Below are 57,024 nucleotides of genomic sequence, written 5' to 3'. Positions count from 1 at the left end.
ATCTCTCCGGGTATGACTCCGGCACTGCTGGCCCACGCCGCCAAGGGGACGGTTCCGCTCATCCCCGGTCTGGCCACTGCCTCCGAAGTGATGCAGGCGCTGGAAGCCGGTTACGATCACATCAAGTTCTTCCCGGCCGAAGCCAACGGCGGCACCAAGGCGCTGGCCGCCATCACTGCGCCGCTCTCCCAGGTGCGGGTCTGCCCCACCGGCGGTATTGGTCCGAAGAATGTGGCCGACTACCTGGCCCTCAAGTGCGTCGCCACCGTAGGCGGCTCTTGGATGCTGCCGGCCGATGCCATCAAGGCCGGTAACTGGGACGAGGTGACCCGTCTCTCCCGCGAGGCCGTCGCCCTGACTCAGCGCTGATCGCCGCTGCACCAATGCCAACAGGCCACCCTCTGGGTGGCCTGTTTTTTTATGTGAGCGCCCTTTCGCCGAGGCTCTCCCCTTCAAACAGGGTGAAGCCGATGTCATGTATTTGCCGCGTCACCGTTTGTCCGGCCAGGCGGGCCAACAGCAGGGTCGCCGCCTCACAGCCAATGGCCTCGCGCGGAGTGACGATGCTGGCCAGTTGTGGCGAGATGGCTCGCCCTATGTTGAGGGCGTTGACCCCGGCCACCGCGATCTGCTGGGGCACAGGTATGCCGCGCGCCTGGGCCCTCAGTATCACCCCCACCGCCATGTCATCGTTGGTGCAGAACAGGCCGTTGAGATCCGGCCAGCGCGCCAGCGCCTGATCGAGCAGATCGCCCCCCAGGGTGAAGGTGGAGGCATCGCCGGTCAGCAGGTGACGCCCCTCCAGCCCGGCCGCCTGCATCGCATCGTAATACCCCTCCATCCGCAACCGGGTACGCACGTCCAGCCGCGCCCCCAGATAGACACTGCGCGTGCGCCCACGCGCCAGCATGGCCTCGGTCATGGCGCGAGCGGCAGCCCGGTGATCCATCCCCACCACCATGTCGATGGGCTCCTCGGGAAAGTCCATGATCTCCACCACCGGAATGCCGGCGGTGGCGATCATCTTGCGGGTGCGCTCGGTGTGCTGGCTGTCAGAGAGGATCAAGCCATCGACGTGGTAGGAGAGCAGGGAAGCCACCTGCTCCTCTTCACGAGCCGGATCATACCCATAGTGGGCCAGCAGGGTCTGGTAGCCGGCAGGGCGGGTCACCGACTCGATGCCGCGCACCACTGCTGAGAAGACCTGGTTGGAAAGCGAAGGGATCAGGATGCCGATGGCTCGACTGGTGGCGTTGGAGAGGATGTCGGGCGCCCGGTTCGGGATGTAACCGAGCGCCTCGACCGCCTCGGCGATCCGCTCACGAGTACCCTCGGCCACCGCGTCCGGATCGCGCAGATAACGGCTGACCGTCATCTTGGTCACGCCAACCCGATCGGCGATGTCCTGAAGCGTCGGGCGGCGTTTGCGAGTGTCGTTCATGGGGGATCCTGCGGGGAATGTTACCTGTAACATACCCGTTTTACCCTCCCAAGTCAGCCGTCAGATGGGCGCCTTGTCGCGGTTAGTGGCCGCAATGTGATGGATGGCGAGATCGGCACCGATGAACTCCTCCTCCTCGCTCAATCGCAACCCCACCAGCCACTTCATCATGCCATACACCAGCAGGCCGCCGAGCAGGGCCACGACGATGCCGAGCAGGGTGCCCAGCACTTGGCTCATCAGGCTCACCCCACCCATCCCCCCGAGATAGGTGTGGCCGAAGAGGCCAGCGGCGATGCCGCCCCAGGCGCCGCACAGGCCGTGCAGCGGCCACACGCCGAGCACGTCGTCGAGCTGCGGCAGGCGACGCTGCAACCAGGTGAAGGCCCCGATGAAGATGGCACCGGCCACTCCGCCCACCAGCAGGGCACTGATGGGATGCATCAGATCGGAACCGGCGCACACCGCCACCAACCCCGCCAGCGGGCCGTTGTGGATGAAGCCGGGGTCATTACGGCCAAGCAGCATGGCCACCAGGGTCCCCCCCACCATGGCCATCAGTGAGTTAAGCGCCACCAGACCGCTGATGCTGCCGAGCTTCTGAGCCGACATGACGTTGAAACCGAACCAGCCGACGGTGAGGATCCAGGCGCCCAGGGCCAGCATCGGAATGTTGGAGGGGGCAAAACCCACCGCATGGCCGCCACGGATGCGTCCCTTACGCATGCCAAGCAGCGCCACCGCCACCAGAGCAATCCAGCCGCCGATCGCATGCACCACGACGGAGCCGGCGAAGTCGTGAAAAGGGGCACCGAAGTGGTGCTCAAGCCAGCGCTGTACCCCGTAGTTGCCGTTCCAGGCGATCCCTTCAAACAGGGGATAGACCAGCCCCACCGTCAGGCCGGAGCAGAGCAGCATGGGGTAGAAGCGCGCCCGCTCGGCGATACCGCCGCTGATGATGGCCGGGATGGCGGCGGCAAAGGTGAGCAGGAAGAAGAATTTGACCAACTGATAACCCTGCCCCGCCGACAGGGTCGGGGCATCAACCAAGAAGGTGTGACCGTAGGCAATCCAGTAGCCGAAGAAGAAATAGGCCAGAGTCGAGATGCCAAAATCGGTGATGATCTTGACCAGGGCGTTGACCTGATTCTTGCTGCGTACTGTGCCTAGCTCCAGAAAGGCAAAGCCGGAATGCATGGCGAGCACCATGATGGCGCCGCCGAGCACAAACAGGGTGTCCGCGCTCTGGGTGAGCATGGCGATTGCGTTGGTGTCCTGCACTGTGTGTCTCCATCCTGAATCGTTGTTATGTGCCGCGCGGGGCGCGGTGAACTGCAGGGGGGTCACAGAGCAGGAGTCGTGCCAGCAAAAAGGGCCCGATTTGCGGGCCCTTGATACGTGCAACGAGTCATGATGGGGCGCCAGTTTTGTGCGTGGCACCAGAAAGGGGCAATCAGCCGCCGCGGCCCAGCCAGCGGGTGGGGTTGATGGCTTCCCCTTGATAGCGGATTTCGAAGTAGAGGCCGGTCTGCTCCTGACCGCCGCTATTGCCGACCAACGCCACCGGCTCCCCCTGCTCCACCTGCTGGCCGACCTGGCGCAGCAGCGACTGGTTGTGGCCGTAGAGGCTCATGTAGCCCTTGCCGTGATCGACCACCAGCAACATGCCGAAGCCATCGAGCCAGTCGGCGTAGACCACCTTGCCGGGGGCGACTGCTTTGACTTGGGAGCCTTCGGGCGCCCCTATCAGGGTGCCCTTCCATTTCAGCTCGGCAGTACGGCGCGAGCCGTAGGCGATGAGGATCGGCCCCTGCACCGGCCAGCGCAGGGCCCGGCTGGTGCTTAAGCCTGAGCTGTAGCGCCGGGTCTGCGCCTCGGCTTGGGCCAGCTCTTGTTGCTGGCGGCGGGCGAGCTGACGGTCTTCCTCTCGCTTGGCCTTCTCGGCCTGCTTGCGCAGCCGCTCCTGCTCCGCCTTGAGTTTGGCGATGCGCTGGCGCTCGCGCCGCTCGGCCTCTTCCTGTTGCTTGCGCAGCGCCTCGAGACGCGCCTTGAGCTTCTGCTCCGACTTGACCAGCTGATTTAGCTTGGCTTCGTCGCTTTGCACGTCTTTTTGCAATTCACGCCGGGTCTTCTCACGCGCCTGCTGACTGGCCAGCAGGCTCTGGTGTTGCTGCTTCTGATCGTCCAGCAGTGCCTGTTGGCGAGCCAGCGTCTGCTCACTCGCCTGCTGGTTGGCGGTAATTTTCTGCTGGGTGGCGCGCAAAGACTCGATGGCCTCGATGCGGGCCTTGTTCAGATAGTCGTAGAAATCGAGGGTGCGGCTGAGGCGGTTGGGGTCCTGCTGATTGAGCAGCACCTTGAGGTAATCGTGTTCGCCGGAGCGAAAAGCGCTCTCGGCCTGTTTGGCTAGCAGGGCCTTCTGCTTAGTGGCCTGGGACTCCAGCTCCACCTTCTCCTTGGCCAGCTCCTGGATGCGCGCCTCGCTCTGTTTGAGCTGATTGCGCGTCTCATCGAGTTTGGCGGCGGCACTCGACACCACCATCTCGTCCTGCTTGAGCTGGGCGGCGAGCTTGGCCAGCTCCTGCTTGCCGAGTCTGACGGTCTGCTGCTGCGCCTTGATCTGCCCCTGTACTTTCCCCAGCTCACTACTGGGAGCGGCACTGGCAGACAGGCAATAAAACAGCGCGCCGGCCAGAAGGCCGACGCGATGTAACTGTTTTGAAATCAAGACACGTCCCCGCATGGGGAGGAATTATTTCAAAATCATCAGGGGCTTGCCAGTCATTTCCGGCGGCACAGGCAGACCCATCAGAGTCAGCATGGTGGGGGCCAGATCGGACAGTTTGCCACCTTCGAGCGCCTCGGCCTTGCGACCGAAGTAGATGAGCGGTACCGGCAGGTTGGTGTGCGCGGTGTGCGCCTGACCTGTGGTCTCATCCATCATCTTCTCGGCGTTGCCGTGGTCGGCGGTGATGAGGCACTCGCCACCCACTTCAGCCAGGGCCTCGGTGACGCGACCGATGCAGTGGTCAACGGCTTCACAGGCCTTGACGGCGGCGTCGAACACACCGGTGTGGCCAACCATGTCGCCATTCGGGTAGTTACAGATGATGGTGTCGTACTTGCCGCTCTTGATGGCCGCCACCAGCTTGTCGGTCAGCTCTTCGGAGCTCATCTCCGGCTGCAAGTCATAAGTTGCAACCTTGGGACTGGCCACGATTTCGCGGTCTTCGCCGGTGAAGCAGGCCTCTTCGCCACCGTTGAAGAAGAAGGTGACGTGAGCGTACTTCTCGGTCTCAGAGATGCGCAGCTGGGTCTTGCCCTGCTTGGCCAGCCACTCACCCAGGGTGTTGACCAGGGCGGTCGGCGGGTAGGCACAGGCAGTTTTGATGTCGGCCGCATACTCGGTCAGCATCACGAAGTTCAGCGCCGGGGTGGCGGCACGGGCAAACCCGGTGAAGTCGCTATCAACGAAGGCACGGGTGATTTCACGGGCACGGTCGGCACGGAAGTTCATGAAGATGAGGGCATCGCCATCTTCCATCGGTGCGGCGTCGCCGATGCGAGTGGCCTTGACGAACTCGTCGTTCTCGTCGCGGGCATAGGCGGCAGCCAGCGCTTCGGTCGCAGAGGCGGCAGTGAATTCGCCCTTGCCCTGAGTCATCAGGTCATAGGCCTGCTGCACGCGATCCCAGCGGTTGTCGCGATCCATGGCGTAGTAACGGCCGATCATGGAGGCGAAACGACCCTTGCCGAGTTCGGCAAACTTGGCGTCGAACAGCTCGATGGAAGATTGGGCAGAGCGCGGCGGTACGTCACGGCCGTCGAGGAAGGCGTGGAAGTAGATCTTCTCGGCGCCACGCTTGGCGGCCATCTCGATCATGCCGAGGATGTGCTCTTCGTGGCTGTGAACGCCACCCGGGGACATCAGGCCCATGATGTGCACGGCCTTGCCCTTGGTCACGGCGGCGTCGACGGCCTTAGCCAGCTCGACGTTGTCGAAGAAGGTGCCTTCTTGGATGTCTTTGGAGATGCGGGTCAGCTCCTGATAGACGACACGACCGGCACCGATGTTGGTGTGACCCACTTCGGAGTTACCCATCTGGCCATCGGGCAGGCCAACGTCCAGGCCGGAGCCGGAGATGAGGGTGCTGGTGTAATCACGGGCGAGACGATCCAGGTTCGGGGTCTTGGCGGCAGCAACGGCGTTATACGCGGTTTTATCGCTATAGCCCCAACCGTCCATGATGATCAGAACCAGAGGTTTTTTGGCTGTTGACATAAAGCTATGTCCTCTCGGATTGGAATGAAATGCAGGAAGCTGAACTGGCCGTAATATTACTACATCTGCCGAAATAGTCACCTGATCTGCCGCCAGGACACTCCCCTCCGATGCGAGCTGGCTCTCGCTTTGCCCCACGGATGGCTGATATTCACAGCGCCCCCATGTATACTCGAGCCCTTGTCCCGGATTTGGATTGTAGGAAGGATGCAAGAGTATCTTGATTTCGCGGCCAACAACCCGCTGCTGACCGCAGCCTGGTTTGGCCTGGCTGGCACGCTGATCTACACCACCATGCGCGCCCGCTTCTCTCCCATAAAAGCAGTCAATAACCATGCAGCAACCATGCTGATCAACCGCGAGAACGCCGTCGTGGTCGACATCCGGACCATCGATGAATTCGGTCGTGGCCATCTAGCCGGTGCGCACAACCTCATCATGAGCCAAATCCAGGAGAACAACCTGGGCCAGGTTGAAAAGCACAAGGATGACCCCATTATCGTGGTATGCGAAACCGGCATGAGCGCCAATGCCGCCGCACGGGCCCTGCACAAGCATGGCTTCAAGCGGGTATACACCCTGGCGGGTGGCATGGCTCAGTGGCGCGCCGACAATCTGCCGGTCACCAAGAAGCGCTGATCACCCCGGGGCGAATTCGCCCCGTTTTTTCTGAACTCAAGGAATCAATCGACATGGCTGAAGCAATCAACAATCAGGAAGTCCAACCGGAATTCAACATCCAGCGCATCTACGTCAAAGACGTCTCCTTCGAAGCGCCGAATACCCCGCTCGTGTTCCAAAAAGAGTGGCAACCGGAAGTAGGTCTGGACATGGATACCAAGACCAACCTGCTGGCTGACAGCATCTATGAAGTGGTGCTGACCCTGACCGTGACCTGCAAGCTGGGTGATGAGACCGCCTTCCTGTGCGAAGTACATCAGGCCGGTATCTTCACCATCGGCAACCTGCCCGAGCAACAGCTGGCACACTGCCTGGCTGCCTTCTGCCCGAACATCCTGTTCCCGTATGCCCGTGAAACCGTGGCTTCCATGGTCAACCGCGGCTCCTTCCCGCAACTGAACCTGGCACCGGTTAACTTCGACGCCCTGTTCGCCCAGCATGTGGCCCAATTGCAGGCCCAGCAGGCTACTGCGGACGCTTAAGATGAGTGACAAGGCTGTAATCTCGGTCTTGGGGGCGGGGTCTTATGGCACCGCCCTTGCCATTTCTTTAGCCCGCAACGGCCACCCCACCCTGCTGTGGGGCCATGAGGCCGCCCATGTGGCCGAGCTAGAGCGGGATCGCTGCAACACGGCATTTCTGCCGGATGTGCCGTTTCCCGATGCGCTGCAACTGACCTCCGATTTGCAAGCGGCGGTGCAGGCGGCCCCTGTATTGCTGTTGGTCGTGCCGAGCCATGTCTTTGGCGATGTGCTGACCCGCCTCAAACCCTTCCTGCGCCCCGACAGCCGCATCGCCTGGGCCACCAAGGGGCTCGAGCCGGATAGCGGCCGCCTGCTGCAAGAGGTAGCCCGCGAGATCCTGGGTGAAACGATACCGCTGGCCGTCATCTCGGGGCCGACCTTCGCCCGCGAGCTGGCTGCTGGCATGCCGACCGCCATCTCGGTCGCTGCCACCCATGATGATTTCGCCGAGGATCTCTCGCACCTATTGCACTGTGACCGCTCGTTCCGGGTCTATACCAATCCAGACTTCGTTGGATTGCAGCTCGGTGGCGCGGTGAAGAATGTCATCGCCATCGGCGCCGGCCTCTCCGATGGGCTGGGCTTCGGAGCCAATGCGCGCACTGCCCTCATCACCCGCGGTCTGGTCGAGATGCAGCGACTGGGGCTGGCCCTTGGCGCCGACGCCAAGACCTTCATGGGCATGGCCGGATTGGGCGATCTGGTGCTCACCTGCACCGACAACCAGTCGCGCAACCGTCGCTTCGGCCTGGCGCTTGGCGCCGGCAAGGCGGTCGACACCGCCATGAACGAGATTGGCCAGGTGGTGGAAGGCTATCGCAACACCAAGGAGGTGCATCTGCTGGCGGCCCGCTGCGGCGTCGAGATGCCGATCTGCGAGCAGATCTACAAGGTGCTCTATGAAGGTAAAGACCCGAAAGCCGCCGCCATCGCGCTGCTCTCTCGGGACAAGAAGGACGAGTGATCGCCCGCCTCCCCATGCAAAAGGCCCCGCCAACTGGCGGGGCCTTTTTGTTACCAACCACATCAATAGTAGGAGTGGTCACCACGCTGGTGCTCGGTGGCGTCCTTGACCCCTTTGAGCTCGTCTGGGAACTTCTCTAACAGCTGCTTCTCGATCCCCTCTTTCAAGGTGTAATCGACCATGGAGCAGCCGTTGCAGCCACCACCGAATTGCAGGATGGCAAAACCATCTTCGGTCAGCTCGGTCAAGGTGACTTTGCCGCCGTGGCCGGCCAGCATGGGGTTCACCTCTGAGAGCAGCACATACTCGATGCGCTCAACCAGAGGGGCATCGTCGCTCACCTTGCGCATCTTGGCGTTGGGGGCCTTCAGGGTCAGCTGGGAGCCCATCTGGTCGGTGACAAAATCGATGCTGGCATCTTCCAGGAAGGGGGCGCTGAGCGGATCAATCAGAGTATCGAAACCAGAAAACGGCAGATGCTGATCATCCGGGTCAACTGCGTCGGGAGGGCAGTAAGAGACACCGCATTCGGCGTTCGGCGTACCGGGATTGACGACAAACACCCGGATGTTGGTACCTTCCGGTTGTTTCTCCAGCAGCTTGCGAAAATGAGCCTGGGCGGCTTCGGAAATAGTGATCATCACTGTCCTCATAAACCTGAGCAAATGGCTAGGGTATTGATGATACTCCTCTTGTTTGGCGATGGGTAGCGACGCGATGCAGGGGGCAAAGTCACATCACCTTAGGTGCCGCTGCGTACGGCAAAGCGCCCATACCTCGACCCGCGCCACCCCGCTATTTAATAGCAACCGGGCCAGCTGCCCCGCCGTCGCGCCGGTGGTCACCACATCATCGAGCAAGGCAACATGCTGGTAATGATGGGAGCGAACCGCAAAGGCCCCTCTCAAATTGCGTCGCCGCGTGCCGGCACTGAGCCGGCTCTGCTGCGGGGTGTGACGAATGCGACGCAGCAATGAGCCATCTACCGGAATACCGGTGCACCTCCCGACCTCTCTGGCCAACTCTTCGGCCTGATTGAAACCCCGTTGCAAACGCCGCCACCAGTGTATGGGCACCGGGATCAGTACTTCGGGCGGGTCACCGAGATCGAGATGATCGGACAGCAACTGAGCCAACACGGGGGCAAGCTGCCACTGCCGGGAATATTTGAAGCGGGACACCAGTACCGGCCAGGGGGCGCGATAGTCGCCGATCACCTGCAAGCGCTGCCACGGAGGAGGGCGACGTTGACAGCGGCCGCACAATAACCGATCCAGAGGCACCAGCTCCGGCAGAGGCGCCGCACAGCCGTGACAATGGCGCCCTTCCTGCCGGAGTGCCATTCGACAATACGAGCAGAGCAGTGCCTCCTCACTCGGTTGACGACAGAGCAGGCAGTCTCCGCACCAATCATGTGGCTCCCCTAGCAACCCTCTTGCTTTCGCCAGCCAGCCCTTTACCATGCGGCACCATCCCATGGTGGCAACAGGACTTGAGTGTAGATGAGCATCGCGGTCGAACGGATGGGGCAGGGCCCCGAACTGGTACTGCTCCACGGCTGGGGCATGAACGGCGCGGTATGGCACGGGGTTGCTCCGGAACTTGCCCGCCATTACCACCTGCACATCCTCGATCTGCCTGGTTTCGGCGCCTCCTCTGTGCCCGACACATGCGACTACACCCTTCCCTGGCTGGCCGATGCGGTGAGCCAGGTCATTCCCGAACGAGCGACCCTGCTCGGTTGGTCGCTGGGGGGGCTGGTTGCCAGCCAGTTAGCCCTGACCCGCCCAGAACGCGTTGAACGCCTCATCACCGTCGCCAGCTCCCCCTGCTTCATGTCCAAAGAGGAGTGGCCGGGCATTGCCCCCAAGGTGTTGCACGGTTTCCAGCACATGTTGCAAGGCGACTTCATGCAAACCATTGAGCGCTTCCTCGCCATTCAGGCCATGGGCAGTGAGCATGCCCGTAATGATATTCGCCAACTGCGCCACTGGTTGGCACAAAGGCCCCAACCCTCCCCCCTTGCGCTGGCCGCGGGGCTGAAACTGCTGGAAACCGTCGACCTGCGTGAAGCCATGCACAACTGGCAAGGGGAGTGGTTACGCATCTATGGCCGCCTCGACTCACTGGTCCCCAAGTCGGTCATTCCCCTGCTTGATGAGCGCTACCCGACCAGCCACAGCCGAGTATTTGACAAAGCCTCCCATGCCCCTTTCATCTCCCACCCACATGATTTTGTCGAGCTACTGGCGGGTCTGAAAGGATAATAAATAACCAGCACGCTTTAATTCTTTCAGGCCGTGATGGATAATTGTGCCATCTAGCCAGAGGAGAGAGAGCATGCGCATCGATTCAGCCATGACATCGGGTGTGATGGGCTACCAAAGAGCCGAGCAACGGGTGGCAGAGTCATCCGATGCCATCGCACGACTCAATACTCCGGAAGGTGACAAGATCAATGTCACCGACGAGCTGATCAATCTTAACGTCGGAGAGCTCGAAGCCGGTGCCAACGCCAAGGTGATCAAGACCGCCAGCGATATGATGGGGACGCTGATCGACATCCGGGTGTGACATGAACATCACAACCCCCTCCCCCTACCTCCCCCCCAACAATCTCTACGTCCCCACCGAGTCGGCCCAGCGTGATAATCGCCGGGCCGAGCTGATCCCACAGGTCCAGCAGGCGACCCCCCAGGAAAAACAGCAGGCGGCGACCCAAGAGCGCCAAGAAGGTGCTCGGCAGGCGATACAGGAACCCTCTACACCGACGCGGGAGGCGCGTGAACAACCCGCAGCCCAGACCACCTCCCGCAGCCATCCTGATGGGCGATCTTCCCAGCAAGGACAGGAGCGGGGCTCTCAGGAGGATGAAAGACGGGATCCCGCACAAGAGAAGCTGCTGCGGCAACTACAGCAACGGGATAAAGAAGTCCGCGAGCACGAACAGGCCCATCAGCGCCAAGGAGGAAGTTATGCGGGCACACCAAGTTATGACATGACAAGAGGGCCGGACGGTGCAAGCTATGCGACCGGAGGCACAGTACGCATCGACACCTCGGCAGTCATCGGTGATCCCGAGGCCACCATCACCAAGATGCAGCAAGTACAGCGGGCCGCCCTCGCCCCCATCTCCCCCTCCTCACAGGATTTCGCCGTGGCCAGCAAGGCCGCTCGAGTGGAGCAACAAGCCCGTGAGGAGCATCAGCAACGCAACATCCTCCAGCTCTCCGGCGGGGCTCTCGACAGCTATTTACAGCAGCGTGGCGCCATCATCGCCGGGCACTATCGGCGTTCCGTCCTTCCCCAGTCAGCCAATGAACTGGCGCAAGCATAACCATATAAATCATATAGTTAACATCAACCCCTTCCATTTTTAGTATTTTTAAAAACTTTTTTCCTGATACAGCGGAACTTTGCCTGCGTTGTGCTGACTAACTTTACACTTGAGGAAGTGCTAGTAAGTCACCTTTGTACATACCCCGGGAATCCCCCGGGGTCTTTTTTATCTAATTGAATATTAATGAAAATATTTTCAGTCACGTTTTGTGAAATTAAGTTACAAAAATAACTTTCATTTTCGATGGGCGTGATGTACATTTTGCTGCGTAGGGTACAGAGGTAAGATGTTCTATCTTTCAGACCTTTTATTTCACGTAATTGAATGTGGCTGAATAGCAGCCCCGAAGAGTCTCTCTTCGGGGCGATTTTTTATTCGCCATCTAGAGCAAATACTTTAAAAAGCTATCTTGGGTGTTATAATTCTTAAGTTTCTTGAGCGCAGCCTCCGCTTGCCCTCAGGATTCAGCTTCTTTCAAATTTTTATGCATATGCTAATGACCGGAGCCTGCACCCAAGGCTGCGGTCTTTTTTTGTTACCGGCCTCATATGAAATTCACTTACATAACCCGTAATTAAAAACGCCTTCAATGAAACGTAGTAACGACTCAAGCCAAAAAACCTAATTCTTAAAAAAGTTTATTTATTCGAATAAAAAACCAATATATATAATTAACGCACTCCATCATGCTAGTCATCCCCGCCATTATCCGGTTTTAACCAGGCATGTCGGAAATCAAACCAACCCAGTGCGGTCATGCGCAAGCCGTGTACCCCACTGCGACTCTCCAACTCCAGCCAGTGATGAAACAGTGGCAGGAAGCGGGACTCACTCTGTCGCTGTCGCAGCCACTGCCGAGGGCCTGGGCGTGCCCCCTGGCTACGCCAGTCAGACAACTGAGCCCATAGTGGGTCAAGGCTGTTCCATGCGGCCCGCAGTAAAGGCACCCCCTGCAACCAGGAATAGGCGGCAAAATCCCTGTCGTGCTCCAAATTGACGGTTCCCAGCCAGAGATCCACATCCTCATCCTCCCCCCTGGCCCAGCGGGAATAGTCGAGTTCCCGCAACTCAAGGGCAACCCCATGGGATGCCAGTAACCCGGCCATCGCCCCGGCCAACTCACGAAACTCCAGATGCTGATTGAAACAGGCCACCACCAGCCGAGGTGGCAACGTCGCTGGCCGCGCCACCTCGGCCGGCAGGGGCAGATCCCGCCAATGTGGCAGCAACCCCAGCGCCGGCGTGAGAATTTGTTGCAGCTCGCGCGCCATGCCCGCCATCAACGCAATGGGATCGAGTGTGGCCGCCAGCCAGTGGCGCAATGACTCATCCCGCAACCAGAGGGAGCGATCATCGCTCAACAGGAAATAGCAGCCCGCCTCCAGACCCGACTCCGCCCGGCGTTGCCCCAGATCGGCACGCTCCGGAGCCAGGCGCAGCTGGCACGTCAACCGCTCGGCCAACTTGGGCAACATCCAGATGTCAATTTCATCGAGCAAGGCCCGCAACCCGAAATAGTCATCGAACGCCTCCAACTGCAGACGCTGCGGGTCGTTACGCACTACCCGATATGGGCCGCAGCCAACCGGTTGTAGGGCAAAATCAGGCAGGCTGCGCCACTCGCGCGGCAGGATCAGCGCCTGGGCCTCACACAGCAGTTGCAGCAGCCAGGGGTCAGGTTCACGTAAGTAGATATCAACCGTACGGGGCGAGATCGCCTCGACTCGCTCCAGATGCTGAAAAAGGGGATAACTCGAGAGTGAGCCAAGCGACTCACAGACATCTTCCGCCTGCAACTGGCGGCCATGCTGGAAACGTACCGCTGGGCGCAGGTAGAAGCGCCAGCGCCGTGCCTCCAACTGCTCCCAGTGGTGGGCGAGTTCAGGTTCGATTTCCCCATTTTCCTCATTTCTGCGTACTAGCCCGCTGAAAATCTGCCGCACCAGATGCACCTCGGAGCGGCGCAGGGGCACATCCGGTACCAGATAAGGCAGAGGGCGGTAATAGGGCACCCGCAGGATCTGGCGCCCCCCAGGTGCCGAACAGCGAGAATGAGCCAGCAGGTGTGGCAGCAGTTGCTCGGTGCGCCCTTGGACCAAGTGCAACGCCTGCTCCAGTTTTCCCTCGGCCACCAGTGCCGCCAACTGCTGTTGCCGCATCTGCTGCTGGTTACGCCGCAGGGTGAGCTTGGCCCGGTGGCCACGTCCGGCGGAGGCCTGCCAGCACAACCAGCCGGCCTGCTCCATACGCCGTAGCAGCAGGCGGGCATTACGTGGCGTGCAGCAGAGTAAAGCGGCTAACTCAGGCAGAGTCAGCTCCGCCTCACCAGTGGGCAACAGCTGTGACAGGCGGGTGAAGTGGAGATAAAGACGTTCGCTCGGCATAAATAAGGAAATCCATCTGTGAAATTACTTCCGTTTTAACTTCCTTATTTTAGACCAATACTGATGCCAACCAAGAGGAGGAACGACCATGACACCGACTAACCCCCTTCCCTTCTGGCGTCGCTACTTCAAGATCATCGGCGCCAGACTGCACGCCACACCGAGCGATCCGGCTCAATACCTGACCCACCTGATGCAGTGGGACCTCTCCTGGGTCGATGAAGAGGAGTATCGCCAGCGGATGTAAGGGCTTTGCCGGAAGCCGTGGTTTACAGAGAGAGGTCATCAGCATAAAGTAGACGTCTATCCGTCCAAAGAATAAGGAATGTTCCATGAAAGACGCGACCCTGGCCCTACATCACGGTTTTTCCAGCGATCCGGCGACCAAGTCGGTAGCCGTTCCCATCTATCAGACGGTTGCCTATGAGTTCGAGAGCGCGCAACACGGGGCCGACCTCTTCAATCTGGCGGTCCCCGGCAATATCTACACCCGCATCATGAACCCCACCAACGATGTGCTGGAACAGCGGCTGGCCGCTCTTGAAGGGGGCGTCGCCGCCCTGGCAGTCTCGGCTGGCTCGGCGGCCATCACCTATGCCATCCAGGCCCTGGCCAGGGTCGGCGATAACATCGTCTCCACGCCCCAGCTCTATGGCGGCACCTACACCCTGTTCGCCCACATGCTGCCGAGTCAGGGTATTGAGGTACGCTTCGCCCGCGACGACAGCGCCGACGCCATCGGCGAGCTGATCGACGAGCACACCAAGGCGGTCTACTGCGAGAGCATCGGCAACCCGGCCGGTAACATCGTCGATATCGGCGCCCTGGCCAGGGTGGCTCACGCCAAGGGAGTCCCCCTCATCGTCGACAACACGGTCGCCACCCCGGTGCTGTGCAAACCGATCCAGCATGGCGCCGACATCGTCGTGCACAGCCTCACCAAGTACGTGGGCGGCCACGGTACCTCGCTCGGCGGCATCGTTGTCGATGGCGGCACCTTCCCCTGGCGCGAACACGCCGAGCGCTTCCCCCAACTGACCCAGCCCGAGCCCTCCTACCATGGCGTGGTCTACACCGAGGCGTTCGGGGCCGCCGCCTTCATCGGCCGGGTGCGCACCGTGCCGCTGCGCAACACGGGGGCGGCCCTCTCACCCTTCAACGCCTTCCAGATCCTGCAAGGGCTCGAAACCCTGAGCCTGCGCATGGAGCGCCACGTCGACAACGCGCTGCGGGTCGCCCACCACCTCAAGCAGCACCCCAAGGTGGCCTGGGTCAGTTATGCGGGCCTGCCGGAGCATCCCCACTACCCGCTGGCCGAGCAATACATGGACGGTCGCCCTTCGGCGCTGCTCTCATTCGGTCTCAAGGAGGGATACGAAGCGGGCGTGCGCTTCTACGATGCGCTGAAGATCTTCAAGCGCCTGGTGAATATCGGTGATGCCAAGTCACTGGCCTGCCACCCGGCCTCGACCACCCACCGCCAGCTCAGTGAAGAGGAGCAGCGCAAGGCAGGGGTGAAACCGGAGATGATCCGCCTTTCTGTCGGGATCGAAGACATCGGCGATCTGCTGGCCGATCTGGATCAGGCGCTGCAAGCCTGAGTCGTTGCGGGGGGCGCCAGCCTCCCGCCTTACTCGAGCCACTCCTGTTGCAGGCGGGCCAGCGCACCATCTAGGCGCATGCCCTCCAGTGCCTCTTGCAGTTGCCGGGCCAGCTCGGGATCGCTGCGACGATTGAGCGCGAAATAGTATTCGTAGTCATGGTTATAGACAGAGACCGGCGCCAGCAACGCAGGATCCTTGCCCAGCCTGCGCATCTGAAAGCGCACCTCGGCCTCGGGGGCGGCGATCAGATCGACTCGTCGCAGCAACAGCATCTGGAACTTGTCCTCCTCCCGATTGACCGTACGCAGTACAAACCCCTCTTTCTCCAATTGCTCGCGATAGGCCGAGCTACGCACCACCCCCACCCGCCACTGCTGGCGATCTTGATCATCTTCCCACACCACCTCAGGGCGATTGCGCAACCGCCAGAACCAGATGGTGTGGGAGCCGGTGATAGGGCCAATCCAGAAGAAGAGCGACTCCCGCTCGGGGATGCGGGCGGTCGAGAAGATCAGGGTGTCGGGGGTGTGCAGCGCCAACTGATAGGCGCGGGCCCATGGCAACAGACGCACGCCGGGCGGATCCAGCGTCAGGTGGCTGCGAGCCAGCAGCTCACCCAGCACGGCCACGGAGAAACCACTGACCTGACCCTCCGGAGTCTGCCAGTTATAGGGGGGCTTGTCCTCCGTCACCGCCTGCAACGCTTGGGCAGAGCCCAGCCAGAGCAGGCATAGCGCTGCCGCCCACACTCTCATCCCCACCACCCCCCCTTGTCCACCCGGAATCTCCCTACCGTGCCCGAGCCAACACCCGGGCCACCCGATCCGGATCAAGATCGCCGTGTTCGCCCAGCATCGTCAACCCAAAATGGCGCAAATTGGAGCATACGGCTGTAATGCACGCATCGTGCAAACCGTAATCGCTGAGGCAGGTTGCCACCCCCATCTGCTGAAAGAAGGCCTCGATATGCTGGATACACGCCTCGCTCAGCGCCGCGCTCTCCTGCTGCGGGAGTTGCCAGACCCGCCGGCCCAACTGGCAGAGCTTCTCCTGCTTGGCCGTCGCCTGCTCGCGCAGCAGCGAAGGGAGCACCACGGCCAGGCTCTGGGCATGGTCCAGCCCATAGAGCGCGGTGAGCTGATGGCCGATGGCATGGGTCGACCAATCCTGCGGCACACCACGACCAATAAGACCGTTGAGCGCCAGCGAGGCGGCCCACATCAGGTTGGCCCGCACCGGGTAGTTATCGGGCTCGCTCAGGGCGCGCGGCCCATTGTCGATGAGGGCCAGCAGCAGCCCCTCGGCGAGGCGATCCTGCACATCGGCCTGCACCGGATAGGTGAGGTACTGCTCGAGGATATGCACGAAGGCATCCACCACGCCGTTGCCCACCTGACGCGCCGGCAGGCTGAAGGTGACGGCCGGATCGAGCACCGCAAAGCGCGGCTGCAAATGGGGGCTGCGAAACGACAGCTTGGCCGCCCCCCGGCTGATCACCGCCACCGGGTTGCTCTCCGAGCCAGTGGCCGGCAGAGTCAGCACACAGCCGAGCGGTAGCGCCCCTTCGACGGGCACCTTGTCGGCCAGCAAGGCCCAAGGATCGTCCCCCTGAAACGGCGCGGCGGCGGACACGAACTTGGCGCCATCCAGCACCGATCCTCCCCCCACGGCGAGCAGAAAGTCGATGCGCTCACGGCGCACCAGTTCGACCGCCTGCATCAGAGTATCATAGTCGGGATTGGCGCCGATACCGGAGAACTCGAACCAGTCGCGCCCGGCCAGCGCCTCGCAGACCTGCGCATAAACGCCGTTACGCTTGATGCTGCCACCGCCATAGAGCAGCAACAGACGGGCTTTGGCCGGCAGTAGCGTGCGGATGGCCGCAATCTCACCCCGCCCGAAGCAGATCTGGGTCGGATTGGCGTAGTGGAAGTTGTGCATGTGCCCCCCTTGAATCTCGGGGCATTGTGCCCCCGCCGCCGGAGCGGGTCAAAACAGGCCGCTGTCGACACCGGCCAGAGAGGGAAGAAGAGGGGTCGCCACCCGGCGACCCTAAGGGATCACTGGCGCTTGACCACCAGCGGGCCGAAGCTCTGGGCGACCGGCATGATCTCGATGCTGTTGATGTTGACGTGGGCCGGCTGCTGACTGATCCACAGCACGGTGTTGGCGATATCCTCGGGACGGATGAACTCCACCCCCTGATAGACGGCCGCCGCCTTGGCATCGTCACCGTGAAAGCGCACATTGGAGAACTCGGTGCCACCACACAGACCCGGTTCCACATTGGTGACCCGCAGCGGAGTGCCGGCCAGATCGGCGCGCAGATTGAGGCTGAACTGCTTCACGAAGGCCTTGGTGGCCCCATAGACGTTGCCACCCGGATAGGGGTAGGTGCCGGCGATGGAGCCGATGTTGATCACCTGGCCGCAGCCACGCTCCACCATGCCCGGCAACAGCAGCCGAGTGATGCGGGTCAGCCCCAGAATATTGGTGGCGATCATCTGCTCCCAGTCCTCTTGGTCGGCCCGGTGAGCCGGCTCGAGGCCGAGCGCGAGGCCGGCGTTGTTGACCAGCAGACTCACCGCCTGCCACTCGGCCGGCAGACCCGCCACGGCCGCCTCGGTGGCTGCCTTGTCCTGAATATCGAATGCCAGCGGCAGAAACGCCGCCCCCAGCTCTTGGGCCAGAGCCGCCAGCCGCTCCTGCCTGCGCCCCGTGCCGATGACGCGCCAGCCGTGCTGCACCAGAGTGCGGCTGATGGCCGCCCCGAACCCGGCCGATGCGCCGGTCACCATTGCTATCATCACAAGCCTCCTCTGCTTGAAAAAGCGATCTTCACTCCCGATCCAGCTCGCGACCGGAGATCCGGCGCCAGACAAAGACCAGCAGATGCAACAGAAACAGCCCCCCTCCCGCTAAGGCGAACAGGGCGCCGGTGAGGGCGTTGACCGAGGTGTCAGCCCCACACCACCCCCACACCAGCAGACCGGCCACCCCCACCAGCAAGGTCTGGATGGCACAGGTGCGGCAACGGCCCAGCTTGGCGCGCAAGGCATCGCCGAGGCAGTGCTCGCAGCTCATGGCGCCAGCACCCTGCGCTGACCGTGATGGCCGGGGCCGTAGTAATCGGGCAAATGGGTCATGATGCGAAAGCCGAGTGCATCGTAAAGGGCGAGCCCCTCCTCGTTGCGCTCGCTCACCTCGAGGCGCACTCCCCGCCACCCCTCGGCGTGGCTACGCCGGATCACCTCACCGAGCAGCCAACGCGCCCACCCCTGACGCCGCACCTTCCAGTGCACCGCCAGCGTCTGCACCACCAACCGGCGCCAGCCACGATGGGGCAGCACACTCAGGTAGGCCATCAAGGCCCCTTCCCGATCCCGCAGTAGCCAGGTCTCGCAGCGTCCCGCCCTCAGCAGCTCGCGCCAACGGGCATGGCCGAAGGCGATCTCCGGCGCAAACAGGTAGCGCTCCAGCTTCACGATGTCGGCCAGATCATCCGAGGTAGCGGGACAAAACGAGAGGATTGTGCGGTCCGGCTGGGCAATATTTATCTTCAGCACCAAAAATGCGACTTGTATCACAAGTTATCAAAGGACCATAGTAGCCACTGTAACCTGTTTTCCTCCCCTTGCGCCATTGTTGTGGACCGGTGCATCGACGCCCACTGGGGAACCCGCCCTTCATTGCGGCGGGTCTCTCTTGTGGAGTTTCCGTCATGAGTACCTATGTCATCGTCGAAGAGACAACGGACTGGCCCTGCCAGGCCGACTACCTGCTGACCGCCCGCAGCTACCTGCAACACGGCCTGCCCACCACAGGGGGAAGGGCGCGCCTCATCAACCTGTGCCGCTCCATGGAGCACCTCAGCGCCGGCTACTACTGCTCGTTACTGGCCCAGGCGCGCGGCCACCACTGCCTGCCAGAGATCGAGACCCTCAGTGTGCGGGTACCGCCCCAACCACCGGCCAAGCTGTGGCGCAAATTGCAGGGGTGGCTGGAGGAGTGCCGCGAGGATCGCCTCTGCATCCGCGCCATCTTCGGCCAGTGTGACGAGCCGGCCCTGGCCGGCCTCACCCGCTACTACTACGGCCTGACCCAGCAGCCGTTGCAGGCACTGACCCTGAAACGCGGCCGCCACGGCTGGTCGGTGCGCCGCCTCGAGAGCCTCTCGCCGCTCAGTCTCGACGACAACGAGCGGGCCCTGATGCTCGGCCATGTGCAGGCCATGGTGGAGGAGGCCGAAAGCGAGAGCCTCACCCCCACCTATCAGCTCGCGATCCTGGTCGACCCGGCCGACGGCCGTGCCAGCAGCGATCCGCTGGCCCTGCAACGCTTTACTCGCGCCGCCGCCACCCAGGGGATCCGCGCCGAGATCCTCTCCCCTTCCGCCATAGAGCGGTTGCCCGAATTCGACACCCTGTGGCTGCGGGCCGAGACTGCCGTCGGCCACTACACTTTCGAGTTCGCCCGCCGCGCCGAGCAGTTGCAGATGCCGGTGGTGGACAGTTCGCGCGCCATCCTGGCCTGTAGCAACAAGCTCTACCTCTACGAGTTGATGGTGCGCAGCGGCGTCCCCATGCCCCCCACCACTGTGGTCACCCGACGCGGCCGCCACCACGCCGCCGAGCTGATCCAGCGCCTCGGCCTGCCACTTATCGTCAAGATCCCGGACGGAGCGCTCGGCCGCGATCTGGCCATGGCGCATAACGAGAGCGAACTCTCGCGCCTGCTCGATGAAGGGCTGGCCCGCTCGGCCCTACTGCTGGTGCAGCGCCGCATTCCGGCCGAGTTCGACTGGCGCATCGGCTTTCTCGACGGGGCCCCCCTGTTCGCCTGCCGCCGCTATCGCCCCGAGCCGGGCAGCCGCATTCGCCGCCGCAAGCATCCGCTCGACATGAGCCGCATCGAGGCACTGCCCCTCGACGACGTGCCAGAGCGGGTGCTCTACACGGCGCGCAAGGCGGTGCATCAGTTGGGGGATGGTCTGTTCGGGGTGGATCTGCGCCAGATTGGCGAGCGCGAGTGCATCCTGCTGGAAATGGTCGACAATCCCTGGATCCGCGGGGATATCGAAGACAGAGAGGCCCCTGACCTCTACGATCGCCTCGCCCGCGCCTTCCGCCTGCGCCTCGACAACCGGGGCCAGGAGCCGGGCCACTGACCGCCACACACCAAGCTGCCAGCGTGGCCCGGTATCGCCCCCCTTCGCCTGGAGCCACATCCTCGCCAGCCTGACCTGCGCCACCCTAGTGGGGCAAAAACGCCACCATGATGGCGACTGTCGCCGCTAGATCTGGTAGTCCGGCGCATCCTCCTGCTGGCCGAGCGCCCGCCCCTGAATGTCGGAGAGCGAGAGCGCCGGATTGCACAACTGGATGAACTGCCACACGAAGTTGGGTTGGTACTGCCCCTGTTTGAGGCCGATCCAGGCGGTGTGCGAGGCAAACAGGTGGCTGCTGTCGAGCTGCACTAGGTTTGTATCGCGCGCCGCATCGAACGCCATGTCGGCCAAGATCCCGACCCCTAGCCCCAGCTCCACATACGTCTTGATGACGTCCGAATCCTGCGCCGAGAGCAGGATCTCGGGGATAATCCCGGCGCTGGCGAACGCCTCGTCAACCCTGGCCCGGCCGGTCAGCCCCGACTGGTAGGTGATGATGGGCCACTCGGCCAACTGTGCCAGGGTCAGTTCCGCCCCCTGTAACAGCGGGTGATCGCGCGGCACCACCACGTTGTGGTGCCAACGGTAATAGGGGAAGGCGACGATACCTGTGCTGCGCTCCAGCCGCTCGCTGCTGATCCCCACGTCCATCTCGCCGCTTTGCAGCAGCCGCACTATCTCGTCCGGGCTGCCTTGATGCAGCTCCAGTTGCACCTGAGGAAACTGCTCGCGAAATCCCTTCACCACCCGTGGCAAGGCATAGCGGGCCTGAGTGTGGGTGGTGGTGACCCGCAGCCGCCCCGCCTCTCGGTTGGCAAAGCTGCTGGCTAGCTGGCGGATGTTGTGGGCATCGCTCAGGATCCGCTCGGCCATCACCAGCAGCTCCTTGCCCGGCGCCGTCATGCCAAGCAGCCGCTTGCCGTGGCGCACGAACAGGGCCACCCCCAGCTCCTCCTCCAACTCGCGGATGTGGCGGCTCACTCCGGACTGGGAGGTGTAGAGGGCATTGGCCACCTCGGTCAGATTGCATTCACGCCGCGCCGCCTCACGGATGATGCGCAGTTGTTGAAAATTCATCGCCCCTCCCTAGATCTGGTAATCCGGATAGAACTGAGCCTGACGCGCCACCAGCCGCACCGCCTGACCCGGTTGCAGGGTACGAGCCAGCGGCTTGTCCACGTCGGCCTCATAGAGGCGCAGGCCACCCTCGCTCTGACCACGCAGTTCAACCCGGGTGCGGGCCCCCATCGGCAGCAGGCGGGCGATCACCGCCGGCACCCCCTCACCCGATTCGGCCGGTGCTATCTCCAGCTCGTGCGGGCGCACATAGGCCACCGCCGCGCTGCCCGGCGTGAGGCTGGCCGGTACGGCGCCACGGATCAGCTGGTCATCGATGCCAAGACCAAGCTCGGCCACCCGGCCGTGGAACAGGTTGACGCTGCCGAGGAAGCTGTGCACGAAGGCGCTGGCAGGCTGCTCGTAGACCTCGGCCGGGGTGCCGATCTGCTCGACTCGGCCGGCGTTCATCAGCACCACCCGATCGGCCACCTCGAGGGCCTCCTCCTGGTCGTGGGTGACAAACAGGCTGGTGACGTGCAGCTCGTCATGCAGATCGCGCAGCCAGCGGCGCAGCTCCTTGCGCACCTGGGCATCGAGGGCGCCGAACGGCTCATCGAGCAGCAGCACCTTGGGCTGCACCGCCAGGGCGCGGGCCAGGGCCACCCGCTGGCGTTGACCGCCGGAGAGCTGGGCCGGGTAGCGGCTGGCCACGTGGCCGAGCTGCACCAGCTCGAGCAGTTCGTTGACCCGGGCGCGAATGGCATTCTCGTCCGGGCGCAGGCCGCGCGGTTTGACGCGCAGGCCGAAGGCCACGTTCTCGAACACCGTCATGTGGCGAAACAGGGCGTAGTGCTGAAACACGAAGCCGACGTTGCGCTCGCGCACGTGCAGATCCGAGGCATCCTCGCCCCGGATGATGACGCGGCCGCTGTCCGCCTGCTCGAGGCCGGCGATGATGCGCAGCAAGGTGGTCTTGCCGCAGCCGGACGGCCCGAGCAGGGCCACCAGCTCCCCGTCGCGAAAGTCGAGGTTGATCTCCTGCAAGGCGGCGTACTGGTTGAAATTTTTGTTCAAATGCTGGACTTGAATGCTCATGGGTTCACCTTTCACGTCTGCAGAAAATCAGTGTTGCTGTCCGCCGCCACGCAGGCGGGAGAGCAGAGTCTCGCCCACCAAGGTGGCGATACCGAACAGGGCGAGCAGGCTGGCTACCGCAAAGGCGGCGCCGGTCTGGTACTCGTTGTAGAGGATCTCGATGTGCAGCGGCAGGGTGTTGGTCTGCCCCCGGATGTGACCCGAGACCACGGAGACGGCGCCAAACTCTCCCACCGCCCGGGCCGTCGAGAGCAGCACCCCATACATCAGGCTCCAGCGGATGCCGGGCAGGGTGACCCGCCAGAACATCTGCAAGGCGCTGGCGCCGAGCATCATGGCCGCCTCCTCCTCTTCCGGGCCGTGCGCCTCCATCTGCGGCAGCAGCTCGCGCACCACGAATGGCACTGTGATGAAGGTCGTGGCGAGGATGATCCCCGGGGTGGCGAAGATGATCTTGATGTCGTGGGCGCTCAACCACTCGCCGAACCAGCCACGGCTGCCAAACATCAGCACGAACATCAGACCGGCAATCACAGGTGAGACCGAGAAGGGCAGATCGATGAGGGTGATGAGCAACTGGCGGCCGGGGAAACGGAAACGGGCGATGGCCCAAGCGGCGGCGAGGCCAAACAGCACGTTGAGCGGCACCGAGCAGAGGGTGACCAGAGCGGTCAGCCCCAGCGCGCTCAGGGCATCGGGCTCGCTGATGGCAAACCAGAATGCCTTGAGGCCAGGGGTCAGCGCCTGGATGAAGACGATGGCGAGGGGCAGCAGCAGCAGGGCGGCAAACCAGCCAAGGCCGAGGGTGATGAGCAGCCCCTTCACCCAGCGCGGCTCGCGGGTCACCACGGGGGCAAGTGGGGCCGGTGTGACGGCCTGTGGCCGCTCCAATGTCATGTCGCTCATACCCGGCTTCCTCCGATACGCGACCAGCTCCACGCCTGCAACTTGTTGATAAGCAGCAGCAGCACGAACGAGATGGCCAGCATCACCACGGCAATGGCCGAGGCACCGGCATAGTCGTACTCCTCCAAGTGGCTCATGATCATCAAGGGGGCGATCTCCGATACCATAGGCAGGTTGCCTGCGATGAAGATGACCGAACCGTACTCCCCCACCCCGCGGGCGAAGGCCAGTGCAAAGCCGGTCAGCAGCGGCGGCAGCAAGGTTGGCCATAACACGCGGGCAAAGGTCTGCCAGCGGTTGGCGCCGAGGCAGGCGGCCGCCTCTTCCTGTTCGCTCTCCAGCTCGCGCAGCACGGGTTGCAGGGTGCGCACCACGAACGGCAGCCCGATGAAGGTCAAGGCGATCACCACCCCGATGGGGTTGTAGGCCAGCTCGATACCCAGCGGCGCCACCCACTGACCCACCCAGCCATTGGGGGCGAAAATGGCGCACAGGGCGATGCCCGAGACCGCCGTCGGCATGGCAAACGGCAGATCGATCAGGGCGTCGACCAAGCGACGACCGGGGAAGGAGTAGCGCACCAGCACCCAGGCCAGGATCAGGCCGAACACGGCGTTAAGGCCGGCACCGATGAGGGCGGCGACGAAACTCAGGCGAAACGAGGCGAGCACCCGTGGCTGGCTCACCACCTGCCAGAACTCGGCCGCGCTCAGGTTGTTGACCGAGAAGATCACCAGCGCCGAGATGGGCAAGAGCACCAGCACACCGAGATAAGCCAGGGTGAAGCCGAGGGTGGGCCCTAGTCCAGGAAGGACCGAATAAGAACCAGATCGCATAACGACTCCGTTCGTTATAAAACTTTAAACTATTGTGTCCCTCTCCCCCTTTGGTGACAAAGATCGATTCCGCCTTTGCTATGCCACTTTTGCGATAAACGGTAACGGCATAAAAAAACCCGCCGGATGGCGGGTTCTTATCGAGGTGGGCTGGCCGGTCAGAGGCGACCCTGCTGGCGCAGCGGATAACGCCCCTGGCTGTCGGGCTGACCGAGGAAAGGCAACCCCTGGCGCATCTGCTCCGGCAGCTCGGGGCCCGGCTTGAGAAACCCTTGGAACAGGTACTGGCGATGCGCTTGCAGCTCCAGCTTGCCGCTGACCGAGACCTGCTCCGAACTCTGGTTCAGCTCAGCCACCAGCTTGCCCTGCTGGCACCGCAGTTTGGCGCTGGGATCGGCCAGATCGAGCTGGCCGGCCGGGGTATTGGCTTGGGCACCGACCCAGTCGAGCACGCCGTAGAGGCGATCGCACCAGGGCTGACCCTGGGTAAACTCGGTCACATTGAGCTGCAACCTTCCCGCCACATCGAGTGGGAAGGGGGGGCGCTGTGGCAACCGCTCGAGCACCCAGGCCGCCGGGGCACTCAGCACCAGATCGTGCGCCTGCACTCCCCCACGCCAGGTCAGGGTGCCATGCCCGTTCAGGCCGCCGCGCTCGCCAAAGCGCAGGGCCACCTGAGGGGAGAGGGTCAGCAGCGACCAGCCGTTGAGATCCCACTGCACGTTGCTGAAACGCTCACTGGCGTAGCGCAGGCGGGCCGCCTGCCCCTGCCACAGGGTGCCGCTCACCCCTTCCAGGCTCACCATGGGCGGCAGGGGAGCAAAACGCACCACCAGCTCGGCCGGCAGGCGGGCGACGAGGAAAATGAGGTAAGCAAGCAGGAACAGGGTGCCTATCAGGATGCGCTGTTTCATAGGGGACGACTCAGTTGCAAACGACGAACCTTCACCATACCGGGGGGCTGGTTCTCACGGGCTATCTCGATCACCTGCACCTGAATGCCGTAGCGATCGGTCAGCTCAGCGATCCACAGCAGCAGGGAGTCGAAGGGGATGGTGTCGATCCACACTTGCAGATCCTGACCCTGAGGTTGCAGACGGGCGATGGTGATCTTGTGGTTGGAGGCGGTGCGGTTGATCACCCCCTCCAGGGTGCCGCCGGTGTCGACCTGGCGTCCGGTCACTGCCTGCAACGCCAAGACCATCTCCCCTTTCTCCTTGAGCCAACCTAGGGTGCGCTGTTGGGCCGCCACCTGCCGCTCACGCTCGGCGATCCGGTCTGCCAGCGGCTGCCATATGCCCCAGTAGAGGAGACCGACCAGCAGGGAGATGCCCCCGATGCCGACCAGCCGCTGCTCGCGGGGTGAGATGCTGCCCCACCAGGCCCGCAGTGCGTTCATCATGACTTGCTCCTCAGGATCAGCATGCCTTCCACCTTGCCCTCATCATTGCGCATCTCCCCCTGCTGCACGGCGAAGCGCTCGCCGGCCAGCTCACGGAAACGCTCCACCTCGGCGAAGCTGGGAGCGCGCACCTGCAACCGCAGCTCGCGGCGGGTGGCATCGTAACGGATCACCTGGGGCTTGAGCCCCTTCACCTCGGCAAACAGCGGCGCCAGTTCGGTCAGCCAGCGCAGCACACCGCTCTTGTCATTGCTCTGACCGAGCGCCTTGAGGTGCTGCTCCATCTGACTGCGTACGTTCACGATCCGGCTCTCGCCGGGGAAGATGCGGGTGTAGACCTGGCGGATCTCGGCCTTGAGCGCCTTGTCCTGTGCATCGAGCTGATGCAGCTGCAAACCACGGTTGAGCAGCACCGCCAGCAGCAGCAGGCCGGCGGTGATCGCCACCTTGCGCCACTGCAACCAGTACTTGGTGTATTCGGTCTGGGGCTTGAAGGCCCCTTGCAGCAGATTGACCTGGCTGACCAAGGCCCCACGCGCCAGCAGCAACATCGGCAACTCGGGATCGGCGCCATGCCACTCACCGGGCACACCGGCCGGGGCTGGGGTATGGCTGTAAATCGGCGGCAGCGCCCCCGTCAGCAGCAGTGGCAGCAACACGGCGTCAGCCACCACCCCTTCATATTCCCCTTGGCGCAGCAACCACTCTTCGCCGAGTTGCAGCGCACTCCACCCCTCGGCCGGCAGCGGCAGCGGCAGCGCCAGCACGTCCGGCAGCAAACGGCTGGCGCTGAGGCCGGCCTCGGCCAACCAGCCCAGCCAGCTTCGCATCCGCTCACTATCGACGGCGGCCAGGCTTACCTCGCTGCCGGCATGGCCGAGCACGGCGATGTGCAGCTCCTCGACGTCAGAGGCCACCTGATCTTCCAGCAGATAGGGCAGCGCCTTGTGCGACTGCCGATTATAACGACCGGGCAGGGTGACCCGCCGCAAGATGAGATCACTACCGGGCACCAGCACCAGCACCGGGCGGCCTCCGGCTCGCTCGCTCAGCTCGCCCAGTGCATGGGCGGACGACAACACGCCGGAGGCGATGATCTCCCCCTGCCCTGCCGACCAGACCAGCCAATGCACCGGCTGCTCCCGACTCGTTCCGAGACGGACGACCAGACTCTCGCTCACCTGTTATGCCTCTCCCTCAATGCCACTCCTCACCGTCATCTTGCAGACGACGGATCACGGTAAATTTGTTGTCACGACCCCGTTGCAGCACGCTGGTCAGGAAGGCGCGACTGTCGCCCACCTCGGCCACCATGTGCGCCTCAAACAGATCGCTTTTGAGGGTGATGGTGTTGCGGGCCAGCTCACTCCAGCCGGCCAGCTCGGCCACCACCGCTTCATTATTCTCCCAGCCCTTCTTCGGGCGGTTGCGCAGCACCTGCTTGGCGTCATCGAGCCCCATGCTCCCCTCGCTCAGGGCCACCAGCAACTCGGGCTGATCCACCCCTATGGTGTTGAGGTTCACCTTGAGATCGGCCCCGCCCCGCACGCACACATAGGGGCGCAGCTTGCGGTACAGGGTCGGGGTGACGCCGCGCACCGCGCGCAGCTCGTCGACCGAGGCCAGCGGCTGGTTGGCCGGCAGATAGGCAGGCTTGAGCCCCTCATAGTAGGCATCCTCCGCCCCCTCGCCGCTGATCACCGTGTCGCTGTCGATCCAGTCGCGCAGGGCATCGGTGATCTGGCTCGACTCATATTCATCCAGCTCCAGCGCCAGCAGTAGCTGCTTGAACGCCCGCGCCGGGTAGGGGTGGCCGGTCTCTCCCGAGCTATTCGGCGTGCCGAGGCTGTTGAGATTGAAGCAGCCATAGAGATCCCGCACCCGGCCACTCAGGGTGCCATCAGGCAGCGGGAAGGTGGCATCGTCACGAGCCCAGTGCTGGCCGAGGTGGGTCACCTCGGGGCTATCTTTGGCATCCTGAGCCAGCGCCTTGGCCACCAGCGCCTCGGCCGACATGGCGTACCACCACGCCTGCTTGCCGGCACTGAGGTTGGCGGTGCGGCGCAGTTCGATCTGCAACCGCCCGCTCATCTGGGTCGCCACCACCACCATGACGGCGAGGATCAGCATCACCACCAGCAGGGCCATGCCCCGTGCGCGCCTAGCTCCCCGCATTATCAATCCTCTGGCCACCGGCCCCGATCAGGAACTGGCGCCGGATCAGGCCGAGATCGTCGAGCTCCAGCTCGACCGCGATGCCCTGCGGCAGCACCTCGCGCTGGCTCCAGCTCTCCTTCCAGTTCCCCCTGTCATAGAAGTAGAGGCGAAACGCCCCCACCCCTTCCAACATGGGGCGCACCTGGGCCTCGGTGCCGATCACCGGGTCGGGATAGCGAAAGCTCAGGCGCTCCAGCTTGTTCCCCTTGAGGCGCCAACCGACCCGCTGCAAGCCGGAGCGCGGCAGCATGTCATCCGGGTTGAGCCAACCACCGCGAATGAAGGCGATACCCCAGTCGTCGCTCTCCTGACCAAAGCGCGAGGCGGCGATCGCCACCCGGTTCGCTTCTCCCTCAATGCGGCCGCTGCGCGGCAGCATCTGGGTCAGATCCCGCTCCAAGGCGCCGAGCGCGATCTGCAACTCGCCCAGTCGGGCCTCCTTGCGCTTGGCCACCTCATCGCTGGCCAGCACCCCCTGCAACACCTGATAGGCGCCGAGGCTGAGGCCAGCGAAGATGGCGATGGCCACCAGCATCTCGAGCAGGGTGAAACCGTGTTGCGATCGCATCGTCATTTGTTGATATAGGTCCGCAGCAGGGTGATGGGATTGGGCCCCTTGGCCTCATCGCGTACCTCCAGCTCAATCAGCCGGAAGTTGGCATCCTGGGTTGGCTGGCCGCGATAGCGCCAGTACCACTTGCTGCCAGCCAGCTCACTCTCCCCCTCGACCCAGCTCTCACCCGGCCACTTCTGCTCAAGACGCAGTTGCACCAACTGGTTCTCTGCCACCCAGGTGGCGAGGGTCTTCTGCTCCAGATAAGAGAGGCCGGAGAGGTGCTCGCTGGCGGTTTTCATCACCGCCAAACCGGCGATGGCAAACACCGCCAGCGCCACCATCACCTCGAGCAGGGTCATGCCGCGCGCCTTCACTCTTCCTCCTGCTCCAGGGTGACCTTGCCAAACTCGTCCCCCATGAGCCGTCGGTGTGAGGTGCTCCCCTCCTGTTCGCGGGTCAGTTCCAGCGTAAAGGGGGTCAACTCGTTGCCGGGGAAGATAAGCACCTGGGGGGAGCGCTTTTGTTCGTCACGCTGCTGCTCCGCCGCCTCGTCCCGATCCGACTGCCAGCCGAAACCGTCCACCTCTAAGGTGGTCTCCATCCCCTCCGGTAGGGTGTGACGCGACAGCAGGCGATCGTCGCCGATGGCCTGCCACTTACGCTCCTTGCCGGTGCGCACCATGAATTGCCAGCCATCCTGCTCGACCCTCAGACCGAGCAGGCGTCCCTCCATGACCGCGCGCTCCTGCGCCTGTTGCAGGGCGACGCGAAAGCGGGTGGTCTGATGATCCAGCTCGCGATCCCCCTGCACCGACCCCATGCTGAGGGTGACCGCACCGGCCACCAGCCCCATCAACAGGGCGACCAGCATGACCTCGAGCAGGGTGAAGCCGCGGGCGGGACGCTGCACTTACTGGAAGTCCTTCAGGTTCCAGTTACCGATGTCATCCTCGGTGCCGGCCTCGCCGTCCTGCCCCATGGAGAAGACGTCGATCTTGCCGTTCTGGCCCGGGCTCAGCAGCTGGTAGGGGTTGCTCCAAGGGTCCTGCGGCAGGCGCTTGATGTAGCCCCCGTCGCGATAGCTACGCGGCTCCGGCTCAACGCTCGGCTTGGTGACCAGCGCTTCCAGCCCCTGCTCTGTGGTCGGGTAGCGGTTGTTGTCGAGCTTGTACATGTCGAGGGCATTTTCCAGCGCGACGATGTCGGAGACCGCCTTCTGCTGATCCGCCTTCTCTTTGTTACCCATCAGGTTGGGCACCACCAGGCTGGCCAGGATCCCCAGGATCACGATGACCACCATCACTTCCAGCAGGGTGAAACCCCGTTGACGACGCTTGTGCATTGTTGACTCCATTGCAGGTTAAAAGTGGTAACGGCAAGCCGTCACAAGTTGACCATGTTATTGAGTTCGAGGATCGGCTGTAGGATCGACATGACGATGAACAGCACCACACCGGCCATGGTGACCACCAGCATGGGCTCGAACACGCCGAGGGCGATATTGACCTGACTTTCGAACTCCCGATCCTGGTTGTCGGCGGCCCGCTCGAGCATGCTGTCGAGCTCGCCGCTGCGCTCCCCTGACGCGATCATGTGCAGCATCATGGGAGGAAAAATCTTGGTCTCTTCGAGGGAGGCCCGCAGGCTGGTCCCTTCGCGCACCCGCTCGGTGGCCTCGAGGATCCGGGCGCGGGCGAAATCGTTGGAGAGCACTTCGCCGGCGATCTTCATCCCCTCCAGCAGCGGCACCGCACTGGCGTTGAGGATGCTCAGGGTGCGGGCGAAGCGGGCGGTGTTGAGGCCACGGCTGACCCGGCCTATCACCGGCAGGCGCAGCAGCACGGCGTGCCAGCGGCGGCGGCGGGCCAGATCCTTGAGCCACCAGCGCCCCCCCATGGCCGCCAAGGCGCACAGCAGCAGGAACCACAGGCCGTAGTGCTGCAACAGTTCGCTGGCCCCGATGAGAAAGCGGGTGGTGAGCGGCAACTGCTGGCCCATGTGCTCGAACTGGGCCACCACCTTGGGCACCACGGCGGTGAGCAAAATGGAGATCACCCCGATGGCCACACAGGTCAGCACTATGGGGTAGATCATCGCCTGCAACAGCTTGCTGCGCATGTGCTGGCGCTGCTCTGTGTAGTCGGCAAGCCGGTTGAGCACCTTCTCCAGATGGCCCGATTTCTCACCGGCCGCCACCATGGAGCGGAACAGCTGATCGAACACATGGGGGAAGGTGGCGAGCGAGTCGGCCAGGGAGTACCCCTCGACCACCCGGCTGCGCACCGTGGCCACCATGCTGCGCAGGTGGGCCTTCTCGCACTGCTGGGAGACCGCCTTGAGCGCCTCTTCAATCGGCATGGCGGCGCCGACCAGGGTGGCCAGCTGGCGGGTGATGAGGGCCAGCTCGGCGGTCGATGCCCCCCGGCGAAACAGCACGAAGCGGGCCGCCTCGCGTTTTGCCTTCTCGGTGGTCTCACCCACCTCCAGCGGAGTGAGTCCCTGCTCACGCAGCTGCTGGCGCACCTGGCGGGCGGAGTCCCCCTCCATCACCCCGCTCTTGTTGCGCCCCCTGCTGTCGAGCGCCTTGTACTCAAAGGCCGCCATATCAATCTTCCCGAGTCACGCGCAGCACCTCTTCCAGGCTGGTCTGCCCGGTCAGCACCTTATCGATGCCGTCACGGCGGATGCTGGGGGTGTGCTTACGGATGATCCGCTCGATGGCCAGCTCGCCGCTGGCGTTGTGGATCGCTTCACGTACCGCCTCGTCGATCACCACCAGTTCGTGGATGCCGGTCCGGCCACGATAGCCGGTGTGGTTGCACTGCTCGCAGCCCACCGGCCGCCATACGGTGTCACCTTCATGCTCCGCGAGCCCCATCGCCTCACGCTCGAGGGGGGTGATGGGATGCGGTTCGCGGCAGTCGGCGCACAGGGTACGCACCAGCCGCTGGGCCAGTACCGCCAGCAGGGATGAGGAGAGCAAGAACGGCTCGATCCCCATGTCGCGCATCCGGGTGATGGCGCCGATGGCGGTGTTGGTGTGCAGGGTCGACATCACCAGGTGACCGGTGAGCGAGGCCTGCACCGCAATCTGGGCGGTCTCGAGGTCACGGATTTCCCCCACCATCACCACGTCCGGGTCTTGTCGCAAAATGGCGCGCAGGCCGCGGGCGAAGGTCATGTCGACCTTGGTGTTGACCTGTGTCTGCCCCACCCCTTCGAGGTCATATTCGATGGGGTCTTCCACCGTCAGGATGTTGCGATCCCGCGAGTTGATTTCGGAGAGTGCGGCATAGAGGGTGGTCGACTTACCCGAGCCGGTCGGGCCGGTCACCAGTATGATGCCGTGGGGTTTGCGGATCAGCTCGCTGATGATGTTGCGGTTGCGCAGGGTCATGCCGAGCTGGGCCAGCTCGAGGCGCACCGTGTTCTTATCTAGCAGACGCAGCACCACCCGCTCGCCATAGCTCGACGGCATGGTGGAAACCCGCACGTCGACGGCGCGACCGCCGATGCGCAGTGAGATACGGCCATCCTGCGGCACCCGCTTCTCGGCGATGTCCATGCGCGACATCACCTTGATGCGCGACACCAGCAGTGACGCCAGCTTGCGGTGCGGACGCAGGATTTCGCGCAGCACCCCATCGATGCGAAAACGGATCACCAAAGAGCGCTCGAAGGTCTCGATGTGGATGTCCGACGCCTCTTCTTTTATCGCCTCACTCAACATGGCGTTGATGAGGCGGATGATGGGAGCATCGTCATCGGCGTCGAGCAGATCCTCGCTCTGGGGCAGCTCCTCGGCCAGCGCGAAGAAGTCCATCTCGTTGCCGATGTCCTCCATCAGCTGGCGCGCCTCGGAGGAGTCGCGCTGATAGTGGGCCATCAGCTCGGTTTCGAAGAGGTCGTCGGCCAGCGGTTCGATCCGAAAGGAGCGGCCCGCCACCCGGCGCACCTCGAGCAGGCTCTGCGGCGCCACGGCGGCGCGGCACAGCAGCAGCGGCTCACCACCGCGCTCGGTCAGGATCACCCCATGCTCACGGGCAAACGCGAACGGCAGCTCGGGCAACTCCGCCGCCTGGGCATCGTCGAGCCGGTACGCCATCACTGATTACCCTGCAACAGGCCACGGGCACCGGTCGCCGTATCCTGCTGACGTTGTTGCATCTGGATGATCTGCTGACGCATCTCGGGGGAGAGCGTCACGTCCTGGCCGTACTCGGGCAGCACCTGGCGCTGGGGCGAGGTGAGGTAGCGGGCGTTGGCCGCGTTCTCCAACTGCTCGGCACGGAACAGGCTGTACTTGTTGCTGGAGATCCCGGAGTAGACGCTGGCGTCACGCAGTATGGTCGGCCGGATGAAGACCATCAGGTTACGCTTGGTCGTCGAATTGGAGGTGGAGCGGAACAGGTAGCCAAGCAGGGGAATGTCGCCCAGCAACGGCACCTTGGAGATCTCCTCCTTGGTCTGCTCGTCCATCAAGCCGCCCAGCACCACGGTCTCACCGCTTTTGACCAGCACGGCGTTCTTCACGGTACGGGTATCAAAGGTGGGCCCCAGCGTGGTGGTCCCGGTCGCCTGAGCCTTGGCCACACTGGAGACCTCCTGCTCGATATTGAGCAGCACCGAGTCCCCTTCGTTGATCTGCGGCGTCACCACCAGCTTGGTGCCCACCGTCTTGCGCTCGATGGTGTTGAAGATGTTGTCGCCAGAGGTCGAGCTCTGGGAGCCGGTCTGCACCGGCACCTCCTGACCCACGTTGAACGACGCCTCCTGGTTGTCCATGGTGACGATGCTCGGGGTCGAGAGGATGTCGTTCTTGGTGTTGGTCGAAAGCGCAGTGACCAAGGCCGCCCAGTTGCCATGGTAGAAGCCGGCGGCCATACCGTTGTAGCTGCCGAGCAGGGAGCTCAGGGCGTCTGTGTTGCCGTTATCCTTGTAGTCCTGGCCGGCGATGATGGCAGAGCCAATCCCCACCCCAGTGTTGGTGAACTGGGTGCCGCCGCCGTTGCTGTTGGCCCACTGCACCCCGAGGTTGAGGCCATCGCCATCCTGCATCTCGACGATGATCGCCTCGACCAGCACCTGAGCACGGCGGATATCGAGCTTGGCAATCACCTGCTCTAGTTCGCTCATCACGTCGGGCTGGGCGGTGATCACCAGGGAGTTGGAGGCCTCATCGGCTGAGATGGCCAACTTGCCGCCGCCTATGCTGGCGCCCCCGGTGGCCTGCCCCCCCTTCTTCTCGGCTTCAATGCTGGAGCTGACGCCCTTGAGCACGTCCACCATCTCCTTGGCCTTGGCGTATTTCAGGTAGAAGACACGGGTGTTGCCCTGGGTCTGCAAATCCTGATCGAGCTGGCGCACTAGGCGGGTGATGCGATCGCGCGCCTGCGGTTCACCGGTCACCACCACAGAGTTGGTGCGCTCATCGGCCACCACCTTGGGGGTGAGCATGGCCGACGCCGCTCCGCCGCCCTGCATGCCGGCATCCTTGTTGAGGCTGGTCACCAGCCGCACCATCTCACCAGCCGAGGCATACTTGAGCTTGATGATGTCCACTTCCTGGTTTCCGGCCTTGTCGACCCGGCGCACCACCTCAACCAGCCGGTTGACCACGGCGGCGCGACCGGTGATGAGCAGCACGTTGGAGGGATCGTAATGCACCACGTTGCCGCCGCCGGCGTTGTCGTTGAGCTGACGCAGCAGGGGCGCCAGTTCACGCACCGAGACGTTGCGCACCGGCACCACCCGGGTCACCATCTCATCGCCGCTGCCGGGGTTGCGTTCATCCACCACCGGAATGGCCGAGGTCTTGGCGTCGCGCGAGCGCACTACCTTGAGCACCCCGTTATCCATCGGCACCACAGCAAAGCCGTAGACGTCGAGCACGCTCAGGAAGAACTGGTAGTACTGATCCTCATTGAGCAGGTCATAGCTGCGGACGTTGATCTTGCCGCGCACCGAAGGCTCGATGATGATGGTTTTATTCAGATTTTTGCCGACGGTATTGATGAACTCTTCGATGTCGGCATTCTTGAAGCTGGCAGAAAATTCCGCAGCCCATCCCTGGCTCGCCAGCAATAGCGCCGCTGCTACACCCGCCAGACGCAGCGCCTTGTTCTTAATGGTCATCTTGTTGTTGTAACTCCAGATCATTGTTCCGACAGGCCGACATGGAGGTCATGCGGCTGGCCATCCCGCTCCACGGTGACGGTCATCTCGCTGGCGCTAGCCAGTTGCTGCATGGCTTGCATGGCCTGTGCATTGTCCCTTAAATCCAATCCGTTGATGCTCACTGCCATGTCGTTAGCCTTGAGGCCGAGGCGGTTGAACAGAGAGGGGTTCTTACCCGGATTGAGGCGATAGCCGAGCAGATGCCCATCTCCCAGTACCGGCGAGATAGAGATGTAATCGGTCAGTTTTCCCGGATTGCTGAGCAGCTCGCCACGAGCGGCCGCCAGCGTATTGTCAGCCGGTGTCACCGGCAGCGGCTTGCCGTACTCTTCGCCGTCGAGCATCAGGGTCTCGTCACGCCCTTGCAGCTCGAGGATTACCCGATCCGGGTAGATCATGCGGATGCGGGCCTGGGTGCCGTCGATGACCTCCCCGGGCCCGTAGCTGTTTTGCAGATTATTGTTGGCGATGATGGCAATGGATCGGTTGGGATCATTGCTGGCCAGCACGCCGGTCAACTGCACATTGAGGCGGGTGCGCGGCGCATCGATGGCGACCGCCTTGGGGGGCGCGACACCGGCTGGCGGAGCCTTGCCAAACAAAGAGAGACCGAGCAGCTCGTCGAGCGGCAAGGTCGGCTGCCCCTGACCTGGTGGGGCCGGCATCCGCCCCTGCGGCTGCCACTGTTCGACAGAGGCCGGTTGCAGCATGGCGAGTGAGCGCCAAGTCAGGCCCGCCAACTGCTGGGCCAGCAGCAGGAGCAAGACCAGAAACAGCAACTGACTGGCGCGTGACCAGGGCATCTTCCGCAAGACGGTGAAGAGATGATTCAACTTCTCTTCCCTGAACAGCGCTTCCATAGATTCATCAACAACTTTTTTTGTATATAGAGGGGGTTATTGTGTACGGCCTTGGCTTACGACACAACCGCCCCAGCCAAGCACCGCATGAAAAAGGAGCCTGAGTCACATTCAGCCATGAGCCCGCCACCGCTCAACCTAGGACAATGGCTCTGGTATACTTGTTCCACGCTTTTTTATCTGTAGGAGCCCTCTCATGGCACAAGAGAATGGCGACGCGGTTCGCCTCGACAAATGGCTCTGGGCAGCCCGCTTCTACAAGGCGCGCAGCATGGCGCGCGAGATGATTGAAGGGGGCAAGGTGCACTACAACGGCCAACGCTGCAAACCGGGCAAGCTGGTCGAAGTGGGGGCTCTTATCCGTTTCTGGCAAGGCCATGACGAGCGCGAGGTCGAGCTGCTGGTCATCAGCGGCCAGCGCCGCGGTGCCCCCGAAGCCCAACAGCTCTATCGGGAAACCGAGGCCAGCCTCAAGCGCAAGGCCGACAATGCCGAGGCTCGTAAGCTCGGCAGCCAGTTCGCGCCCAGTCCGGAACGGCGCCCCGACAAGCAGGAACGCCGCCTGCTCATCCGAGCCAAACAATACTGACCCCTTTACATGACAGAAGCGCGCTCGCTTCCTCCCATCACTGGAAATCACAATGAGCCAAGATCAACTCCATCGTTATCTGTTTGAAGAGTATGAAGTCCGTGGTGAGCTGGTACAGCTCGATCAGACCTTCCGCCACATCGTCGATGCCCAAAGCTACCCGCTGCAAGTGCAGGCCCTGCTCGGTGAGCTGCTGGTCGCCACCAGCCTGCTGGTCGCCACGCTCAAGTTTGAAGGCTCCATCACGGTGCAACTGCAAGGTGACGGCCCGGTCAAACTGGCGGTGATCAACGGCGATCACAACCAACATCTGCGTGGCGTCGCCCGCGTCGAGGGCGAGCTGCCGGCAGAGGCCGACATTCACTCCCTGATCGGCAACGGCCAACTGATCATTACCATCACCCCGGAGCAGGGCGAACGCTACCAAGGCATCATTGCCCTCTCCGAGCCCACCCTGGCCGGTTGCCTTGAGGCCTATTTTGCCCAATCCGAACAGTTGCCGACCCGGTTGTGGATCCGCACCGGCATGCAGGATGGCGAGCCGAAGGCCGCTGGCATCATGGTGCAGGCCCTGCCGGCCCAGAGTGAAGATCACGAGGCCGATTTTGACCATCTGGTGCAGCTGACCAACACCATCAAGGATGAAGAGCTGTTCACCCTGCCGGCCGAAGAGGTGCTCTATCGCCTCTATAACCAGGACAAGGTGCGACTGTTTGAGCCGCAACCCGTTGCCTTCCACTGCACCTGTTCACGGGAGCGCTGCCAGAACGCCCTGTTGCAGGTTGGTAAGGAAGAGGCTCTGGATATTGTCAGGGAACACGGGCAGATCGACATGCATTGCGACTACTGCGGTAGCCACTACCTGTTCGATGGTGTGGACGTGGAAAGCCTTTTCAAGGTGGTTCCCGCCAATGATACAAACCAGTTACACTGAAAAAAGGCGGGGAAACCCGCCTTTCGCTTTATAACTAAAACAAAACCCTATTTTATAAACTTTGATGGCTGTCGCTTAATTATACCACCTAGGTGGTAGCATGATGGTCAGCTAAAACCCTACAAACCTCTGAACCCAGGAGATAACAATGACAATCGTGGCTGAATCTACCACCTTGGCACAAAAATTGGGCTTGGCACGTTACGGCATCCATGACATGGCCGACGTGATCCGCAACCCCTCCTACGAACAACTGTTCGCGGAAGAGACCCGCCCCGAGCTGGAAGGCTACGAGCGTGGAGTGGTCACCGAGCTGGGTGCCGTTAATGTCAACACTGGCATCTTCACCGGCCGCTCCCCGAAAGATAAATACATCGTCAAAGACGCCACCACCCAGGATACTGTGTGGTGGTCTGACCAGGGTAAAAACGATAACAAGGCGATCACGCCGGAAGTGTGGGCACACCTGAAATCCCTAGTAACCAAGCAGCTCTCCGGCAAGCGCCTGTTCGTGGTGGACGGCTTCTGCGGTGCCAACCCTGACACCCGTCTGGCCGTGCGTATCATTACCGAGGTGGCTTGGCAGGCACACTTCGTGAAGAACATGTTCATCCGTCCGAGCGACGAAGAGCTGGAAAACTTCGAGCCTGACTTCGTGGTGCTCAACGGTGCCAAGTGCACCAACCCGAACTGGAAAGAGCAGGGCCTCAACTCCGAGAACTTCGTCGCGTTCAACCTCACCGAGAAAATGCAGCTGATCGGCGGCACCTGGTACGGTGGCGAGATGAAGAAGGGCATGTTCTCGATGATGAACTACTTCCTGCCCCTGCGTGGCATCGCCTCCATGCACTGCTCCGCCAACGTAGGCCAGGACGGTGACGTGGCCATCTTCTTCGGCCTCTCCGGTACCGGTAAGACCACCCTCTCCACCGACCCGAAACGCGCCCTGATCGGTGACGACGAGCACGGCTGGGACGATGACGGCGTCTTCAACTTCGAAGGTGGCTGCTACGCCAAGACCATCAAGCTCTCTAAGGAAGCCGAGCCGGACATCTACAACGCTATCCGTCGCGATGCCCTGCTGGAAAACGTGACCGTCGCCGAGGATGGCACCATCGACTTCGATGATGGCTCCAAGACCGAGAACACCCGGGTCTCCTACCCCATCTATCACATTGAGAACATCGTCAAGCCGGTCTCCAAGGCGGGTCACGCCACCAAGGTGATCTTCCTGACCGCCGATGCCTTCGGTGTGCTGCCCCCGGTCGCTAAGCTGACCAAGGAGCAGACCAAGTACCACTTCCTGTCCGGCTTCACCGCCAAACTGGCCGGTACCGAGCGCGGCATCACCGAGCCGACCCCGACCTTCTCCTCCTGCTTCGGCGCGGCCTTCCTCAGCCTGCACCCAACCAAGTACGGTGAAGAGCTGGTCAAGCGCATGGAAGCCTCCGGGGCCGAAGCCTATCTGGTCAACACCGGCTGGAATGGCACCGGCAAGCGGATCTCCATCAAGGATACCCGCGGCATCATCGACGCCATCCTCGATGGCTCCATCGAGAAGGCGCCGACCAAGGAACTGCCGATCTTTAACCTGGAAGTACCAACCGAGCTGCCGGGTGTCGATACCGCGATCCTCGACCCGCGTGATACCTACGCCGATCCCACCCAGTGGGATGCCAAGGCGCAGGATCTGGCCCAGCGCTTCATCAAGAACTTCGAGCGCTTCACCGATACCGACGAAGGCAAGCGTCTGGTGGCCGCCGGCCCCCAGCTGTAAGCCGAGCGTGACATGAAAAAGCGGGCCAACAGGCCCGCTTTTCTTTTTCACGACTCTTCCCACTCCAGCGGCTGCTGTCGCGGCAATCGCAGCTCGACCAACAGCCCACCCTGCTCGGCGCGACCAAGCCGCACGCTGCCGTGGTGCTGGGCCAGGATCTTGGCCACGATGGCCAGTCCCAGACCACTGCCGCTGCGGGTGCGGGCCGCATCCCCCTGGGTGAAGGGGCGCAGCAGCCGTTCACAGTCCTGCACCGGAATGCCGGGGCCGTTGTCCGACAGGCGCAGCCGTGCCCAATGCTCGTCGCCTTGCAGCTCAACCCACAGCCGGCTGGCCCCATAGCGCAGGGCGTTGGTGGTGAGATTGCTGATGACCCGCCGCAGGCCGACGGGGTTGCACTCGACTGGCAGCGCATCGGGCGGCAGATCGAGCGCCACCTCCAGCCCCTGCTCGACCGGCAGCAATACCGCATCGTGCACCAAGACCGCCAGATCGAGGGTCTCCATGACGATGCCGCTGTCGGGGCGGATGTAGTCGATGAACTGATCGATGATGTCATTTGACTCGTCGATATCGGCGTTGATGCTCTCTTTGAGGAACTCATCCCCGGAAGACATCATCTCGGTGGCGAGCCGAATGCGGGTGAGCGGGGTACGCAGATCATGGGAGACCCCGGCCATCATCAGGTTACGCTCCTCCACCAGATTCTTGAGCGAACGCGACATGTGATTGAAGGTGCGGGTCAGGCGACGCAGCTCACGCGACCCCTGTTCTGGGCTTGGCGCCGGGAACTGGCCACGGCTGACCGCAATGGCGCCCTCCTCCAGACACTTCAACGGCCGCACCAATTGACGCGCCCACCACCAGGCACAAAACAGAGTGCCCACCAACATGACTGAGAGAAAGAAGATGATGGGCAGGATATCGTCATCCTCAATTTCGGTCAGCGGAATGCGCACCCATACCTTGTTGGCCTGAGGCGGCTGGATCCAGACGATGTAGTGCTCCTGGAGTTCAACTCGCACTCGGGTTGGCCCGCCCAGTTCGCGGCTGATCAGGGTCTCGAGAAAGGGGTAACGATCGCTCTCTCGCAACCCGTTGGTTTCTGCCTCCCGCTGGCTGTAAACATCCACCCCGGTCGCTACCGAGACCAGCGCCTCGGCATCATCACTCAGCGACGCCTGGCTCTGCTCGAGCGGCAGGATCAGCTTGACCTGATTGGCCAGCAGGTGGGCGATCTGCTTGACGGTCGGGTCGAGCAGGTAGTTGTAGAAGGTGGCGTAAGAGACCAACTGATAGACCACCAGCACGGCCCCAAGAAACCAGAGCAGGCAGGAAAACATGGAAGAGGCGCGCTTCATGGGGCGCTACCATCCGGAATGAAGACGTAACCCAGCCCCCAGACGGTCTGGATGTAACGGGGCTGGGAGGGCTCGGCCTCCAGCATGCGACGTAGCCGCGACACCTGCACATCGATGCTGCGCTCGGTCGCGGTGTACTCGCGCCCGCGCGCCAGATTCATCAGCTTGTCGCGCGAAAGCGGCTCGCGCGGATGGCTCACCAGCACCTTGAGCACGGCAAACTCACCGCTGGTCAAGGTCACCGGCTCGCCGTTCGAGGTCATCTCGCGGGTCGCCAGATTGAGCACATGGGGGCCAAATTCCACCACCTTCTCCGTGGTGGAAGGGGCGCCCGGCAGCTCCACCGAGTGGCGCCGCATCACGGCACGAATGCGCGCCAGCAGCTCGCGCGGGTTGAACGGCTTGGGCAGATAGTCATCGGCTCCCATCTCGAGACCGACGATGCGATCCACATCATCCCCCTTGGCGGTCAACATCAGAATGGGCAACTGGCTGCCGGCCTCGCGTAGACGGCGACAAATGGAAAGGCCGTCCTCCCCCGGTAGCATCAGATCGAGCACCATGAGGTGGAAGTTTTCACGGGCCAGCAGCCGGTCTGCCTGTTCGCCGTTACCCACGCCGCGCACCCAGAATCCCTGCTCACTCAGGTAGCGCTCCAGCAAGGTGCGCAGCTTGGGATCGTCGTCAACCACCAGGATCTTCTGTTGTTGGCTCATGCTTCTCTCTCTGTCATTGCCTACGGGCTCCATGTTAGGTCACTGCGATCGGTGGGCAAGCATAATTGTGTTACCGGGTATGAACTTCCCACCTGCGACGCCGAGTGTCGGTGAAGGCGTCATGGCAAAGGGGGTGGCATGAGCGCGGCGGTTCCCTCTTGCCGGCCCAGGGGTAATAATGCAGGCACATCGACTCAAGGAGACGCAGTCACCCCATGAGAAGCCAACTGATCACCCGTGAGGGGTACAACCGCCTCAAGCAGGAGCTGGACCAACTGTGGCGGGTTGAGCGGCCGGAAACCACCCGCAAGGTGAGCTGGGCCGCCAGTCTCGGCGATCGCAGTGAAAATGCCGACTACCAGTACAACAAGAAGCGCCTGCGCGAAATTGACCGGCGCGTGCGCTACCTGCGCAAGTGCCTGGAAAACCTCAAGATCGTCGACCACTCCCCGGCCCAGGAGGGCAAGGTCTTCTTCGGTGCCTGGGTCGATATCGAGAACGAAGCCGGCGATACCCTACGCTTTCGCATCGTCGGCTACGACGAGATCTTCGGTCGCAAAGATTACATCTCCATCGACTCCCCCATGGCGCGCGCCCTCCTCAAGAAAGAGGTCGACGACGAGGCGGTGGTACAGACCCCGGCCGGTGAGGCCATCTGGTACATCAACGCCATCAGCTATACCCAGCCCTGATCCCTCCTGACGAGAGACCCATGAACAGCATCGAAACACAGATCGCCACCGAGCTGGCGGCCCGCCCCGAGCAAGTACAGGCCGCCATCCGCCTGCTCGACGAGGGGGCCACCGTCCCCTTCATCGCCCGCTACCGCAAAGAGGTCACCGGTGGCCTCGACGACACCCAGCTGCGTAACCTAGAGAGCCGCCTCGGCTACCTGCGCGAGCTGGAAGATCGCCGCCAGAGCATACTGCGTTCCATCGAGGAGCAGGGCAAACTCACCGCCGAGCTGGCCCGTGACATCCGCGCGGCCGACAGCAAGACCCGCCTTGAGGATCTCTACCTCCCCTACAAGCCCAAGCGCCGCACCAAAGGACAGATGGCCATCGAGGCCGGCATCGAGCCGCTGGCCGAGCTGCTGCTCGGCGATCCCATGCGCGAGCCGGAGCAGGAAGCCCTCGCCTACCTCAACACCGAGGCCGGGTTTGCCGACAGCAAGGCGGTGCTCGACGGCGCCCGCTACATCCTGATGGAGCGCTTCGCCGAGCAGGCCGGTCTGCTCGAAAAGCTGCGCGATTTCCTGTGGCAGCACGCCAACCTGCGCGCCCGCCTGGTGCCCGGCAAGGAGCAGGAGGGGGCCAAGTTCAAGGACTACTTCGAACATGACGAGCCGTTGGCCAGAGCCCCTTCCCACCGGGTGCTGGCCATGCTGCGCGGGCGTAACGAGGGGGTTCTCTCCCTCACCCTGCACACAGGGGAAGAGGAAGGAGCCAGCCCCTGCGAGGGGATCATTGCCCGCCATCTTGGCCTGAGCTTCTCCGGCCGCCCGGCCGACAAGTGGTTGCAGGGGGTGGTGAGCTGGACGTGGCGCATCAAGCTCTCTTTGCAGATGGAGACCGAGCTGGTCGGTCGCATCCGCGAGAGCGCCGAGGAGGAGGCGATCAAGGTGTTCGCCATGAACCTCAAGGATCTGCTGATGGCCGCCCCAGCCGGCATGCGCACCACCATGGGGCTGGACCCTGGGATCCGCACCGGGGTTAAGGTGGCCGTGGTCGACGCCACCGGCAAACTGGTCGACACCGCCACCATCTATCCGTTTGAGCCCAAGCGCCAGGTGGAGCAGAGCCTCAAGACCCTGCGCGATCTGTGTGTGAAGCACAAGGTCGAGCTCATCAGCATCGGCAACGGCACCGCCTCGCGCGAGACCGACAAGCTGGCCGGCGAGCTCTTTAGCCGCTACCCGGAGGCGCGCGCCCAGAAAATCGTGGTGAGCGAGGCCGGCGCCTCGGTCTATTCGGCCTCCGAGCTGGCGGCCAATGAGTTTCCGGATCTCGATGTCTCCCTGCGCGGCGCCGTCTCCATTGCCCGCCGCCTGCAAGATCCGCTCGCCGAGTTGGTGAAAATCGATCCCAAGAGCATAGGGGTCGGCCAGTACCAGCACGACGTGAGCCAGACCCAGCTCGCCCGTAAGCTCGAGGCCGTGATTGAGGACTGCGTGAACGCGGTCGGGGTGGACGTCAACACCGCCTCGGCGCCGCTGCTGGCACGGGTCTCCGGCTTAAGCCAGACCCTGGCCCAGAACATAGTGCAGTTTCGCGATGACAACGGCGCCTTCGCCAGCCGTCAGCAACTGCTCAAGGTGAGCCGGCTCGGGCCCAAGGCGTTCGAGCAGTGCGCGGGCTTCCTGCGCATCCGTGGCGGGGCCAACCCGCTGGATGGCTCGGCAGTACACCCGGAATCCTACCCCGTGGTGGAGCGCATCTTGGCGAAATTGCAGCAGTCGGTGGAGAGCCTGCTCGGCAACAGCGCCCTGCTCAAGGAGCTCAACCCTGCCGACTACACCGACGAGCGCTTCGGCGTGCCGACCGTCACCGACATCATCGGCGAGCTGGGCAAGCCGGGTCGTGACCCGCGCCCCGAGTTCAAGACCGCCACCTTCCGCGAGGGGGTGGAGAAGGTCTCGGATCTCGAGCCCGAGATGGTGCTGGAAGGGGTGGTCACCAATGTCACCAACTTCGGGGCCTTCGTCGATGTCGGCGTGCATCAGGATGGGCTGGTGCACATCTCATCGCTCACCGATCGCTTCATCAAGGATCCGCGCGAAGTGGTCAAGGCCGGCGACATAGTCCGGGTCAAGGTGCTGGAGGTGGACGTGCCGCGCGGCCGCATCTCGCTCACCATGCGCATGGACGAGCAGGCCGGCGAGCGCAAACCACGCGGCGAGGATCGTCGCGCTAGCGGCGCGCGCAGCGGTAACGGTCCGCGTGAACGTCACCAAGGCAGTGCGCGGCGAGAAGACAAACCGCAAAACGGCGCGCTCGGCAACGCCTTCGCGGCCGCCTTTGCCAACGCCCGCAAAAAATAAGCAGCCATGAAAAAGCCCGGCCATTTGGCCGGGCTTTTTTTATCGTGATGGCATCACTTCTGCGCGAGCAGGAAGCTCACCAGACGGTTGAACTGATCCTGGGAGGTGATGGACTCAATCTTGATCAGGTACTTGCCGTTGACCACGAAGGCCGGCACACCGCGGATCTGGAACTCCTCGGTGTTGCGGTCGAACTGGGCGACCATGCCGGAGACGGCGAAGCTGTCGACGGCACCGTCAAACTCCTCTCCCTTGACGCCGTTGTCGACGAAGATCTGCTTCACGTCGTCACGGCTCTGCGGGAACTGCTTCTGCTCGTGCAGCTTGGAGAAAATAACCGGGGTCAGTTTCCCTTCCACTTCCAGCAGGCTGGCAACAGCATAGGCACGCTGCATCTCGGGGCCCATCTCGCGGCCCAAGAAGGCCACCGGGTTCTTCTTAAAAGAGACCCCCTGCGGCAGGCTCTTCTTCAGCTCGCTCGCGATCGGCTCGAACTTGTAGCAGTGCGGGCAGTAGTAGGAGAAGAACTCCAGCACTTCCGGTTGGGCAGAGCCCGTCTGCTTGACCACCTCATAGTTGACGCCTTCCTTGAATTCCGGGGCGGCGTGCACCATGGGCATCATCAGCATGGCGGCAATGAACAACAGTATTTTCTTCATGATCTTTCCTGTTATGGGGATCGGTGTGAGGCACGCCCGGCGAACCGAAGCAGAGCCAAGCCTATTGCGTCACCAGGCCGGCGTCAATGAGAGCGGTGGCTCACGCAGCGCCAGCAACTGCTCCTGCATAGCCTTCAGCTGTTGCTCCCAATAGGCTCCGGTATTGAACCAGGGGAAGTGGCGCGGGAAGGCAGGATCGCTCCAGCGACGCGCCAGCCACGCCATATAGTGCACCATGCGCATGGCCCGCAGCGGCTCGATGAGGCGCAGCTCACGGCGATCCAACTCCATGAACTCCTCGTAGCCGGCCAGCAGGGCATCGAGCTGCATCATCCGCTCCTGCCGGTCTCCCGACAGCAGCATCCAGAGATCCTGAATGGCCGGCCCGGTGCGACAGTCATCGAAATCCACCAGTAGCGGGCCATCACGCCAGAGGATGTTGCCGGGATGGCAGTCCCCATGCAGCGGGATCAGCTCCACCTCCAGGCTCATCGCCTCGCGCACGTGGGCAATCAGCTCATCCAGAACCCCGAAGAAGGGCTTGGCGAGGCTGCGCGGCAGCCACTCGCCGCTCGCCAGCAGATGGCGCGGCTCCTCCAGCATGGTGGCGACATCGAGCTGCGGTCTGTGCTGGAAGGGGTGCACCGACGAGACCTCATGCAGCCGGCCGAGCCAGCGCCCTACCCCCTCCAACTGATCCAGATTATCCATCTCGAATGCCCTGCCACCGAGGCTCGGCCACAGGGCGAAGTGGAACCCCTGATATTCGAGCAGGGTCTCGCCGTCAAAGGCCAGCGGGGTCGCCACCGGGATCTCCTCGGCTGCCAGCAGGGCGGTGAAGGCGTGCTCTTCTAGGATCTGTTCCCGCCGCCAGCGGCCCGGACGATAGAACTTCACCACGTAGCGGCGCCGCGCCTCATCGTGAAACTGATAGACCCGGTTTTCATAGCTGTTGAGCGCGGTTAACCCGGAGTCAATCACCAGCCCAGTCTGGGCCAGTGCATCAAGGATGAGGTCGGGGGTCAGGTCGCGGTAGTCGAATCCCATGGCATCACCGAAAAAGAGAGGGGGCACATGGCCCCCATTCTACCCATTCCACTCAGAGCCGGCTGATAAACTTGCTCGGCTGCTTGATGACCCCCTTGGGCTCGCTGGCCGCCCCTTTGCGGATCAGCACGAAGCGGATATCGAGCACGGCATCGCGCAGGTTGTCGGGGTTAACCCCCAGGCTCACCGGCTGGTTGAGGATCTCGCCGCTCTTGAGAGTCACCTCGCGCGGGCCATACCACTGGTAGTCGGGCAGCCCCTCGACCGCCAGCCGGAAGGTCTGCGGCCGCATCGTCTTGTTGAGGATCTTGAGGTTGTAGGTGTTCTCCACCAGGCCATCTCCGTTCTCACGAAATAGCTGGTTGCGATCGCGGATGACGTCGAGCCCCATCGGCATGATCGACATGGCGCTGTAGGCAAAGACCCCGAGCATGACCAGCATCACCAGGCCATAGCCGATGAGCTTGGGCCGCGCCACCTGAGTCGAGTGACCCGCCAGCTTGTGCTCTGTGGTGTAGCTGATGAGCCCCTTGGCATAGCCCATCCGCTCCATGGTCTGATCGCAGGCATCGACGCAAGCACCACAGTTGATGCACTCGTACTGCAGGCCGTCACGGATATCGATACCGGTCGGGCAGACCTGGACGCACAGGTCACAATCGATGCAATCCCCCAGCCCGAGCGCCTTGGGATCGGCCTTGCGCGGGCGTGGGCCCCGCTGCTCGCCGCGCGCCCCGTCATAGCCAACGATGAAGGTGTCTTTATCGAACATGGCCGACTGGAAGCGGGCATAGGGGCACATGTGGATGCACATGATGGCGCGCATGAAACCGGCGTTGCCATAGGTGCAGGCAGTAAAGAAGAGCACCCAGAACAGAGGCCAGAAGTCGATGGAGAAGGTGACCAGAGCGGGCATCAGCGCGGTGATGTCCTGAAAATAGCCGACGAAGGTGAGGCCGGTGACCAGGGAGATAAGCAACCAAGCCAGATGCTTGGCGCCCTTGCGCAGCAGCTTATCGCGTCCCCAGGGGGCAGCATCGAGCTTACGCCGCTTGTTGGCCGGTCCTTCGAACTTCTCCTCACACCAGATGAAGAGGAAGGTCCACACCGTCTGCGGGCAGAGATAGCCGCACCAGACCCGGCCGAGGAAGGTGGTCACAAAAAACAGGGCAAAGGCGGCGATCATCAGCAGCCAGGCAAGCAGGGTGAGATCCTGTGGCCAAATCGTGGTAGCAAAGATGTGGAACTGCTGGTTGCCGATGTCGAGCAGCACCGCCTGGCGCCCCTCGTAGCGCAGCCAGGGCAGCGCCAGAAACAGCAGCATGAACAACCAGCCCATGTTGCGCCGCAGACGCTGCCAATACCCGGTCTGCGCCCGCACATAGATACGATTGCCCGGATTAAACCGGTCATCGCTGGCCTTGAAGGTGTGGGGGTTGCACTCTCCGGTCACGTCCTTGACCTCGATCTGCTCTTGCTCGGCCATGGGGCACATTGCTCCGTTCTGATTGTTATCGGCCGATTATATCTTAATCAGCCGCTCACCCGGAGCCATCACCACCGGCAATGTTGAAGGAAGATCGCAAATTTGTAGCAAAAAATGACGCGCCGGGAGGGCGCGTCAGAGGGGTCACTTGATACCGCGGGCCTTGAGCAGGGCCTCTTTGAAATCAGGCACCTGATCCTTGGCAAGGCCGGGGATCATGGCGCTCTTGTCGGCATCGCGCATCTTGAGGTGGTAGATGAGCACGTCATCGGTCAGTGCACTCAATGGCCCCTCGTAACCGGCCTCTTTGGCCAGCTTCTCGATGAACTGGATCAGGTTCAGATCCTGTTCCTTGATCCAGGCGGGCTGCAATAACTCGAGCAGCTCTTCGATACGATGACATTGCATCTGGAATCCTCACTGTTGTCGAACATCAGGCGGCACGCCCCTGTAGGGCGGCCTCCACACGATCCCGGCCATTATGCTTGGCTTGATAGAGAGCTGCATCCGCTTTTTGCACCAACTCACCGGCACTCATGCTCTCATCAGGCACCAGAGTCGCCACCCCGATACTGCCGGTCACCACGCTGGCAATCCGGGAGCGGGCATGGGGGATCGCCAGATCCTTGATGCGCTGACGCACCTGTTCGGCAATTTGCCACGCCCCCTGCTGACCCGTGGCCGGCAACAGCAAGGCAAACTCCTCGCCCCCATAACGGGCGGCCAGATCGTCTTCCCGGCGCAACGCCTCTGCCAGGGCGGCCGCCACCTGTTGCAGGCATTCGTCACCCCACTGGTGTCCATAGTGATCGTTGAACTGCTTGAAGTAATCCACATCGAGCAAGATCAGCGAGAGCGGGGCCTTGGCGCGATAGCAACGGCGCCAGGCCCGCTCCAGCGAGTGGTCGAAATGAGCGCGGTTGGCGATGCCGGTCAGGCCGTCGAGGCGTGAGGCGAGTTGCAGGTGTTCAGAGACACTGCGCAACTCGGCCACCAGATCGGCATTGGTGAACCGGTGGTAGAGCGAGGTCAGTTGCTCGCGGCGCAGTCGACGCACCAGGGCGGAGAGAAACAGCAGCAGATACCCGGCCAGTATGCAGGAGAGGATGCGCTCTTGATCTCCGCCCTGCCACAGCACCAGCAACATGGTGAGCCCGAGCGGAGAGATCAAGCCATAGAAGCAGCGGCGGCTACCGATGAGCAGTATGCTGCCACCGGTCAGCAACAGGCAGGAGAGAATGATGAGAGCGGCACGGTGGGAGGGCGGCAGGACATCGAGATAGAGCAGCATCCCCATGCTCCAGATGATGGAGGTGCAGGTCACGCCGATGAAGATTTCGTGCTCCACCCTCTGGTGCTGCACCAGGTGGAGATGGCCCTGCCGCCACTTGACGTGGCCCCAGCGCAGCGCGAGCACGATCAAGTTACCAAAAAGCCACAGCAGGGTATGTTGGGGGGCGACGTAAGGGTAGAACATCAGCCCCCAGCTCAATGCGACCAACAGCAAGAACGGAACGCTGAACAGGACATGCTCACAGAGCTGGGCCGTCACGGCCTGCCTGACCTGTTTGGCTACATTCGGTGTCACCGTGCACGCTCCCTGTACAAGAAGGCGACAGTCTAGCACCGACTCAACTGAGCAACAACTCACCACTCGTCAACATGAGACCCCACCTTATTCCTTGCCCAATTCGTCGAGGATCGGGCACTCGGGGCGCTCATCGCCGTGGCAGCAGCGGGTCAACTGTTCCAGGCTGGTCAGCATCGCCTGCAAGCCGGCGATGCGCTCGCGCAGGTCGACCATCTTCTCTTCGGCCAGCTTCTTGACCTGGGCGCTGGAGCGGTGCTCGTCCCGGTAGAGCGCCAGCAACTCCTGGCACTCTTCGAGGTTGAAGCCGGTCTCGCGGGCCCGCTTGACGAAGCGCAGCTCACGTAGCGCCGCGTCACCGTAACTGCGATAACCGTTGTCACTGCGCTGTGGGGCTGTGATGAGGCCGATGCTCTCGTAGTAACGGATAGTCTTGGCCGTCAGCCCGCTGGCCTTGGCAACCTTGCTGATGTTCATCGCTTTCTCTCCTACCGGGCGCTCGGGCGCCACCGTTTCAGCATCAAGGAATTGGCTAGCACTGTCACGCTGCTCATGGCCATGGCGGCACCGGCCAAGGCCGGACTGAGCAGACCGAAAGCGGCGAGCGGAATGCCGACCGTATTGAAAATGAAGGCCCAGAACAGGTTCTGGCGAATGGTGCGCCAAGTGGCCGCCGAGATATCGATGGCATCGACCACCAGACGCGGATCCGGACGCATCAGGGTAATCGACGCCGTCTCCATCGCGACTTCAGCCCCCGAGCCCATGGCAATCCCCACATCGGCGGCGGCCAGCGCAGGCGCATCGTTCACCCCGTCACCGACCATAGCGACCAGCCCCGCGCTCTGCGCTTGCAACTGCTGCACCCGCTCGACCTTCCCAGCCGGTAATACCTGGGCAAAGGCCCCATCCAGACCAAGTTGCTCGGCGGCATGATCCACCGCAGCCCTGGCATCCCCACTCACCAGCCAGGAGGTGATGTGCCGCGCCCGCAGTGCCGCGACGGCGGCCGCACTCTCCGGGCGCAGCGGATCAGCCAGATCGGCCCAGCCAACCAGTTCACCATCGCGGGCCATCCAGACCCGGGTCACCCCGGCTGGCGCGGTAATGCCGCCACTGAGCACCACACCGGCACGCTGCATCAGCGCCTGGTTGCCGACGAATAGATGATGCCCTGCGACGCGCCCTTCGATACCACTGCCCACATGCACCTTGAGATCCTCGGGCTGGGGCAGGGTCTCATCCACTGCGGCCAGCATGGCGCGCGCCAGCGGATGCTCGCTCCCCTGTTGCAAAGCGGCAGCCAGCCGCAGGTCGGCAGCGTCACCATGCCACTGATCCAGGCTCGGACGCCCCTGCGTTAGGGTACCTGTCTTATCGAAGATGACGGCGCGCACCCGATGCGCCCGTTGCAGGGTCTCGATGTCACGGATGAGAATCCCATGCCGGGCCGCAGCACCGGTACCGGTCACCACGGCCGCCGGCGTCGCCAGCCCCAGCGCACAAGGGCAAGCGATGACCAGTACCGCCACCGCGGCCATCAGCGCCTGCTCCCCAGAGCCGTTTAGCTGCCACCAGAGCAGGCCGGTGAGCAGTGCAATGACCATGACGACCGGAACAAACAGAGCAGAGATGCGATCGACCAACTGCTGGAACGGCGCCTTACCCATCTGGGCCTGCTCAACCAGCGCTATGATGCGGCCGAGGTTGGACTCCTCCCCCACCGCACGCGCCTCAAGCTCCAGTACGCCGGAGCCGTTGATGGTTCCCTCCAGCACCCGATCACCAATAGTGCGCAACACCGGCACACTCTCACCGGTCACCACCGCCTCGTCCAGCTCGCTCTCACCGCCGGTGATGACCCCATCGACCGGGATCCGCTCACCAACCAGCACCTGGATCTGCTCCCCTTTGAGCACCTCGGCGATCGCCACCTGCTGCCAGCTTTCGTCACGCCATACTCTGGCCTGCTGCGGGCGCAGCGCCATCAATTCGACAATGGCGGCACGGGTACTGCGCTTGGCGCGCCCCTCCAGCCACTTACCAAGCGAGACCAGGGTGATCACCACGGCACTCGCCTCGAAATAGAGGTGTCCCATGGCCGCGGGCCCCAGTTTGAACAACAACCACAGGCTATAGCCATAGGCGGCGCTGGTGCCGGTGGCGACCAGGACATCCATGTTGCCACTGCGCGCCCGCAGGGCCCGCCAGGTTCCGCGATAAAAACGGGCACCGACCCAGAATTGGACCGGCGTGGCGAGTAGCCATTCAGCCACTGGCGGCAGGTGCCAGGGCAGCAGACCGGCCATGGCCGCCATCCCCAGCAGCAGGGGCAAGGTCAGCAGGGCGGAGATGATGAGGCGAAACCGCTCGCGACGCTCTTCACCTTGCTCCCGCGCAGCTTGCTCCTGCAACTGTCTGGCGCGATCCTCGGCCGGGCGGAAGTGGGCGGTGAAACCGGCGGCGGCCACCGCATCGCGCAATCTGGCTGGTGTCATGACCCCAGCAGCCCCGCTCACCCGCGCCTCATTCAGGGAGAAGTTCACCTCGGCCTTGAGCACACCGGGTTCGCGGGCCAACACCTTCTCAAGGCGGCTGGCACAGGCGGCGCAGCTCATCCCCTCGACGGCAAACTGCTGTGTCTCCTGCTCGACCTGGTACCCAAGCGACGAGATCCGCTCCAGCGCCGCCCCAAGCTGCTGTGGTTGTTCCAGCTCCAGCGCGCCCTGCTCGAGCGCAAAGTTCACAGAAGCCTTCACCCCTTCCAGTTCATTCAAGCCCCGCTCGATGCGATCGGCACAGCGGGCGCAACTCATGCCTTTGATCGGCACATGCAATGAAAGTGTCATTTCAACTCTCCTCTATGGGACAGTCAAACCTTAACCTTTACATGAACTGGAATGTAAAGCCTGTGGAGAAAAAAGCATGCGGGCAAAAAAGAGGACGCGATACCTCGTCAGCCCCGACGTAATCCCCCTCGCCATCCCCCTTGATTACCCATCGGCGAGGGCCCCGCCTCGATGAGGGCCACGACACGCAGGGCAATGATGCTTTATCGGCCCAGCAAGGTGTGGGCACAGCTCTCCTTGCATTGCGAGCGCAGCCACAAAGGAGGCCGACTCAGCGCACGCTCAGCAAGAGCACCTTCACCCAGATACCTGCTGAGGGCTGAAAACCGCTCCTTGGCTCGCCATCTCTGCACTGAAAACGATGGAGGAGGCCAAAATATGAGCGCGCTCAATGTCCGATGCAAAGGGGGGAGCCATAATCGCGGCATTTGGTTGTAAACTTACCACCTCCCTAATGGAGACAGTCCGTTATCTTCTGTTACGACGCCGGTATAGGCGGGCTGGTTATAATCACTCGAATAACAAGGTTTGGCGGGAGCCTAGCCTGGCAGGTTCATACACTACTTGGAATCTCAGGAAACCTATGAAAAATATCAACCCAACCAAGACCCAGGCCTGGCAGGCACTGGAAGCCCACTTCGCTGCCCATGGCAAGATGCAGCTGAAGGATCTTTTCGCCAAGGATGCGCAGCGTTTTGACAAATTCTCCCTCACCTTCGGTGGCGACATTCTGGTCGACTACTCCAAGAACCTGATCACCGAAGAGACCCTCAAGCTGTTGATTGCGCTGGCCAAAGAGACCGATCTGCGCAGCGCCATCGATGCCATGTTCAACGGCGACAAGATCAACATGACCGAAGGGCGCTCCGTGCTGCACGTGGCCCTGCGCAACCGCTCCGACCGCCCCATCGAAAGCGATGGCAAGGACGTGATGCCGGAAGTGAATGCCGTACTGGCCAAGATGAAAGGCTTCTGTGAGAAGGTCATCTCCGGCGAGTGGAAAGGCTACACCGGCAAGGCGATCCAGCACGTGGTCAACATCGGTATCGGCGGCTCCGATCTGGGCCCAGTGATGATCACCGAGGCGCTGCGTCCGTACAAAAACCACCTGCAGATGCACTTCGTCTCCAACGTCGATGGCACCCACATCGCCGAAACCCTGAAGAAGATCGACCCGGAGACCACTTTGTTCTTGGTCGCCTCCAAGACCTTCACCACTCAGGAGACCATGACCAACGCCCTGACCGCCCGCGACTGGTTTATCAAGAGCGCCGGTGATAAGGCCCATGTAGCCAAGCACTTCGCTGCGCTGTCTACCAATGGCAAGGCCGTGGCCGAGTTTGGCATCGACACCAACAACATGTTCGAATTCTGGGATTGGGTGGGTGGCCGCTACTCCTCTTGGTCTGCCATCGGCATGCCCATCGCCCTTTCCGTCGGTTTCGAGAACTTCGAAGCCCTGCTGCAAGGCGCCTTCGAGATGGACATGCATTTCGCCACCGCCTCCTATGAGCAGAACGTGCCGGTACTGCTGGCCCTGATTGGGCTGTGGTACAACAACTTCTACGGTGCCGAATCCGAAGCCATCCTGCCCTACGATCAGTACATGCATCGCTTCCCTGCCTACTTCCAGCAGGGCAACATGGAATCCAACGGCAAGTACGTGGACCGCGATGGCAACCCGGTCGACTACCAGACCGGCCCCATCATCTGGGGTGAGCCGGGCACCAATGGCCAGCACGCCTTCTATCAGCTGATCCATCAAGGCACCAAGCTGATCCCGTGCGACTTCCTGGCGCCGGCCATCAGCCACAACCCGCTCGGCGATCACCACCCGAAACTGCTGGCCAACTTCTTTGCCCAGACCGAGGCCCTGGCCTTCGGTAAGAGCAAGGAGCAGGTCGAGGCTGAATTCCTGGCCGCCGGCAAGACCTTGGAGCAGGTTAAGGATCTGGTGCCGTTCAAGGTGTTCGAAGGCAACCGTCCGACCAACAGCATCCTGTTCAAGCAACTGACCCCGAAAACCCTCGGCTCCCTGATCGCCATGTACGAGCACAAGATTTTCGTGCAAGGGGCCATCTGGAACATCTTCAGCTTTGACCAGTGGGGTGTGGAGCTGGGCAAGCAGCTGGCCAACCAGATTCTGCCGGAACTGGGCACCGCTGGAGCCATCACCAGCCATGACAGCTCCACCAACGGCCTGATCAATACCTGGAAGGCGTGGAAAGCCTGATATCGGCAGACCTGAAGCAAAAAAGCCCGCTACCAAGCGGGCTTTTTATTATGTTCAGAGATCTATCGCCAAGAGGAATAAAAGCTTCATCAGTACAAGAGTGCCCCTGTCGCGCTCTTACTGTGTGAGGCAAAGGGTGGCAACAGGCCCGCCCTCACGGGCGAGCTTCGGTTGTGATGGCGCATCTAGGCACCTGATACATTCAAGAGCACCGCCCCTCTCGCACTAAACAAAAAAACCAGTCGCTCGACTGGGCTTCTCTTGCGTGACGACGTGGCTGTCGTGCAAGGAGCTGTGATGCGAAGGCCGAGGCGATGGCCACCTTCTCGGTCGTCTGGCGAGACAGCGATAAACGCCCAATACAAAAGCAAAAAGGCCTTCCCATCAGGGAAGGCCTTCAATAGTTAGTGGCGGAGCGGACGGGACTCGAACCCGCGACCCCCGGCGTGACAGGCCGGTATTCTAACCGACTGAACTACCGCTCCGCATTCGGCTAGCTTATTGCTAAATTGGGTGCCTGGCAGTGTCCTACTCTCGCATGGCATCTGCCACACTACCATCGGCGCTACAGCGTTTCACTTCTGTGTTCGGCATGGGAACAGGTGGGTCCACCGCGCTATGACCGCCAGGCAAAATCGTAATCCGAAAAGCTGATTGCACTCACGATTCTCATCACAAGCACTTAAGTCGTTCTCGCTTTGTCACAAGCGCTCAAAACACTTCTTGGGTGTTGTATGGTTAAGCCTCACGGGTAATTAGTACGGGTTAGCTCAACGCATCGCTGCGCTTACACACCCCGCCTATCAACGTTGTGGTCTCCAACGGCCCTTTAGGACCCTCAAGGGGTCAGGGATGACTCATCTCAGGGCTCGCTTCCCGCTTAGATGCTTTCAGCGGTTATCGATTCCGAACTTAGCTACCGGGCAGTGCCACTGGCGTGACAACCCGAACACCAGAGGTTCGTTCACTCCGGTCCTCTCGTACTAGGAGCAACTCCCTTCAATCATCCAACGCCCACGGCAGATAGGGACCGAACTGTCTCACGACGTTCTGAACCCAGCTCGCGTACCACTTTAAATGGCGAACAGCCATACCCTTGGGACCAACTTCAGCCCCAGGATGTGATGAGCCGACATCGAGGTGCCAAACACCGCCGTCGATATGAACTCTTGGGCGGTATCAGCCTGTTATCCCCGGAGTACCTTTTATCCGTTGAGCGATGGCCCTTCCATACAGAACCACCGGATCACTATGACCTGCTTTCGCACCTGCTCGACCTGTCCGTCTCGCAGTTAAGCTGGCTTATGCCATTGCACTAACCTCCTGATGTCCGACCAGGATTAGCCAACCTTCGTGCTCCTCCGTTACTCTTTGGGAGGAGACCGCCCCAGTCAAACTACCCACCAGGCACTGTCCGCGATCCCGATTCAGGGACCTGCGTTAGAACATCAAACATACAAGGGTGGTATTTCAAGGTCGGCTCCACGACAACTAGCGTCATCGCTTCAAAGCCTCCCACCTATCCTACACATGTAGGTTCAATGTTCAGTGCCAAGCTGTAGTAAAGGTTCACGGGGTCTTTCCGTCTAGCCGCGGGTACACCGCATCTTCACGGCGATTTCGATTTCACTGAGTCTCGGGTGGAGACAGCATGGCCATGGTTACACCATTCGTGCAGGTCGGAACTTACCCGACAAGGAATTTCGCTACCTTAGGACCGTTATAGTTACGGCCGCCGTTTACCGGGGCTTCGATCAAGAGCTTCGTGTTACCACTAACCCCATCAATTAACCTTCCGGCACCGGGCAGGTGTCACACCCTATACGTCCACTTTCGTGTTTGCAGAGTGCTGTGTTTTTGATAAACAGTCCCAGCCATCTGGTCACTGCGACTCCCAACAGCTCCGTGAGCAAGTCACTTCACCATCAAGAGCGTACCTTCTCCCGAAGTTACGGTACTATTTTGCCTAGTTCCTTCACCCGAGTTCTCTCAAGCGCCTTGGTATTCTCTACCCGACCACCTGTGTCGGTTTGGGGTACGATGACATGTAATCTGAAGCTTAGAGGCTTTTCCTGGAAGCAGGGCATCAATGGCTTCACCACCGTAGTGGCTTCGTCTCGTGTCTCAGTGTTGTGTCTCCGGATTTGCCTAGAAACACCACCTACGCACTTTCACCAGGACAACCGTCGCCTGGCCCACCTAGCCTTCTCCGTCCCCCCATCGCAATTACATGTCGTGCAGGAATATTAACCTGCTTCCCATCGACTACGCCTTTCGGCCTCGCCTTAGGGGTCGACTCACCCTGCCCCGATTAACGTTGGACAGGAACCCTTGGTCTTCCGGCGAGGAGGCTTTTCACCCCCTTTATCGTTACTTACGTCAGCATTCGCACTTCTGATATCTCCAGCATACCTCTCGATACACCTTCGCAGACTTACAGAACGCTCCCCTACCACTTGCACTGAGTGCAAATCCGCGGCTTCGGTGCCTGGTTTGAGCCCCGTTACATCTTCCGCGCAGGCCGACTCGACTAGTGAGCTATTACGCTTTCTTTAAATGATGGCTGCTTCTAAGCCAACATCCTAGCTGTCTGAGCCTTCCCACATCGTTTCCCACTTAACCAGAACTTTGGGACCTTAGCCGGCGGTCTGGGTTGTTTCCCTCTTCACGACGGACGTTAGCACCCGCCGTGTGTCTCCCGGATAGTACTTACTGGTATTCGGAGTTTGCAAAGGGTTGGTAAGTCGGGATGACCCCCTAGCCTTAACAGTGCTCTACCCCCAGTAGTATTCGTCCGAGGCGCTACCTAAATAGCTTTCGGGGAGAACCAGCTATCTCCGAGTTTGATTGGCCTTTCACCCCCAGCCACAGGTCATCCCCTAACTTTGCAACGTTAGTGGGTTCGGTCCTCCAGTTGATGTTACTCAACCTTCAACCTGCCCATGGCTAGATCACCCGGTTTCGGGTCTACACCCTGCAACTAGTCGCCCAGTTAAGACTCGGTTTCCCTACGGCTCCCCTATACGGTTAACCTCGCTACAGAATGTAAGTCGCTGACCCATTATACAAAAGGTACGCAGTCACCCGAAGGGCTCCCACTGCTTGTACGTACACGGTTTCAGGTTCTATTTCACTCCCCTCACAGGGGTTCTTTTCGCCTTTCCCTCACGGTACTGGTTCACTATCGGTCAGTCAGGAGTATTTAGCCTTGGAGGATGGTCCCCCCATGTTCAGACAGGATATCACGTGT

The 57,024-nt window shown here is 62.0% G+C and carries 53 protein-coding genes, 1 tRNA gene and 2 rRNA genes (2 of these 56 running past the window's edge); 16 read left to right on the top strand and 40 right to left on the bottom strand.

The features are described from left to right. Nucleotides 1-369, top strand: the 3' portion of a protein-coding gene (locus FE240_RS00650; protein WP_193002975.1) for a bifunctional 4-hydroxy-2-oxoglutarate aldolase/2-dehydro-3-deoxy-phosphogluconate aldolase. Its footprint begins 273 nt before the window's first position; the window shows 369 of its 642 coding nt (coding positions 274-642); its start codon lies off the left edge, out of view; it ends in the stop codon at nt 367-369. Nucleotides 370-418: 49 nt separating this feature from the next. Here the strand turns inward: FE240_RS00650 and FE240_RS00645 are convergent, their stop codons facing one another. The 4 genes from FE240_RS00645 to gpmM form a co-directional block, all read right to left on the bottom strand. Beyond that, nucleotides 419-1,441 carry a substrate-binding domain-containing protein gene (locus FE240_RS00645; protein WP_193002974.1) on the bottom strand — a complete coding sequence of 341 codons (1,023 nt, stop codon included), beginning with the start codon at nt 1,439-1,441 and terminating at the stop codon, nt 419-421. Between the two features lie 60 nt (nt 1,442-1,501). Further along, nucleotides 1,502-2,722: an ammonium transporter gene (locus FE240_RS00640; protein WP_226798918.1), complete on the bottom strand. Its 1,221-nt coding sequence runs from the start codon at nt 2,720-2,722 to the stop codon at nt 1,502-1,504. A 172-nt stretch (nt 2,723-2,894) separates the two neighbouring features. After that, a complete protein-coding gene (gene envC / locus FE240_RS00635) occupies nt 2,895-4,184 on the bottom strand; it encodes a murein hydrolase activator EnvC (RefSeq protein ID WP_193002973.1) in 1,290 nt (429 codons plus the stop codon). Nucleotides 4,185-4,193: 9 nt separating this feature from the next. Continuing rightward, nucleotides 4,194-5,723: a 2,3-bisphosphoglycerate-independent phosphoglycerate mutase gene (gene gpmM / locus FE240_RS00630; RefSeq protein ID WP_193002972.1), complete on the bottom strand. Its 1,530-nt coding sequence runs from the start codon at nt 5,721-5,723 to the stop codon at nt 4,194-4,196. 207 nt (nt 5,724-5,930) lie between these two features. Between gpmM and FE240_RS00625 the strand changes: the two genes are divergently transcribed. The 3 genes from FE240_RS00625 to gpsA are packed head-to-tail and all read left to right on the top strand — an operon-like array spanning nt 5,931 to nt 7,892. Beyond that, on the top strand, nt 5,931-6,362 hold the full coding sequence (locus tag FE240_RS00625; protein ID WP_193002971.1) for a rhodanese-like domain-containing protein: 432 nt from the start codon (nt 5,931-5,933) through the stop codon (nt 6,360-6,362). A gap of 53 nt (nt 6,363-6,415) precedes the next feature. Beyond that, nucleotides 6,416-6,886 carry a protein-export chaperone SecB gene (gene secB, locus FE240_RS00620; protein ID WP_042047079.1) on the top strand — a complete coding sequence of 157 codons (471 nt, stop codon included), beginning with the start codon at nt 6,416-6,418 and terminating at the stop codon, nt 6,884-6,886. A 1-nt stretch (nt 6,887) separates the two neighbouring features. Next, nucleotides 6,888-7,892 (top strand): NAD(P)H-dependent glycerol-3-phosphate dehydrogenase, encoded by a 1,005-nt coding sequence (gpsA, locus tag FE240_RS00615; RefSeq protein ID WP_193002970.1) that lies wholly within the window; start codon nt 6,888-6,890, stop codon nt 7,890-7,892. Nucleotides 7,893-7,954: 62 nt separating this feature from the next. On the opposite strand, the gene nfuA is transcribed toward gpsA, so the two are convergent. Next, on the bottom strand, nt 7,955-8,533 hold the full coding sequence (gene nfuA / locus FE240_RS00610; RefSeq protein WP_193002969.1) for a Fe-S biogenesis protein NfuA: 579 nt from the start codon (nt 8,531-8,533) through the stop codon (nt 7,955-7,957). Between the two features lie 96 nt (nt 8,534-8,629). Continuing rightward, nucleotides 8,630-9,355 (bottom strand): ComF family protein, encoded by a 726-nt coding sequence (locus tag FE240_RS00605; protein WP_193002968.1) that lies wholly within the window; start codon nt 9,353-9,355, stop codon nt 8,630-8,632. A gap of 39 nt (nt 9,356-9,394) precedes the next feature. Here FE240_RS00605 and bioH point away from each other — a divergent pair, with 39 nt between their 5' ends. The 3 genes from bioH (at nt 9,395) to FE240_RS00590 (ending at nt 11,229) form a co-directional block, all read left to right on the top strand. After that, nucleotides 9,395-10,159 carry a pimeloyl-ACP methyl ester esterase BioH gene (gene bioH, locus FE240_RS00600; protein ID WP_193002967.1) on the top strand — a complete coding sequence of 255 codons (765 nt, stop codon included), beginning with the start codon at nt 9,395-9,397 and terminating at the stop codon, nt 10,157-10,159. 73 nt (nt 10,160-10,232) lie between these two features. Beyond that, nucleotides 10,233-10,466: a flagellar biosynthesis protein FlgE gene (locus tag FE240_RS00595; RefSeq protein ID WP_193002966.1), complete on the top strand. Its 234-nt coding sequence runs from the start codon at nt 10,233-10,235 to the stop codon at nt 10,464-10,466. 1 nt (nt 10,467) lies between these two features. Next, a complete protein-coding gene (locus FE240_RS00590; protein ID WP_193002965.1) occupies nt 10,468-11,229 on the top strand; it encodes a putative metalloprotease CJM1_0395 family protein in 762 nt (253 codons plus the stop codon). 692 nt (nt 11,230-11,921) lie between these two features. Here FE240_RS00590 and sgrR read toward each other — a convergent pair. Then, on the bottom strand, nt 11,922-13,616 hold the full coding sequence (sgrR, locus tag FE240_RS00585) for an HTH-type transcriptional regulator SgrR (RefSeq protein ID WP_193002964.1): 1,695 nt from the start codon (nt 13,614-13,616) through the stop codon (nt 11,922-11,924). A gap of 88 nt (nt 13,617-13,704) precedes the next feature. Here sgrR and FE240_RS00580 point away from each other — a divergent pair, with 88 nt between their 5' ends. Then, nucleotides 13,705-13,863, top strand: coding sequence for a hypothetical protein (locus FE240_RS00580; RefSeq protein ID WP_193002963.1), 159 nt, complete (start codon nt 13,705-13,707; stop codon nt 13,861-13,863). A gap of 85 nt (nt 13,864-13,948) precedes the next feature. Beyond that, entirely contained in the window at nt 13,949-15,217 is a 1,269-nt protein-coding gene (locus FE240_RS00575; protein WP_193002962.1) for an O-acetylhomoserine aminocarboxypropyltransferase/cysteine synthase family protein, read from the top strand. 29 nt (nt 15,218-15,246) lie between these two features. On the opposite strand, the gene FE240_RS00570 is transcribed toward FE240_RS00575, so the two are convergent. The 5 genes from FE240_RS00570 to FE240_RS00550 form a co-directional block, all read right to left on the bottom strand. Next, the gene (locus tag FE240_RS00570; RefSeq protein WP_193002961.1) at nt 15,247-15,975 is read right to left on the bottom strand and encodes a substrate-binding periplasmic protein; all 729 of its coding nucleotides are present in this window, start codon (nt 15,973-15,975) and stop codon (nt 15,247-15,249) included. Nucleotides 15,976-16,009: 34 nt separating this feature from the next. Continuing rightward, nucleotides 16,010-17,161: an iron-containing alcohol dehydrogenase gene (locus tag FE240_RS00565; protein WP_193002960.1), complete on the bottom strand. Its 1,152-nt coding sequence runs from the start codon at nt 17,159-17,161 to the stop codon at nt 16,010-16,012. Nucleotides 17,162-17,280: 119 nt separating this feature from the next. Further along, a complete protein-coding gene (locus FE240_RS00560) occupies nt 17,281-18,027 on the bottom strand; it encodes an SDR family oxidoreductase (protein WP_193002959.1) in 747 nt (248 codons plus the stop codon). A gap of 31 nt (nt 18,028-18,058) precedes the next feature. Next, complete coding sequence (locus FE240_RS00555; RefSeq protein WP_193002958.1) at nt 18,059-18,304, bottom strand: DUF3624 family protein; 246 nt, start codon at nt 18,302-18,304, stop codon at nt 18,059-18,061. Then, nucleotides 18,301-18,750, bottom strand: a complete 450-nt coding sequence (locus FE240_RS00550) for a GNAT family N-acetyltransferase (protein ID WP_193004378.1) — start codon at nt 18,748-18,750, stop codon at nt 18,301-18,303. Before FE240_RS00550 ends, FE240_RS00555 begins: the two co-directional genes overlap by 4 nt. Before the next feature lie 191 nt (nt 18,751-18,941). Between FE240_RS00550 and FE240_RS00545 the strand changes: the two genes are divergently transcribed. Then, on the top strand, nt 18,942-20,387 hold the full coding sequence (locus tag FE240_RS00545; protein ID WP_193002957.1) for a RimK family protein: 1,446 nt from the start codon (nt 18,942-18,944) through the stop codon (nt 20,385-20,387). 126 nt (nt 20,388-20,513) lie between these two features. Here the strand turns inward: FE240_RS00545 and cbl are convergent, their stop codons facing one another. The 16 genes from cbl to gspC all read right to left on the bottom strand — a co-directional run bounded on the left by cbl (nt 20,514) and on the right by gspC (nt 35,468). Further along, nucleotides 20,514-21,464, bottom strand: a complete 951-nt coding sequence (cbl, locus tag FE240_RS00540) for an HTH-type transcriptional regulator Cbl (protein ID WP_193002956.1) — start codon at nt 21,462-21,464, stop codon at nt 20,514-20,516. 9 nt (nt 21,465-21,473) lie between these two features. Further along, the gene (locus tag FE240_RS00535) at nt 21,474-22,541 is read right to left on the bottom strand and encodes a sulfate/molybdate ABC transporter ATP-binding protein (protein ID WP_193002955.1); all 1,068 of its coding nucleotides are present in this window, start codon (nt 22,539-22,541) and stop codon (nt 21,474-21,476) included. A 27-nt stretch (nt 22,542-22,568) separates the two neighbouring features. Then, nucleotides 22,569-23,438, bottom strand: coding sequence for a sulfate ABC transporter permease subunit CysW (gene cysW, locus FE240_RS00530; RefSeq protein ID WP_226799095.1), 870 nt, complete (start codon nt 23,436-23,438; stop codon nt 22,569-22,571). A gap of 5 nt (nt 23,439-23,443) precedes the next feature. Continuing rightward, entirely contained in the window at nt 23,444-24,283 is an 840-nt protein-coding gene (gene cysT / locus FE240_RS00525) for a sulfate ABC transporter permease subunit CysT (protein WP_193002953.1), read from the bottom strand. 158 nt (nt 24,284-24,441) lie between these two features. Further along, the gene (locus FE240_RS00520; protein ID WP_193002952.1) at nt 24,442-25,197 is read right to left on the bottom strand and encodes a type II secretion system protein N; all 756 of its coding nucleotides are present in this window, start codon (nt 25,195-25,197) and stop codon (nt 24,442-24,444) included. After that, on the bottom strand, nt 25,194-25,685 hold the full coding sequence (exeM, locus tag FE240_RS00515) for a GspM family type II secretion system protein ExeM (RefSeq protein ID WP_193002951.1): 492 nt from the start codon (nt 25,683-25,685) through the stop codon (nt 25,194-25,196). The genes FE240_RS00520 and exeM overlap by 4 nt, the downstream gene beginning before the upstream one ends. Then, the gene (exeL, locus tag FE240_RS00510; protein ID WP_193002950.1) at nt 25,682-26,866 is read right to left on the bottom strand and encodes a GspL family type II secretion system protein ExeL; all 1,185 of its coding nucleotides are present in this window, start codon (nt 26,864-26,866) and stop codon (nt 25,682-25,684) included. The genes exeM and exeL overlap by 4 nt, the downstream gene beginning before the upstream one ends. A gap of 16 nt (nt 26,867-26,882) precedes the next feature. After that, the gene (gene gspK / locus FE240_RS00505) at nt 26,883-27,860 is read right to left on the bottom strand and encodes a type II secretion system minor pseudopilin GspK (protein WP_193002949.1); all 978 of its coding nucleotides are present in this window, start codon (nt 27,858-27,860) and stop codon (nt 26,883-26,885) included. Next, nucleotides 27,847-28,476, bottom strand: coding sequence for a GspJ family T2SS minor pseudopilin variant ExeJ (exeJ, locus tag FE240_RS00500; protein ID WP_226798914.1), 630 nt, complete (start codon nt 28,474-28,476; stop codon nt 27,847-27,849). The genes gspK and exeJ overlap by 14 nt, the downstream gene beginning before the upstream one ends. Next, complete coding sequence (gene gspI, locus FE240_RS00495) at nt 28,473-28,832, bottom strand: type II secretion system minor pseudopilin GspI (RefSeq protein ID WP_193002947.1); 360 nt, start codon at nt 28,830-28,832, stop codon at nt 28,473-28,475. Before gspI ends, exeJ begins: the two co-directional genes overlap by 4 nt. Further along, nucleotides 28,829-29,329, bottom strand: coding sequence for a type II secretion system minor pseudopilin GspH (gene gspH / locus FE240_RS00490; RefSeq protein WP_193004376.1), 501 nt, complete (start codon nt 29,327-29,329; stop codon nt 28,829-28,831). The genes gspI and gspH overlap by 4 nt, the downstream gene beginning before the upstream one ends. 39 nt (nt 29,330-29,368) lie before the next feature. Next, the gene (gene exeG / locus FE240_RS00485; protein WP_042047052.1) at nt 29,369-29,800 is read right to left on the bottom strand and encodes a GspG family T2SS major pseudopilin variant ExeG; all 432 of its coding nucleotides are present in this window, start codon (nt 29,798-29,800) and stop codon (nt 29,369-29,371) included. Nucleotides 29,801-29,841: 41 nt separating this feature from the next. Next, complete coding sequence (gene exeF / locus FE240_RS00480; RefSeq protein ID WP_042047050.1) at nt 29,842-31,062, bottom strand: GspF family T2SS innner membrane protein variant ExeF; 1,221 nt, start codon at nt 31,060-31,062, stop codon at nt 29,842-29,844. A gap of 1 nt (nt 31,063) precedes the next feature. Next, the gene (gene gspE, locus FE240_RS00475) at nt 31,064-32,566 is read right to left on the bottom strand and encodes a type II secretion system ATPase GspE (protein WP_193002946.1); all 1,503 of its coding nucleotides are present in this window, start codon (nt 32,564-32,566) and stop codon (nt 31,064-31,066) included. After that, nucleotides 32,563-34,593, bottom strand: a complete 2,031-nt coding sequence (exeD, locus tag FE240_RS00470) for a GspD family T2SS secretin variant ExeD (protein WP_193002945.1) — start codon at nt 34,591-34,593, stop codon at nt 32,563-32,565. Before exeD ends, gspE begins: the two co-directional genes overlap by 4 nt. Nucleotides 34,594-34,613: 20 nt before the next feature. After that, nucleotides 34,614-35,468 (bottom strand): type II secretion system protein GspC, encoded by an 855-nt coding sequence (gspC, locus tag FE240_RS00465; protein ID WP_404800041.1) that lies wholly within the window; start codon nt 35,466-35,468, stop codon nt 34,614-34,616. 223 nt (nt 35,469-35,691) lie between these two features. Between gspC and hslR the strand changes: the two genes are divergently transcribed. The 3 genes from hslR (at nt 35,692) to pckA (ending at nt 38,795) form a co-directional block, all read left to right on the top strand. After that, nucleotides 35,692-36,084: a ribosome-associated heat shock protein Hsp15 gene (gene hslR, locus FE240_RS00460; protein ID WP_193002943.1), complete on the top strand. Its 393-nt coding sequence runs from the start codon at nt 35,692-35,694 to the stop codon at nt 36,082-36,084. 52 nt (nt 36,085-36,136) lie between these two features. After that, nucleotides 36,137-37,018, top strand: coding sequence for an Hsp33 family molecular chaperone HslO (gene hslO, locus FE240_RS00455; RefSeq protein WP_193002942.1), 882 nt, complete (start codon nt 36,137-36,139; stop codon nt 37,016-37,018). Nucleotides 37,019-37,166: 148 nt separating this feature from the next. Next, nucleotides 37,167-38,795, top strand: a complete 1,629-nt coding sequence (gene pckA / locus FE240_RS00450; RefSeq protein ID WP_193002941.1) for a phosphoenolpyruvate carboxykinase (ATP) — start codon at nt 37,167-37,169, stop codon at nt 38,793-38,795. A gap of 47 nt (nt 38,796-38,842) precedes the next feature. Here the strand turns inward: pckA and envZ are convergent, their stop codons facing one another. Further along, nucleotides 38,843-40,156 carry a two-component system sensor histidine kinase EnvZ gene (gene envZ, locus FE240_RS00445; RefSeq protein ID WP_193002940.1) on the bottom strand — a complete coding sequence of 438 codons (1,314 nt, stop codon included), beginning with the start codon at nt 40,154-40,156 and terminating at the stop codon, nt 38,843-38,845. Then, the gene (gene ompR, locus FE240_RS00440) at nt 40,153-40,872 is read right to left on the bottom strand and encodes an osmolarity response regulator transcription factor OmpR (protein ID WP_193002939.1); all 720 of its coding nucleotides are present in this window, start codon (nt 40,870-40,872) and stop codon (nt 40,153-40,155) included. Before ompR ends, envZ begins: the two co-directional genes overlap by 4 nt. A gap of 215 nt (nt 40,873-41,087) precedes the next feature. On the opposite strand from ompR, the gene greB reads away from it, so the two are divergent. Both greB and FE240_RS00430 read left to right on the top strand, forming a co-directional pair. After that, nucleotides 41,088-41,564 carry a transcription elongation factor GreB gene (greB, locus tag FE240_RS00435; protein ID WP_193002938.1) on the top strand — a complete coding sequence of 159 codons (477 nt, stop codon included), beginning with the start codon at nt 41,088-41,090 and terminating at the stop codon, nt 41,562-41,564. A 20-nt stretch (nt 41,565-41,584) separates the two neighbouring features. Continuing rightward, complete coding sequence (locus FE240_RS00430; RefSeq protein WP_193002937.1) at nt 41,585-43,912, top strand: Tex family protein; 2,328 nt, start codon at nt 41,585-41,587, stop codon at nt 43,910-43,912. 53 nt (nt 43,913-43,965) lie between these two features. On the opposite strand, the gene FE240_RS00425 is transcribed toward FE240_RS00430, so the two are convergent. The 7 genes from FE240_RS00425 to FE240_RS00395 all read right to left on the bottom strand — a co-directional run bounded on the left by FE240_RS00425 (nt 43,966) and on the right by FE240_RS00395 (nt 51,541). Continuing rightward, complete coding sequence (locus tag FE240_RS00425) at nt 43,966-44,571, bottom strand: thiol:disulfide interchange protein DsbA/DsbL (protein WP_193002936.1); 606 nt, start codon at nt 44,569-44,571, stop codon at nt 43,966-43,968. A gap of 69 nt (nt 44,572-44,640) precedes the next feature. Continuing rightward, nucleotides 44,641-45,618, bottom strand: a complete 978-nt coding sequence (locus FE240_RS00420; protein ID WP_193004374.1) for a serine/threonine protein kinase — start codon at nt 45,616-45,618, stop codon at nt 44,641-44,643. Nucleotides 45,619-45,670: 52 nt separating this feature from the next. Continuing rightward, nucleotides 45,671-47,104 carry a cytochrome c oxidase accessory protein CcoG gene (ccoG, locus tag FE240_RS00415; RefSeq protein WP_193002935.1) on the bottom strand — a complete coding sequence of 478 codons (1,434 nt, stop codon included), beginning with the start codon at nt 47,102-47,104 and terminating at the stop codon, nt 45,671-45,673. Between the two features lie 144 nt (nt 47,105-47,248). Further along, nucleotides 47,249-47,512: a YihD family protein gene (locus FE240_RS00410; protein WP_042047030.1), complete on the bottom strand. Its 264-nt coding sequence runs from the start codon at nt 47,510-47,512 to the stop codon at nt 47,249-47,251. A 25-nt stretch (nt 47,513-47,537) separates the two neighbouring features. Beyond that, complete coding sequence (locus FE240_RS00405; protein ID WP_193002934.1) at nt 47,538-48,692, bottom strand: GGDEF domain-containing protein; 1,155 nt, start codon at nt 48,690-48,692, stop codon at nt 47,538-47,540. Nucleotides 48,693-48,779: 87 nt separating this feature from the next. After that, nucleotides 48,780-49,169: a Cu(I)-responsive transcriptional regulator gene (gene cueR / locus FE240_RS00400; RefSeq protein WP_193002933.1), complete on the bottom strand. Its 390-nt coding sequence runs from the start codon at nt 49,167-49,169 to the stop codon at nt 48,780-48,782. Between the two features lie 11 nt (nt 49,170-49,180). After that, entirely contained in the window at nt 49,181-51,541 is a 2,361-nt protein-coding gene (locus FE240_RS00395) for a heavy metal translocating P-type ATPase (RefSeq protein ID WP_193002932.1), read from the bottom strand. A gap of 583 nt (nt 51,542-52,124) precedes the next feature. On the opposite strand from FE240_RS00395, the gene pgi reads away from it, so the two are divergent. After that, on the top strand, nt 52,125-53,774 hold the full coding sequence (gene pgi, locus FE240_RS00390; protein WP_193002931.1) for a glucose-6-phosphate isomerase: 1,650 nt from the start codon (nt 52,125-52,127) through the stop codon (nt 53,772-53,774). 408 nt (nt 53,775-54,182) lie between these two features. Here the strand turns inward: pgi and FE240_RS00385 are convergent. The 3 genes from FE240_RS00385 to FE240_RS00375 form a co-directional block, all read right to left on the bottom strand. Beyond that, nucleotides 54,183-54,259 (bottom strand) — tRNA-Asp (locus tag FE240_RS00385). Nucleotides 54,260-54,289: 30 nt separating this feature from the next. Next, nucleotides 54,290-54,404 (bottom strand): 5S ribosomal RNA (rrf, locus tag FE240_RS00380). Between the two features lie 104 nt (nt 54,405-54,508). Beyond that, nucleotides 54,509-57,024: ribosomal RNA gene (locus FE240_RS00375) — 23S ribosomal RNA — on the bottom strand (it continues 373 nt past the right edge of the window).

It is taken from the genome of Aeromonas simiae (assembly GCF_014892695.1).
Lineage (GTDB): Bacteria > Pseudomonadota > Gammaproteobacteria > Enterobacterales > Aeromonadaceae > Aeromonas > Aeromonas simiae.
Note: the sequence above shows the minus strand (reverse complement) of the source record. Positions and strands in the feature narration are given on the sequence as shown.

Bases quoted from the DNA above. Each gene is read 5' to 3' on its own strand.
- FE240_RS00575 (WP_193002962.1), top strand. From the start codon at position 13,949: ATGAAAGACGCGACCCTGGCCCTACATCACGGTTTTTCCAGCGATCCG.
- secB (WP_042047079.1), top strand. From the start codon at position 6,416: ATGGCTGAAGCAATCAACAATCAGGAAGTCCAACCGGAATTCAACATC.
- exeF (WP_042047050.1), bottom strand. From the start codon at position 31,062: ATGGCGGCCTTTGAGTACAAGGCGCTCGACAGCAGGGGGCGCAACAAG.
- FE240_RS00595 (WP_193002966.1), top strand. From the start codon at position 10,233: ATGCGCATCGATTCAGCCATGACATCGGGTGTGATGGGCTACCAAAGA.
- FE240_RS00425 (WP_193002936.1), bottom strand. From the start codon at position 44,571: ATGAAGAAAATACTGTTGTTCATTGCCGCCATGCTGATGATGCCCATG.
- FE240_RS00625 (WP_193002971.1), top strand. From the start codon at position 5,931: ATGCAAGAGTATCTTGATTTCGCGGCCAACAACCCGCTGCTGACCGCA.
- FE240_RS00560 (WP_193002959.1), bottom strand. From the start codon at position 18,027: ATGATAGCAATGGTGACCGGCGCATCGGCCGGGTTCGGGGCGGCCATC.
- gspK (WP_193002949.1), bottom strand. From the start codon at position 27,860: ATGCGGGGAGCTAGGCGCGCACGGGGCATGGCCCTGCTGGTGGTGATG.
- FE240_RS00430 (WP_193002937.1), top strand. From the start codon at position 41,585: ATGAACAGCATCGAAACACAGATCGCCACCGAGCTGGCGGCCCGCCCC.
- gpsA (WP_193002970.1), top strand. From the start codon at position 6,888: ATGAGTGACAAGGCTGTAATCTCGGTCTTGGGGGCGGGGTCTTATGGC.
- gspH (WP_193004376.1), bottom strand. From the start codon at position 29,329: ATGCTGGTCGCCCTGTTGATGGGGCTGGTGGCCGGTGCGGTCACCCTC.
- FE240_RS00420 (WP_193004374.1), bottom strand. From the start codon at position 45,618: ATGGGATTCGACTACCGCGACCTGACCCCCGACCTCATCCTTGATGCA.
- hslR (WP_193002943.1), top strand. From the start codon at position 35,692: ATGGCACAAGAGAATGGCGACGCGGTTCGCCTCGACAAATGGCTCTGG.
- cueR (WP_193002933.1), bottom strand. From the start codon at position 49,169: ATGAACATCAGCAAGGTTGCCAAGGCCAGCGGGCTGACGGCCAAGACT.
- exeD (WP_193002945.1), bottom strand. From the start codon at position 34,593: ATGACCATTAAGAACAAGGCGCTGCGTCTGGCGGGTGTAGCAGCGGCG.
- envZ (WP_193002940.1), bottom strand. From the start codon at position 40,156: ATGAAGCGCGCCTCTTCCATGTTTTCCTGCCTGCTCTGGTTTCTTGGG.
- FE240_RS00570 (WP_193002961.1), bottom strand. From the start codon at position 15,975: ATGAGAGTGTGGGCGGCAGCGCTATGCCTGCTCTGGCTGGGCTCTGCC.
- sgrR (WP_193002964.1), bottom strand. From the start codon at position 13,616: ATGCCGAGCGAACGTCTTTATCTCCACTTCACCCGCCTGTCACAGCTG.
- bioH (WP_193002967.1), top strand. From the start codon at position 9,395: ATGAGCATCGCGGTCGAACGGATGGGGCAGGGCCCCGAACTGGTACTG.
- exeM (WP_193002951.1), bottom strand. From the start codon at position 25,685: ATGATGAACGCACTGCGGGCCTGGTGGGGCAGCATCTCACCCCGCGAG.
- FE240_RS00395 (WP_193002932.1), bottom strand. From the start codon at position 51,541: ATGACACTTTCATTGCATGTGCCGATCAAAGGCATGAGTTGCGCCCGC.
- exeG (WP_042047052.1), bottom strand. From the start codon at position 29,800: ATGCACAAGCGTCGTCAACGGGGTTTCACCCTGCTGGAAGTGATGGTG.
- hslO (WP_193002942.1), top strand. From the start codon at position 36,137: ATGAGCCAAGATCAACTCCATCGTTATCTGTTTGAAGAGTATGAAGTC.
- gpmM (WP_193002972.1), bottom strand. From the start codon at position 5,723: ATGTCAACAGCCAAAAAACCTCTGGTTCTGATCATCATGGACGGTTGG.
- pgi (WP_193002931.1), top strand. From the start codon at position 52,125: ATGAAAAATATCAACCCAACCAAGACCCAGGCCTGGCAGGCACTGGAA.
- envC (WP_193002973.1), bottom strand. From the start codon at position 4,184: ATGCGGGGACGTGTCTTGATTTCAAAACAGTTACATCGCGTCGGCCTT.
- FE240_RS00520 (WP_193002952.1), bottom strand. From the start codon at position 25,197: ATGAAACAGCGCATCCTGATAGGCACCCTGTTCCTGCTTGCTTACCTC.
- nfuA (WP_193002969.1), bottom strand. From the start codon at position 8,533: ATGATCACTATTTCCGAAGCCGCCCAGGCTCATTTTCGCAAGCTGCTG.
- greB (WP_193002938.1), top strand. From the start codon at position 41,088: ATGAGAAGCCAACTGATCACCCGTGAGGGGTACAACCGCCTCAAGCAG.
- FE240_RS00410 (WP_042047030.1), bottom strand. From the start codon at position 47,512: ATGCAATGTCATCGTATCGAAGAGCTGCTCGAGTTATTGCAGCCCGCC.
- cysW (WP_226799095.1), bottom strand. From the start codon at position 23,438: ATGACATTGGAGCGGCCACAGGCCGTCACACCGGCCCCACTTGCCCCC.
- ompR (WP_193002939.1), bottom strand. From the start codon at position 40,872: ATGAGCCAACAACAGAAGATCCTGGTGGTTGACGACGATCCCAAGCTG.
- cysT (WP_193002953.1), bottom strand. From the start codon at position 24,283: ATGCGATCTGGTTCTTATTCGGTCCTTCCTGGACTAGGGCCCACCCTC.
- FE240_RS00555 (WP_193002958.1), bottom strand. From the start codon at position 18,304: ATGAGCTGCGAGCACTGCCTCGGCGATGCCTTGCGCGCCAAGCTGGGC.
- FE240_RS00645 (WP_193002974.1), bottom strand. From the start codon at position 1,441: ATGAACGACACTCGCAAACGCCGCCCGACGCTTCAGGACATCGCCGAT.
- FE240_RS00580 (WP_193002963.1), top strand. From the start codon at position 13,705: ATGACACCGACTAACCCCCTTCCCTTCTGGCGTCGCTACTTCAAGATC.
- FE240_RS00545 (WP_193002957.1), top strand. From the start codon at position 18,942: ATGAGTACCTATGTCATCGTCGAAGAGACAACGGACTGGCCCTGCCAG.
- ccoG (WP_193002935.1), bottom strand. From the start codon at position 47,104: ATGGCCGAGCAAGAGCAGATCGAGGTCAAGGACGTGACCGGAGAGTGC.
- FE240_RS00565 (WP_193002960.1), bottom strand. From the start codon at position 17,161: ATGCACAACTTCCACTACGCCAATCCGACCCAGATCTGCTTCGGGCGG.
- pckA (WP_193002941.1), top strand. From the start codon at position 37,167: ATGACAATCGTGGCTGAATCTACCACCTTGGCACAAAAATTGGGCTTG.
- FE240_RS00590 (WP_193002965.1), top strand. From the start codon at position 10,468: ATGAACATCACAACCCCCTCCCCCTACCTCCCCCCCAACAATCTCTAC.
- exeJ (WP_226798914.1), bottom strand. From the start codon at position 28,476: ATGACGATGCGATCGCAACACGGTTTCACCCTGCTCGAGATGCTGGTG.
- FE240_RS00535 (WP_193002955.1), bottom strand. From the start codon at position 22,541: ATGAGCATTCAAGTCCAGCATTTGAACAAAAATTTCAACCAGTACGCC.
- cbl (WP_193002956.1), bottom strand. From the start codon at position 21,464: ATGAATTTTCAACAACTGCGCATCATCCGTGAGGCGGCGCGGCGTGAA.
- FE240_RS00605 (WP_193002968.1), bottom strand. From the start codon at position 9,355: ATGGTAAAGGGCTGGCTGGCGAAAGCAAGAGGGTTGCTAGGGGAGCCA.